52 protein-coding genes and 1 pseudogene (1 of these 53 running past the window's edge) are annotated in these 55,931 nt (G+C 73.2%); 24 read left to right on the top strand and 29 right to left on the bottom strand.

Going from position 1 to position 55,931, the window contains the following annotated elements; genetic code table 11:
- The 6 genes from pulA to AB0N76_RS07500 all read left to right on the top strand — a co-directional run.
- Positions 1-1,829 carry the 3' portion of a pullulanase-type alpha-1,6-glucosidase gene (gene pulA / locus AB0N76_RS07525; RefSeq protein ID WP_363554305.1) on the top strand. It extends 3,631 nt beyond the left edge of the window, so only the last 1,829 of its 5,460 coding nucleotides appear in the window; its start codon lies beyond the left edge, outside the window; it ends in the stop codon at positions 1,827-1,829.
- A gap of 573 nt (positions 1,830-2,402) precedes the next feature.
- Positions 2,403-4,748: a M4 family metallopeptidase gene (locus AB0N76_RS07520; RefSeq protein WP_363554177.1), complete on the top strand. Its 2,346-nt coding sequence runs from the start codon at positions 2,403-2,405 to the stop codon at positions 4,746-4,748.
- Positions 4,749-5,036: 288 nt separating this feature from the next.
- Positions 5,037-6,401, top strand: a complete 1,365-nt coding sequence (locus AB0N76_RS07515) for an ammonium transporter (RefSeq protein ID WP_363554303.1) — start codon at positions 5,037-5,039, stop codon at positions 6,399-6,401.
- On the top strand, positions 6,398-6,736 hold the full coding sequence (locus tag AB0N76_RS07510) for a P-II family nitrogen regulator (protein ID WP_363554175.1): 339 nt from the start codon (positions 6,398-6,400) through the stop codon (positions 6,734-6,736). The genes AB0N76_RS07515 and AB0N76_RS07510 overlap by 4 nt, the downstream gene beginning before the upstream one ends.
- Before the next feature lie 214 nt (positions 6,737-6,950).
- On the top strand, positions 6,951-8,681 hold the full coding sequence (locus tag AB0N76_RS07505; protein ID WP_363554173.1) for a carbohydrate-binding module family 20 domain-containing protein: 1,731 nt from the start codon (positions 6,951-6,953) through the stop codon (positions 8,679-8,681).
- Between the two features lie 116 nt (positions 8,682-8,797).
- Positions 8,798-9,019, top strand: coding sequence for a hypothetical protein (locus AB0N76_RS07500; protein ID WP_363554171.1), 222 nt, complete (start codon positions 8,798-8,800; stop codon positions 9,017-9,019).
- 16 nt (positions 9,020-9,035) lie between these two features.
- Here the strand turns inward: AB0N76_RS07500 and AB0N76_RS07495 are convergent, their stop codons facing one another.
- Entirely contained in the window at positions 9,036-9,824 is a 789-nt protein-coding gene (locus AB0N76_RS07495; protein WP_363554169.1) for an SDR family oxidoreductase, read from the bottom strand.
- Between the two features lie 462 nt (positions 9,825-10,286).
- Here AB0N76_RS07495 and AB0N76_RS07490 point away from each other — a divergent pair, with 462 nt between their 5' ends.
- The gene (locus AB0N76_RS07490; protein WP_363554167.1) at positions 10,287-11,390 is read left to right on the top strand and encodes an alpha/beta hydrolase-fold protein; all 1,104 of its coding nucleotides are present in this window, start codon (positions 10,287-10,289) and stop codon (positions 11,388-11,390) included.
- Positions 11,391-11,427: 37 nt separating this feature from the next.
- Here AB0N76_RS07490 and AB0N76_RS07485 read toward each other — a convergent pair whose 3' ends face one another.
- Positions 11,428-12,243 (bottom strand): hypothetical protein, encoded by an 816-nt coding sequence (locus AB0N76_RS07485; RefSeq protein WP_363554165.1) that lies wholly within the window; start codon positions 12,241-12,243, stop codon positions 11,428-11,430.
- A gap of 109 nt (positions 12,244-12,352) precedes the next feature.
- Positions 12,353-12,889 (bottom strand): sigma-70 family RNA polymerase sigma factor, encoded by a 537-nt coding sequence (locus tag AB0N76_RS07480; protein ID WP_363554163.1) that lies wholly within the window; start codon positions 12,887-12,889, stop codon positions 12,353-12,355.
- A 275-nt stretch (positions 12,890-13,164) separates the two neighbouring features.
- Here AB0N76_RS07480 and AB0N76_RS07475 point away from each other — a divergent pair, with 275 nt between their 5' ends.
- Positions 13,165-13,923: a hemerythrin domain-containing protein gene (locus AB0N76_RS07475; protein ID WP_363554161.1), complete on the top strand. Its 759-nt coding sequence runs from the start codon at positions 13,165-13,167 to the stop codon at positions 13,921-13,923.
- A gap of 90 nt (positions 13,924-14,013) precedes the next feature.
- On the opposite strand, the gene AB0N76_RS07470 is transcribed toward AB0N76_RS07475, so the two are convergent.
- The gene (locus AB0N76_RS07470; RefSeq protein WP_363554159.1) at positions 14,014-15,546 is read right to left on the bottom strand and encodes an FAD-dependent monooxygenase; all 1,533 of its coding nucleotides are present in this window, start codon (positions 15,544-15,546) and stop codon (positions 14,014-14,016) included.
- 126 nt (positions 15,547-15,672) lie between these two features.
- Between AB0N76_RS07470 and AB0N76_RS07465 the strand changes: the two genes are divergently transcribed.
- On the top strand, positions 15,673-16,329 hold the full coding sequence (locus AB0N76_RS07465; protein WP_363554157.1) for a TetR/AcrR family transcriptional regulator C-terminal domain-containing protein: 657 nt from the start codon (positions 15,673-15,675) through the stop codon (positions 16,327-16,329).
- A 117-nt stretch (positions 16,330-16,446) separates the two neighbouring features.
- Positions 16,447-16,908, top strand: a complete 462-nt coding sequence (locus AB0N76_RS07460) for a hypothetical protein (protein WP_363554155.1) — start codon at positions 16,447-16,449, stop codon at positions 16,906-16,908.
- A 92-nt stretch (positions 16,909-17,000) separates the two neighbouring features.
- On the opposite strand, the gene AB0N76_RS07455 is transcribed toward AB0N76_RS07460, so the two are convergent.
- On the bottom strand, positions 17,001-17,627 hold the full coding sequence (locus AB0N76_RS07455; protein WP_363554153.1) for a hypothetical protein: 627 nt from the start codon (positions 17,625-17,627) through the stop codon (positions 17,001-17,003).
- 87 nt (positions 17,628-17,714) lie between these two features.
- Here AB0N76_RS07455 and AB0N76_RS07450 point away from each other — a divergent pair, with 87 nt between their 5' ends.
- On the top strand, positions 17,715-18,677 hold the full coding sequence (locus tag AB0N76_RS07450; RefSeq protein ID WP_363554151.1) for a DUF1152 domain-containing protein: 963 nt from the start codon (positions 17,715-17,717) through the stop codon (positions 18,675-18,677).
- 24 nt (positions 18,678-18,701) lie between these two features.
- On the opposite strand, the gene AB0N76_RS07445 is transcribed toward AB0N76_RS07450, so the two are convergent.
- Both AB0N76_RS07445 and AB0N76_RS07440 read right to left on the bottom strand, forming a co-directional pair.
- Positions 18,702-19,247 (bottom strand): DUF1707 and FHA domain-containing protein, encoded by a 546-nt coding sequence (locus AB0N76_RS07445; protein WP_363554149.1) that lies wholly within the window; start codon positions 19,245-19,247, stop codon positions 18,702-18,704.
- A gap of 55 nt (positions 19,248-19,302) precedes the next feature.
- Entirely contained in the window at positions 19,303-19,869 is a 567-nt protein-coding gene (locus AB0N76_RS07440) for a DUF1697 domain-containing protein (RefSeq protein WP_363554147.1), read from the bottom strand.
- A 124-nt stretch (positions 19,870-19,993) separates the two neighbouring features.
- Between AB0N76_RS07440 and AB0N76_RS07435 the strand changes: the two genes are divergently transcribed.
- Entirely contained in the window at positions 19,994-20,464 is a 471-nt protein-coding gene (locus AB0N76_RS07435; protein ID WP_363554145.1) for a pyridoxamine 5'-phosphate oxidase family protein, read from the top strand.
- A gap of 45 nt (positions 20,465-20,509) precedes the next feature.
- On the opposite strand, the gene AB0N76_RS07430 is transcribed toward AB0N76_RS07435, so the two are convergent.
- A complete protein-coding gene (locus AB0N76_RS07430; RefSeq protein ID WP_363554143.1) occupies positions 20,510-20,866 on the bottom strand; it encodes an arsenate reductase family protein in 357 nt (118 codons plus the stop codon).
- 148 nt (positions 20,867-21,014) lie between these two features.
- Here AB0N76_RS07430 and AB0N76_RS07425 point away from each other — a divergent pair, with 148 nt between their 5' ends.
- Entirely contained in the window at positions 21,015-22,232 is a 1,218-nt protein-coding gene (locus AB0N76_RS07425; protein ID WP_363554141.1) for a cytochrome P450, read from the top strand.
- 162 nt (positions 22,233-22,394) lie between these two features.
- Here the strand turns inward: AB0N76_RS07425 and AB0N76_RS07420 are convergent, their stop codons facing one another.
- Positions 22,395-25,274: a LuxR C-terminal-related transcriptional regulator gene (locus AB0N76_RS07420; protein ID WP_363554139.1), complete on the bottom strand. Its 2,880-nt coding sequence runs from the start codon at positions 25,272-25,274 to the stop codon at positions 22,395-22,397.
- 210 nt (positions 25,275-25,484) lie between these two features.
- Here AB0N76_RS07420 and AB0N76_RS07415 point away from each other — a divergent pair, with 210 nt between their 5' ends.
- Both AB0N76_RS07415 and AB0N76_RS07410 read left to right on the top strand, forming a co-directional pair.
- Positions 25,485-25,967 carry a pyridoxamine 5'-phosphate oxidase family protein gene (locus tag AB0N76_RS07415; RefSeq protein WP_363554137.1) on the top strand — a complete coding sequence of 161 codons (483 nt, stop codon included), beginning with the start codon at positions 25,485-25,487 and terminating at the stop codon, positions 25,965-25,967.
- 66 nt (positions 25,968-26,033) lie between these two features.
- Positions 26,034-26,510 carry a DUF1801 domain-containing protein gene (locus AB0N76_RS07410; RefSeq protein WP_363554135.1) on the top strand — a complete coding sequence of 159 codons (477 nt, stop codon included), beginning with the start codon at positions 26,034-26,036 and terminating at the stop codon, positions 26,508-26,510.
- A 63-nt stretch (positions 26,511-26,573) separates the two neighbouring features.
- Here AB0N76_RS07410 and AB0N76_RS07405 read toward each other — a convergent pair whose 3' ends face one another.
- The 5 genes from AB0N76_RS07405 to AB0N76_RS07385 all read right to left on the bottom strand — a co-directional run bounded on the left by AB0N76_RS07405 (position 26,574) and on the right by AB0N76_RS07385 (position 32,887).
- Entirely contained in the window at positions 26,574-27,152 is a 579-nt protein-coding gene (locus AB0N76_RS07405; RefSeq protein WP_363554133.1) for a hypothetical protein, read from the bottom strand.
- A complete protein-coding gene (locus tag AB0N76_RS07400; protein WP_363554131.1) occupies positions 27,145-27,720 on the bottom strand; it encodes a hypothetical protein in 576 nt (191 codons plus the stop codon). The genes AB0N76_RS07405 and AB0N76_RS07400 overlap by 8 nt, the downstream gene beginning before the upstream one ends.
- A 300-nt stretch (positions 27,721-28,020) precedes the next feature.
- The gene (locus AB0N76_RS07395; protein ID WP_363554129.1) at positions 28,021-28,593 is read right to left on the bottom strand and encodes a CHAP domain-containing protein; all 573 of its coding nucleotides are present in this window, start codon (positions 28,591-28,593) and stop codon (positions 28,021-28,023) included.
- Between the two features lie 114 nt (positions 28,594-28,707).
- Complete coding sequence (locus tag AB0N76_RS07390; protein ID WP_363554127.1) at positions 28,708-29,607, bottom strand: CAP domain-containing protein; 900 nt, start codon at positions 29,605-29,607, stop codon at positions 28,708-28,710.
- 175 nt (positions 29,608-29,782) lie between these two features.
- Positions 29,783-32,887 (bottom strand): BTAD domain-containing putative transcriptional regulator, encoded by a 3,105-nt coding sequence (locus tag AB0N76_RS07385; RefSeq protein WP_363554125.1) that lies wholly within the window; start codon positions 32,885-32,887, stop codon positions 29,783-29,785.
- 155 nt (positions 32,888-33,042) lie between these two features.
- On the opposite strand from AB0N76_RS07385, the gene AB0N76_RS07380 reads away from it, so the two are divergent.
- A complete protein-coding gene (locus tag AB0N76_RS07380) occupies positions 33,043-34,461 on the top strand; it encodes a BTAD domain-containing putative transcriptional regulator (protein ID WP_363554123.1) in 1,419 nt (472 codons plus the stop codon).
- A gap of 21 nt (positions 34,462-34,482) precedes the next feature.
- Here the strand turns inward: AB0N76_RS07380 and AB0N76_RS07375 are convergent, their stop codons facing one another.
- Positions 34,483-34,959: a hypothetical protein gene (locus AB0N76_RS07375; RefSeq protein WP_363554121.1), complete on the bottom strand. Its 477-nt coding sequence runs from the start codon at positions 34,957-34,959 to the stop codon at positions 34,483-34,485.
- Between the two features lie 544 nt (positions 34,960-35,503).
- Between AB0N76_RS07375 and AB0N76_RS07370 the strand changes: the two genes are divergently transcribed.
- Both AB0N76_RS07370 and AB0N76_RS07365 read left to right on the top strand, forming a co-directional pair.
- Positions 35,504-36,163, top strand: a complete 660-nt coding sequence (locus AB0N76_RS07370) for a response regulator transcription factor (protein ID WP_363554119.1) — start codon at positions 35,504-35,506, stop codon at positions 36,161-36,163.
- 65 nt (positions 36,164-36,228) lie between these two features.
- The gene (locus AB0N76_RS07365; RefSeq protein WP_363554117.1) at positions 36,229-37,329 is read left to right on the top strand and encodes a histidine kinase; all 1,101 of its coding nucleotides are present in this window, start codon (positions 36,229-36,231) and stop codon (positions 37,327-37,329) included.
- Here AB0N76_RS07365 and AB0N76_RS07360 read toward each other — a convergent pair.
- Positions 37,290-37,670 carry a LuxR C-terminal-related transcriptional regulator gene (locus AB0N76_RS07360; RefSeq protein WP_363554115.1) on the bottom strand — a complete coding sequence of 127 codons (381 nt, stop codon included), beginning with the start codon at positions 37,668-37,670 and terminating at the stop codon, positions 37,290-37,292. The genes AB0N76_RS07365 and AB0N76_RS07360 overlap by 40 nt on opposite strands.
- Positions 37,671-37,974: 304 nt before the next feature.
- Between AB0N76_RS07360 and AB0N76_RS07355 the strand changes: the two genes are divergently transcribed.
- Positions 37,975-38,397 carry a hypothetical protein gene (locus AB0N76_RS07355; RefSeq protein WP_363554114.1) on the top strand — a complete coding sequence of 141 codons (423 nt, stop codon included), beginning with the start codon at positions 37,975-37,977 and terminating at the stop codon, positions 38,395-38,397.
- The gene (locus AB0N76_RS07350) at positions 38,394-38,573 is read left to right on the top strand and encodes a hypothetical protein (RefSeq protein WP_363554112.1); all 180 of its coding nucleotides are present in this window, start codon (positions 38,394-38,396) and stop codon (positions 38,571-38,573) included. Before AB0N76_RS07355 ends, AB0N76_RS07350 begins: the two co-directional genes overlap by 4 nt.
- A 104-nt stretch (positions 38,574-38,677) precedes the next feature.
- On the opposite strand, the gene glnA is transcribed toward AB0N76_RS07350, so the two are convergent.
- On the bottom strand, positions 38,678-40,090 hold the full coding sequence (gene glnA, locus AB0N76_RS07345) for a type I glutamate--ammonia ligase (protein WP_363554110.1): 1,413 nt from the start codon (positions 40,088-40,090) through the stop codon (positions 38,678-38,680).
- 275 nt (positions 40,091-40,365) lie between these two features.
- On the opposite strand from glnA, the gene AB0N76_RS07340 reads away from it, so the two are divergent.
- A complete protein-coding gene (locus tag AB0N76_RS07340; RefSeq protein WP_363554108.1) occupies positions 40,366-40,833 on the top strand; it encodes an RDD family protein in 468 nt (155 codons plus the stop codon).
- 154 nt (positions 40,834-40,987) lie between these two features.
- On the opposite strand, the gene AB0N76_RS07335 is transcribed toward AB0N76_RS07340, so the two are convergent.
- The 6 genes from AB0N76_RS07335 to AB0N76_RS07310 all read right to left on the bottom strand — a co-directional run bounded on the left by AB0N76_RS07335 (position 40,988) and on the right by AB0N76_RS07310 (position 47,659).
- On the bottom strand, positions 40,988-41,677 hold the full coding sequence (locus AB0N76_RS07335; RefSeq protein ID WP_363554106.1) for a DUF4191 domain-containing protein: 690 nt from the start codon (positions 41,675-41,677) through the stop codon (positions 40,988-40,990).
- A gap of 77 nt (positions 41,678-41,754) precedes the next feature.
- On the bottom strand, positions 41,755-41,937 hold the full coding sequence (locus AB0N76_RS07330) for a hypothetical protein (RefSeq protein ID WP_363554105.1): 183 nt from the start codon (positions 41,935-41,937) through the stop codon (positions 41,755-41,757).
- A gap of 182 nt (positions 41,938-42,119) precedes the next feature.
- Positions 42,120-43,094 (bottom strand): lipoyl synthase, encoded by a 975-nt coding sequence (locus AB0N76_RS07325; RefSeq protein ID WP_363554104.1) that lies wholly within the window; start codon positions 43,092-43,094, stop codon positions 42,120-42,122.
- Between the two features lie 143 nt (positions 43,095-43,237).
- Positions 43,238-44,035, bottom strand: coding sequence for a lipoyl(octanoyl) transferase LipB (gene lipB / locus AB0N76_RS07320; protein WP_363554103.1), 798 nt, complete (start codon positions 44,033-44,035; stop codon positions 43,238-43,240).
- 175 nt (positions 44,036-44,210) lie between these two features.
- Entirely contained in the window at positions 44,211-46,148 is a 1,938-nt protein-coding gene (locus AB0N76_RS07315; RefSeq protein WP_363554101.1) for a GAF domain-containing protein, read from the bottom strand.
- A gap of 128 nt (positions 46,149-46,276) precedes the next feature.
- Entirely contained in the window at positions 46,277-47,659 is a 1,383-nt protein-coding gene (locus AB0N76_RS07310; RefSeq protein WP_363554099.1) for an MFS transporter, read from the bottom strand.
- A 235-nt stretch (positions 47,660-47,894) separates the two neighbouring features.
- Between AB0N76_RS07310 and AB0N76_RS07305 the strand changes: the two genes are divergently transcribed.
- Both AB0N76_RS07305 and AB0N76_RS07300 read left to right on the top strand, forming a co-directional pair.
- On the top strand, positions 47,895-48,416 hold the full coding sequence (locus AB0N76_RS07305) for a secondary thiamine-phosphate synthase enzyme YjbQ (RefSeq protein WP_363554097.1): 522 nt from the start codon (positions 47,895-47,897) through the stop codon (positions 48,414-48,416).
- A 450-nt stretch (positions 48,417-48,866) separates the two neighbouring features.
- Complete coding sequence (locus AB0N76_RS07300) at positions 48,867-49,100, top strand: winged helix-turn-helix domain-containing protein (protein WP_363554095.1); 234 nt, start codon at positions 48,867-48,869, stop codon at positions 49,098-49,100.
- A gap of 15 nt (positions 49,101-49,115) precedes the next feature.
- Here the strand turns inward: AB0N76_RS07300 and AB0N76_RS07295 are convergent, their stop codons facing one another.
- From AB0N76_RS07295 to AB0N76_RS07270, 6 genes are all read right to left on the bottom strand, one after another.
- On the bottom strand, positions 49,116-49,649 hold the full coding sequence (locus tag AB0N76_RS07295) for an HAD domain-containing protein (protein WP_363554093.1): 534 nt from the start codon (positions 49,647-49,649) through the stop codon (positions 49,116-49,118).
- A 23-nt stretch (positions 49,650-49,672) separates the two neighbouring features.
- Entirely contained in the window at positions 49,673-50,350 is a 678-nt protein-coding gene (locus tag AB0N76_RS07290; RefSeq protein WP_363554091.1) for a methyltransferase domain-containing protein, read from the bottom strand.
- On the bottom strand, positions 50,347-51,237 hold the full coding sequence (locus AB0N76_RS07285; RefSeq protein ID WP_363554301.1) for an aminoglycoside phosphotransferase family protein: 891 nt from the start codon (positions 51,235-51,237) through the stop codon (positions 50,347-50,349). Before AB0N76_RS07285 ends, AB0N76_RS07290 begins: the two co-directional genes overlap by 4 nt.
- Positions 51,238-51,354: 117 nt before the next feature.
- Positions 51,355-52,104 (bottom strand): hypothetical protein, encoded by a 750-nt coding sequence (locus tag AB0N76_RS07280; RefSeq protein ID WP_363554089.1) that lies wholly within the window; start codon positions 52,102-52,104, stop codon positions 51,355-51,357.
- A 182-nt stretch (positions 52,105-52,286) separates the two neighbouring features.
- A complete protein-coding gene (locus tag AB0N76_RS07275) occupies positions 52,287-53,699 on the bottom strand; it encodes a helix-turn-helix transcriptional regulator (RefSeq protein ID WP_363554087.1) in 1,413 nt (470 codons plus the stop codon).
- A 345-nt stretch (positions 53,700-54,044) separates the two neighbouring features.
- Positions 54,045-54,806 carry a 3-hydroxybutyrate dehydrogenase gene (locus tag AB0N76_RS07270; protein ID WP_363554085.1) on the bottom strand — a complete coding sequence of 254 codons (762 nt, stop codon included), beginning with the start codon at positions 54,804-54,806 and terminating at the stop codon, positions 54,045-54,047.
- Between the two features lie 309 nt (positions 54,807-55,115).
- Between AB0N76_RS07270 and AB0N76_RS07265 the strand changes: the two are divergent.
- Positions 55,116-55,931 (top strand): annotated as a pseudogene (locus tag AB0N76_RS07265) (hypothetical protein); the annotation flags it as partial.

Raw genomic sequence — 55,931 nt, 5'->3', positions numbered from 1 at the left:
ACACCACCGTCCCGGCCGCCGAGCGCGGCACCTACCTGGCCTTCACCGAGTCCGAGTCGGCCGGGATGAAGCACCTGCGCGAGCTCGCGGCCGCCGGCGTCACCACCGTCCACCTGCTGCCGACCTTCGACATCGCCACCATCCGGGAGAACCGCGCCGAGCAGAAGCTGCCCGCCTGCGACCTCGCCGCACTGGCCGCCGACAGCGAGAAGCAGCAGGAGTGCGTGGCCGCCGTCGCCGCCCAGGACGCCTACAACTGGGGCTACGACCCGCTGCACTACAACGTGCCGGAGGGCTCCTACGCCACCGACCCGGAGGGGACCGTGCGCACCGTGCAGTTCCGGCGGATGGTGCAGGCGATCCACGCGGCCGGCCTGCGGGTGGTGCTCGACGTCGTCTACAACCACACCGCCGCGAGCGGCCAGGCCGAGCACTCGGTGCTGGACAAGGTCGTCCCCGGCTACTACCAGCGGCTGGACGCCGACGGGAAGGTGACCACCGACAGCTGCTGCGCCGACACCGCGCCCGAGCACGCCATGATGAACCGCCTGGTGGTCGACTCGGTCACCACCTGGGCCCGCGAGTACAAGGTGGACGGCTTCCGCTTCGACCTGATGGGCCTGGACCCGAAGTCCACCATGCTGGACGTGCAGGCCGCACTGCGCCGGATGACCCCGGACTCGGACGGCGTGGACGGCAAGAACGTCCTGCTCTACGGCGAGGGCTGGAACTTCGGCGTGGTCGCCAACGACGCCCGGTTCGTCCAGGCCACCCAGCTGAACATGGCCGGCACCGGCATCGCCACCTTCGACGACCGGTTCCGGGACGCCGCCCGCGGCGGCAACTTCCAGCTCTCCTCGGCCCCGCAGCAGGGCTTCGCCTCGGGCCTGTTCACCGACCCCAACGGCTCGCCCGCCAACGGCACCCCGCAGGAGCAGAAGGCCCGGCTGCTGAAGCAGATGGACCAGCTCAAGGTGGGCCTGACCGGCAACCTGGCCGGCTACTCCTTCACCGACAGCTCCGGACGGACCGTCACCGGCAAGGACGTCGACTACAACGGGGCCCCGACCGGGTACGCGGCCCGCCCGGGGGAGGCCGTCGGCTACGTGGACGCGCACGACAACGCCGACCTGTTCGACGCGCTGGCGTACAAGCTGCCGGCCGGCACCGCGGCCGCCGACCGGGCCCGGATGCAGGCGCTGGCGCTCTCGCTGACCGCGCTCACCCAGGGCTCGGGCTTCGTCCAGGCCGGCAGCGACCTGCTGCGCTCCAAGTCGCTGGACGCCAACTCCTACGACTCCGGGGACTGGTTCAACGCGATCCACTGGGACGCTTCGCAGGGCAACGGCTGGGGCCGCGGCCTGCCGAAGGCGGCCGACAACAAGGAGATGTGGCCGGCCGCCAAGGCCCTGCTGGCCGATCCGCGGCTGACCGTGGGGGCGGCCGACATCCGCTCGGCGAGCGCGCAGTACCAGGAGTTCCTGCGGATCAAGCGCTCCTCGCCGCTGTTCGCGCTGCCCACCCTGGAGGCCGTCCAGCAGCGGCTCTCCTACCCGCTCTCCGGCACCGCCGGGGAGACGCCCGGGGTGCTCACCCTGCACCTGGACGGCGGCGGGCTGGCGGGCGCGGAGAAGGGCGTCACGGTGGTGTTCAACGCGACGCCCACCGAGCAGCGCCAGAGCGTGCCGGGGCTGGCCGGGACGGCCCAGGCGCTGCACCCGGTCCAGGCCGGGGGGACCGACCCGGTGGTGCAGCGGGCCGGCTTCACCGCCGCGACCGGCACCTTCACCGTGCCGGGCCGCACCGTGGCGGTGTTCGTGCAGGGCTGACGGACCGACGTCGCGACGGGCCCCGTGCCACCCTCCGGTGGTACGGGGTCCATCGTTTTCCAGCCTTCAGCGGTTCCATTCAGGGAATGGAGTTGGCCGAAAACCGACCCTGGCACGGCCGGAAAGGTGACGTGTCGCCGCCGTCCGGCGCTGCCGGCCGTCCGACGGGCCCGCTCCCGCCCCTGAGTGCTGGTCAGTGCCCGCCGGGGGTGATCAAACCAATTCGGCGGAAATGAAAACGATCTTCGGAATTTCTCATCGTCGTAACACTCCGGGCGTTCTGACGGATGTACGGGTCGGTAGCTAATCGGCCAATCCATGGCATGCATCTGTCATTAACTGCTCGTTTGCTGCCACGATTCCTCCGGCTGCAGACGAGGGGGCCCCACCCCCCGGTGCGGCTGTCCCAGGTCAGGTTCAGCGCGTCCCCCCTGCCGACCGACGCTCCACCCCTGCTCCGCAACCGCACCCGTGCGCCGTACACCGGCGTCGGGGGCCCCCACTGGTCGCAACCCCGCGGCCAGGTTCTCTCCACCGTCCGCGAACCCCGCGGCGGTCGGAAAAGGAGTCCGCATGTCCCGTTACGCCCACGCCCGGAAGGCAGCGGTTGTCATGGCCGCTTCCACCGCGCTGCTGGTGACCGGCATTCCGGTCATCGCGGCGCACGCGGCCACCCCTGACGCGCCGGCGGCCGTCGCCGCGCAGCAGGCCAACCGGGCCGAGCTGATCGCCTCCGCGAACCAGCAGACCACCGGCCTCGCCCAGACCCTGGGCCTGACCGGTGACGAGAAGCTGGTCACCAAGGACGTCGTCCAGGACGCCAACGGCGCCCGCCACCTGCGCTACGAGCGCACCTACGCCGGTCTCCCGGTGCTCGGCGGCGACCTGATCGTCCACCAGGACGCCACCGGCGCCACCACGGGCGTGACCAAGGCCAGCCAGGCCGTGCTGAGCGGCGTCAACACCACGCCGAAGCTCGCCGCGCCGAAGGCCCAGGAGGCCGCGCTGGCCGCCGAGGCCGGCTCCGCGCTCGACACCAGCACCGCCCCGCGCCTGGTCGTCTTCGCGGCCGAGGGCACCCCGCGGCTCGCCTGGGAGACCGTCGTCACCGGCAAGGAGTCGGACGGCACCCCGAGCCGCCTCAAGGTCGTCACCGACGCCGCCACCGGCGAGGTGCTGGGCAAGAACGAGACCATCAAGACCGGCAGCGGCACCGGCGTCTTCGTCGGCAACGTCCCGCTGACCACCACCCAGAGCGGGTCCACGTACCAGCTCAAGGACGCCTCGCGCGGCGGCCAGTACACCACCGACATGAACAACCAGACCGGTGGCAACGGCACGCTGTTCAGCAAGTCCAGCGACACCTGGGGCAACGGCTCGGCCAGCAACCGCGAGTCCGCCGCGGTCGACGCCCAGTTCGGCGCCGCCGCCACCTGGGACTTCTACAAGAACACCTTCGGCCGCAGCGGCATCCGCAACGACGGCGCCGGCGCGTTCAGCCGGGTCCACTACGACCGCGGCTACGTCAACGCCTTCTGGGACGACGGCTGCTTCTGCATGACCTACGGCGACGGCCAGGGCGACACCCACCCGCTGACCGAGCTCGACGTGGCCGGCCACGAGATGAGCCACGGCGTCACCTCCGCCACCGCCAACCTCAACTACTCCGGCGAGTCCGGCGGCCTCAACGAGGCCACCTCGGACATCTTCGGCAACGCGGTCGAGTTCTACGCCAACCTGCCGAAGGACAACCCGGACTACCTGGTCGGCGAGCTCATCGACATCAACGGCAACGGCACGCCGCTGCGCTACATGGACAAGCCCTCCAAGGACGGCGGCTCGGCCGACTCCTGGTACTCGGGCGTCGGCAACCTGGACGTGCACTACTCGTCCGGCGTCGGCAACCACTTCTTCTACCTGCTGGCCGAGGGCAGCGGCGCCAAGGTGATCAACGGCGTCAGCTACAACAGCCCGACCGTCAACAACATCACCGTCGCCGGCATCGGCCGGGACAAGGCGCTGCAGGTCTGGTACAAGGCGCTGACCACGTACATGACCTCCACCACCAAGTACGCCGACGCCCGCGACGCGACGCTGAAGGCCGCCAAGGACCTCTACGGCGACCAGAGCCCCGAGTGGATCCAGGTGGCCACCGCCTGGGCCGCCGTCAACGTCGGCTCCGTGCCCCCGAACCCGGGCGGCGTCACCGTCACCAGCCCGGGCAACCAGAGCACCAAGGTCGGCACCGCGGTCAACCTGGCGATCAAGGCCACCGGCGGCACCGCCCCGCTGACCTACTCGGCCACCGGCCTGCCGGCCGGCCTGTCGATCAACGCCTCCACCGGCGTGGTCACCGGCACCCCGACCACCATCGGCACCTCCAACGTCACCGTGACGGCGAAGGACTCGGCCGGCAAGACCGGCAGCGCCAGCTTCACCTGGGCGGTCACCGACACCAGCAGCACCTGCACCCCGGCGCAGCTGCTCGGCAACGCGGGCTTCGAGACGGGCACGGCCGCGCCGTGGACCGCCTCCAGCGGCGTGGTCGACAACTCCTCCTCGCAGGCCGCGCACGGCGGTTCGTGGAAGTCCTGGCTGAACGGCTACGGCTCGGCCCACACCGACACGCTGTCCCAGACGGTCACCATCCCGTCGGGCTGCAAGGCCACCCTCAGCTTCTACCTGCACATCGACACCGGTGAGTCCGGCACGACGCAGTACGACAAGCTGACGGTCCAGGTCAACGGCACCACGCTGAAGACCTACTCGAACGTCGACGCCGCCGCCGGCTACCAGCTGCGGACCTTCGACCTCTCGAACTACGCGGGCCAGACCGTGACCCTGAAGTTCACCGGCACCGAGGACTCCTCGCTGCAGACGAGCTTCGTGATCGACGACACCGCGATCGCCACGAGCTGACCCGGCGCCGGTAGCACCGGCGGAGCCAGGGAAGACAGGGCAGGGCCCGGCGGCTTTCGGCCGCCGGGCCCTGTGGCGTGCGTCCGTCCCTCCTCGGTCCCTCCGTTCCGGCGCTTTCCCGTTCCTCCGTTCCGGTGAGTTTCCGGAAACCCCGCGGTCACCCCGGGGCAACCGGCGGGCAACACGAAACACGGGCGAAACGCGGCCGTCCGCGACCGGAAATCCGGCCTCGCCACACTTCCGGCACCCGCCCCTGCCCGCAGGCCTCCCGGAGGTACCGCCGTGTTCCTGGCCCACGTCCCGGCCCTCGTCCCGCTCGCCGACGCGCCGCCGTCCGGCCCTGACACCGGCGACACCGCCTGGCTGCTCGCCAGCACCGCGCTGGTGCTGCTGATGACCCCCGGGCTGGCGCTGTTCTACGGCGGCATGGTGCGCACCAAGAGCGTGCTCAACATGATCATGATGAGCTTCGTCTCGATCGCCGTGGTCACCGTGGTCTGGCTGCTCGCCGGCTACTCGCTGGCGTTCGCCCCGGACGCCGGCGGCTGGGGCCTGATCGGCGGCCTGGACCACCTGGGGATGGCCGGGATCACCCCGTCCTCGCTCACCGGCCGGGTGCCCACCGTGCTGTTCGCGACCTTCCAGCTGACCTTCGCGATCATCACCGCCGCGCTGATCAGCGGCGCGATCGCGGACCGGGCGAAGTTCGGCGCCTGGGTGGTCTTCACCGCCGTCTGGACGCTGCTGGTCTACGTCCCGGTCGCGCACTGGGTGTTCGCGCCGGGCGGCTGGATCCTCACCGAGCTCGGCGCACTGGACTTCGCCGGCGGCACCGTGGTCGAGGTCAACTGCGGGGCGAGCGGCCTCGCCCTGGCGCTGCTGCTGGGCCCGCGGATCGGCTTCCGGACGGAGGCGATGCGCCCGCACTCGCTGCCGCTGGTGCTGCTCGGCGCGGGCCTGCTCTGGTTCGGCTGGTTCGGCTTCAACGCCGGCTCCGCGCTCGGCGCCAACGGCCTCGCCGCCTCCGCCCTGCTCAACACCCAGGCGGCCGGCTGCACCGGACTGCTCGGCTGGCTGCTGGTGGAGAAGCGCCGGGACGGCCACGCCACCACCCTGGGCGCCGCCTCCGGCGCGGTGGCCGGCCTGGTCGCGATCACGCCGTCCTGCGGCAGCGTCGACCTGCCCGGTGCCCTGCTGATCGGGCTGGCGGCCGGCGTGGTCTGCTCGTACGCGGTGAGCTGGAAGTTCCGGTTCGGTTTCGACGACTCGCTGGACGTGGTGGGCGTGCACTTCGTGGCCGGGGTGATCGGCACCGCGCTGATCGGCCTGTTCGCCACCACCGCGATGACCGGCGGCCCGGCCGGGCTGCTGCACGGCGGCGGGTTCGGGCAGCTGGGCAGGCAGCTGGTGGCGATCCTGGCGGTGGCCGGCTACTCCTTCGCGGTCACCTACGGCATCGGGTGGGCGATCGAGCGGGTGACGGGCTTCCGGGCCAGCGAGGAGCACGAACTCACCGGTCTGGACCTCGCCGTGCACGCCGAGACCGCGTACGATCACGGCGTCCTCGGCCACGGTGTGCTGGGGCAAGCGGTCGTCACCACCTCCACCGCCAGCGTGCTCGCGCACCCGTCCGACAAGGCGTCCTCCGCATGAAGCTGATCACCGCCATCGTCAAGCCGTTCAAACTGGACGACGTCAAGCGCGCGCTGCAATCGGTCGGCGTGGCCGGACTGACCGTCAGCGAGGCCAGTGGGTACGGGCGGCAGCACGGGCACACCGAGGTGTACCGGGGCGCCGAGTACCGGATCGACCTGGTGCCGAAGGTGCGGATCGAGGTCGTCGTCGAGGACGAGGACGCCGACCTGGTGATCGAGACGCTGGTCCGGGCCGCCCGCACCGGCAAGATCGGTGACGGCAAGGTCTGGGCGGTCCCGGTGGAGACCATCGTCCGGGTCCGCACCGGCGAGCGCGGGCCGGACGCCGTCTGACGGGCTGACATGCGGGCGGCGGGTCCGGGGGAGGACCCGTTCGCCCTTGGGGTTCGTATACGACCGTCCTGGCCTGCGGAAACGTTCCTCCGAGGCTCTTGACGGCCCTTGGTGGCGCGCCTAGGTTCAGCGCTGCAAGTTTCCGGAAAGTTTCAGCAAGCTTTCATGAGCGGTACCCCAGGCTGCCCCCACCTCAGCCACCCCAGGAGACAACGTGGTCACCACAGCCCCCGCGCGGACGGCCGGCGCGCTCGCCGCCTCGGCGGCCCTCGCGCTCTCGCTCACCGCCGCCCTCGGCGCCGCCGCCCCCACCGCGCAGGCCGCCCCGCCCGGCAACGGCAAGGACGTCACGGCGACGCTCTTCGAGTGGCGCTTCGACTCGGTCGCCAAGGCCTGCACCGACACCCTCGGCCCGAAGGGCTACGGCTTCGTCGAGGTCTCGCCGCCCCAGGAGCACATCCAGGGCGCCCAGTGGTGGACCTCCTACCAGCCGGTCAGCTACAAGATAGCCGGGCGCCTCGGCGACCGGACGGCCTTCAAGAACATGATCGACACCTGCCACGCGGCCGGCGTCAAGGTGATCGCGGACTCGGTGATCAACCACATGTCGGCGGGCTCCGGCACCGGCACCGGCGGCACCGCGTACAGCAAGTACACCTACCCCGGCTTCTACCAGGACTGGGACTTCCACTCCTGCCGGACCGCGATCGGCAACTACGCCGACCGCGCCAACGTGCAGAACTGCGAGCTGGTCAACCTCTCCGACCTGGACACCGGCAGCGCCTACGTCCGGCAGACCATCGCCCGCTACCTCGACGACCTGGCCTCGCTCGGCGTCGACGGCTACCGGATCGACGCCGCCAAGCACATCGCCGCCGCCGACCTCGCCGCGATCAAGGCCAAGACGGCCAACCCGCAGGCCTACTGGGTGCAGGAGGTCATCTACGGCGCGGGCGAGCCGATCCTGCCGTCCGAGTACACCGGCACCGGCGACGTCGACGAGTTCCGCTCCGGCACCTGGCTGAAGAGCGCCTTCCAGGGCGGCCGGCTCGCCGACCTGTCCGGCTGGGGCTCCGGCCTGCTGCCCACCGACAAGGCCCGCACCTTCGTCGACAACTGGGACACCGAGCGCAACGGCTCGACCCTCACCTACCAGGACGGCTCCGCCTACACCCTGGCCAACGTCTTCATGCTGGCCCACCCGTACGGCGCGCCCAACGTGTACTCCGGCTACGCCTTCACCGGCCACGACGACGGCCCGCCGAACGGCGGCACCGTCAACGCCTGCTACCAGGACGGCTGGAACTGCACGCACGCCTGGCGGCAGGTGGCCAACATGGTCGGCTTCCGCAACGCGGTGGCCGGCACCGGGCTCACCGACTGGTGGTCCAACGGCAGCAACGCGATCGCCTTCGGGCGCGGCAACAAGGGCTTCGTGGCGGTCAACCGGGAGAGCGGCCCGGTCAGCCGGACCTTCCAGACCTCGCTGCCGGCCGGCTCCTACTGCGACGTCCAGCACGGCGACCCGGCGGCCGGCGGCTGCACCGGCCCGTCCTACCAGGTCGGCACGGACGGGCGGTTCACCGCGACGGTCGGCGCGGGCGACGCGGTCGCGCTGTACGTCGGCGCGCCCGGCGGCGGCACCGCGGTGACCGGCGGCGCCTCCTTCGCGGTCGACGCGACCACCGCGTGGGGGCAGAACCTCTACGTGGCCGGCGACGCCGCCGCGCTGGGCGGCTGGGACCCGGCGAAGGCGGTGCCGCTCTCCTCGGCCGCCTACCCGGTCTGGAAGGCGGACGTCACGCTGGCGCCCGGCACCGCCTTCGCCTACAAGTACCTGCGCAAGGACGCCTCCGGCGCGGTGACCTGGGAGTCTGGGGCCAACCGGACGGCGACGGTGCCCGCCTCGGGGCGGGTGGGCCTGAACGACACCTGGCGGCCGTAGGCCGGGGTTGCTCTGTGGTGGGACCTTCGTCAGCCTGGTGCGACGAGGGTCCCACCTACGAGTGGTGCTGCGAGTTCAAACCCGTTTCGGCGGGTGAACCCTGCCAGCATCACGGCATGAGCACCACCCCCGTCGTCCTCGACCTCGAACTCTGCGGCGGCCGCTGGGACGGCCACCGCAAACGCGTCAACGCCGCCGCCCCGCCGCCCTCGCTCCGGATGGTCCTGCGCGCCGAACTCCCGGCCGCCGAGGCCGGCGAGTACTGGCCCACCACCAGCGTCTACCTGCTGGTCGAGGAGAACGGCACCCGCCGCTACCGGCACTCGCACGACGATTGACCAGGCCCGGACGCGGTCACCCGCGGCCGATGTACGGCATCGCGGTCGCCATGACCGTCGCGAACTGCACATTGGCCTCCGGCGGCAGCTCCGCCATGTGCCGCACCGTGCGGGCCACGTCGGCGACGTCCATGGTCGGTTCCACCGCGATCCGCCCGTCCGCCTGCCGCACGCCCGAGCCCATCGCGGCGGTCAGCTCGGTGGCGGCGTTGCCGACGTCGATCTGGCCGCAGGCGATCCGGTACGGGCGGCCGTCCAGCGACAGCGACTTGGTCAGCCCGGTCACGGCGTGCTTGGTCGCGGTGTAGGCGATCGAGTGCGGGCGCGGCACGTGCGCGGAGATCGAGCCGTTGTTGATGATCCGGCCGCCCTGCGGGTGCTGCGCCCGCATCTGCCGGAACGCGGCGCGGGCGCACAGGAAGGCGCCGGTCAGGTTGAGGTCGACCACGGCCCGCCACTCGGCGACGTCCAGTTCGTCCACCGTGGCGGCGGTGCCGAAGGTGCCGGCGTTGTTGAATAGCAGGTCGACCCGGCCGAAGCGGTCGACGGCGGCCGCGAAGAGCGCGTCCACGGCGGCCGGGTCGGTGACGTCGGTCGGCACCACGGCGGGGGCGTCCGGTGCGTCGTCCGTCGTGCGGCCCGCTGCTTCGCCGGCCAGCCTCGCGGTCTCGTGCAGCGGGGCCTCCCGGCGCCCGGCGAGCACCAGCCGCCAGCCGCCGGCGGCCAGTTCCACCGCGACGGCCCGGCCGATGCCGCTGCCGGCCCCGGTGACGACGGCGACCCGGTCGGTGGGCGGTACGGGCATGGTGGGCTCCTCGGGGTCGGGCGGTACGGGCGGTCGCGTGACGCGGGCGGATCGGGTCCGATCGTTCCCGATCCCGGGCCCGGCGTCACCGGTGCGAGCGGTTCGGGGCTCGGCCCGCGCGCCCCCCGGCTTGCGCGGTGCGCTCGGCCGTCCGGACGGTCCCGGGGCCGCCCCGGAGCGCCCTCCCCGTCGACCGGCGGGGGGTCGCACCCCGCCGGTCGGCAGGGGAGCCCGGGGCCTTTACCCGATCGGGAACAAACATTGGATCGGTGCTGGCCGACGCGCAACCGGCCCGTGCGGGTCCACGTCATAAGATCGCAGGACGACACGCCGCCGGGCCCGGCGGCGCGCCGCCTTCCCGGGGGTTGCAGGTGGTCGCGCCCCGGGCCTGTCCGGCCCCATCCGGGGCCCCCGCCCGGCTCCCCACGGAGCGGGCGCGACACCGGTCGGAGAGTCCTCACCGTGCAGCCGCAGTCCTCCCGTTTCCGCGCCGTGCTGACCGGCGCCACCGTCTTCACCCTGGCCGCCGCGCTGGCGGCCTGCGGCAGCTCGGACGGCGGGAACAAGGGGGATTCGGCGAAGGCCGGCGGCGCCACCACGTCGAGCACCGGCGGCGCCACCGGCACCGCGTCCTCCTCCGCCCCCGGCAGCCCGGCGGCCGGCACCAGCTCCTCCTCGGCACCCGCCGCCCCGGCCACGCCCGCCCAGCCCCCGGCCGCCCCGGGCAAGGTGCTGATGCCCACCGGCCCGGCCGCCACCCTCACCAAGGCCCGCGACACCGCCGCCGGCCCGATCCTGATGACCACCGTGACCGGCCCCAAGTCCGGTGTCTCCGGCAAGGTCTGGGTCTGGCTGCCGCCGGAGTACAACGACCCGAAGTACGCCAAGACCGGCTTCCCGGTGCTCACCCTCTTCGCGGGCGGCCAGAGCAACGGCTACAACACCTGGACCGACAACCAGCTGCCGATCCAGGAGAACGACGCCGACCTGGTCAAGCAGGGCAAGGCGCACCCGTTCATCATGATCATGCCGGTGCAGAACTTCAACGCCGACGAGAAGAACGCCCTGGACTGCTCCGACATCCCCGGCCAGCCCAAGATGGGCACCTGGATGGCCGAGGACGTCCCGGACTTCGTCCGCGCCAACTTCCGCACGATCAACAGCCGCGACGGCTGGGGCCTGATGGGCGCCTCCACCGGCGCGTTCTGCAGCGCCAAGCTCGCCCTCCAGCACCCGGACAAGTTCCGGGCCGCCGTCCCGATCGACGGCTACTTCAACCCGGACTCGCTGCTCTGGAAGGGCCACGAGGCCGAGCGCCAGGCCAACAGCCCGGACGTGATGGTCGCCCAGGGCAAGGCCGACGTGAAGATGCTCGCCACCGCCGGCGGCGCCAACGCGTACGAGAAGAAGCTGGTGCAGAACTGGATCGCCAAGGTGGTGGCGCCGCTCACGGTCGAGTACTACGAGCAGCCCGGCGGCGACCACCTCACCAAGGACTTCAAGAAGATGATCCCCGACACCCTGCAGTGGCTCAGCAAGAACCTGTCGGCGCCGCAGAGCGACTGACCGGCCCGGGGAGCCGGGGCCCGGGGGCCGCCGGGACTCAGCGGATCGCCGAGTCCCGCCAGCCCTCGTCGACGGCCCGGACGAACCCGGGCGTGGCCACCAGGTCCCGCACCGCCTCCAACGGCACCACGTCGTACCGGCCGTCGACCGGGCCGGAGTCGACGCCCAGGGTGAAGAGCCGGCCCTGCGCGGTGACCAGCCAGACCAGGACCGACTGCGGTTGGCCGCGGGTGAGCGGGTTGAGCACCCAGGCGAGGGCGCCGTCCGGGAGCGGCACGGGGAGGCAACCGGTGCCGATCGGGTCGGCCGCCACGTCGCCGTTCGGCAGCTTCCGCTGCTCGCAGGGCGACTCCCGCAGGGAGGAGTCGCGGACGGGGCCCTCGAAGAACCGGGCGAACCGGACCGGGCCGCCGCTGGTCCGCCGCAGGGTGAACTCGGTCGCCCTGTCGCGTTCGTCGACCGCCGTGACGCCGGGCAGTGGGTGCTCGCGCAGGAAGCGCAGCAGGGCGGCGTGGCCGGCGGCGTCCTGTTGCCAGTCGGTGGCCGGCCGGTCCGGGGTTGCCGTCGCTGCCGCTGGGGTCGGGGCGCTCGGCGCCGGGGCGGCCGGGACGGTGGCGTCCAGGTTGTCGACCTCCAGGGGCCGGCCGCTCACCGCGACCCCCGCCGTGGCGATGACCGCCACCGCGGCCGCCACGGCCGTCGCCGTCAGCAGCCGCCGCCTCCGCCGCAGCCGGCCGCCGGCCCGCTTCACCTGCGGCCCCACCGGCGGCACGGTCGGCTCCGGCTGGTCCAGCACCGCGCGGAACAGCGCGCCCAACTCCTCGGCGCCCGGCTCCCGGTCCTCCTGGCTCATGACTCTCCTTCGTTCCCGTCGGCACTCGGGCCGGCCGGTCGCTGGTCGCTGCTCGTGCTGGTCGCTGCTCGTGCTGCTCGCTGGTCGCGCTGCTCGCTGCTCGGGGCCGTCAGCCGGCGGCGATCTCGTGCAGCGAGTCGCCGAGGATCGCGCGCAGTTGGGCCAGGCCCCGGTTGGTCGCGGACTTCACCGCGCCGGTGCTCTGCCGCAGCGCGGCCGCCGTCGACTCGATCGACTGGTCCTCCCAGAACCGCAGCACCAGCACCGCCCGGTACGCCGGGCTGACCTGCGCGAGCGCCGCCAGCAGGGCCAGCCGCCGGGCCGGCTCGGCCTGCTCCCCGGGGCGCCGGCCGTCGGCGGTCCGGCCGTCCTCCAGCAGGGGGCCGAGGTCCGGGGCGGCCAGCTCGTGCGAGCCGCGCCGCCGCCGGGTGTCCACGTAGGCGCGGACCAGCGTCGTCCGGGCGTAGCCGTAGGCGGCGGCCGGCTCGCGCAGCCGCGGCCAGCGGGCGTACAGCTTCACCAGGGTGGTCTGGACGAGGTCCTCGGCCAGGTGCCAGTCGCCGCACAGCAGGTAGCCGGTGCGGCGCAGCGCGGCGTACCGGCCCGCGACGAACTCGTCGAACGCCCGTTCCTGTTCCGGTGACATCCGGCCTCGCTGTTCCTCGTCGGTTCCCCGGCGCACGGTGCGCACCCTCGTCCGTTAACACGGGGTGGGCGCGGCGGAATGTTGCGTCGGGCTCCTCCGCCCCTCGTCCGAAGGGTCGGCGGGACCGGCGGCCCCGGGTGGCCGAACGGCCGCTGAGCTGCACGTCAATCGGACATTGATTCACCTCTGATGTCCTCTGACCACTGTGGTGGGAGCGCCAGCCCGCCAGTTGTGCCAGGTCGTTCCCCGCCCTGCCAAGCCGTGAAGAGAGTGCCATGCCCAGCCACCTGCTGCCCGTAGCGTCCCCGCCCGTGCCCGCCCAGGGTGGCCGCTCGCACGAGCGCGCCGCCGCCGACGAGGATCCGCAGGACTTCCGTTTCGCCGGACTGCGGCTGGTGCACGCCGCGCTCCGCCGGGACCTCGCCCGGCTGCCCACCGCCCTCCGGCTGATCCAGCCGGGCGAGGACGAGAAGGGCGCCGCCCTGCTGCGGCACTGGAACTTCGTCACCGCCATGCTCACCTGCCACCACGAGCAGCAGGACACCCGGATCTGGCCGATCGTCCGCCGCTTCGCGCCCGAGCTGCGGCTGCTGCTGAACTGGCTGGAGGCGGACCACCACAACCTGGACCACTCCTTCACCCGGGTCACCACCCTGGTCCGGATCGCCAGCCGGGACGCCGGTTCGGTCTGGCCGGTGGCCTACGCGATCGAGGACCTGGCGGCCCGGTTGGAGACCCACCTGCGGATCGAGGAGCGCCAGCTGCTGCCGAGGATGGAGCGGGTCCTCGCCGGGACCTCGCGGGTCGGCAGCCTGCCCGAGCTGCTGGACGTGCTGCACTCCGCCGAGGGCCCGGGCAGCCCGGACGCGCTCGCCTGGCTGATGGACGGCGTCGAGCCGGTGGTGGTCGACCGGCTGCTCGCCGACTGCGACGACGTGGTGGCCCGGCACTGGCCGCACTGGCAGGCCACCTACCAGCGCTGCACGGCGCCGCTCTGGGGTGCGCCCGAGGCCTGGGACGTGGCCGGCGACTGAGCGCCGGGCCTTTTCGCGGGCCGTTGATCTACGCGCGTGGCACATGCCGGCGGCATGGGTCGGGTCCGCGATGGGGCGCTCCGGTCGCGGTCAGCGCAGGCCGAACCGGGCAAGGTAGGTCGGCAGGTCGGCCGGGTCGTGGGTGGCCAGGCCCAGGTAGCCGTCCGGCCGGACCGCGAACAGGCCCCGCCCGTACACCCGTTCCGTCAGGCCGCCGTCGACCCGGTGGCCGGGCACGCGGGCGGGGAGCGCGGGCAGGGCGCAACCGATGGCGAGCACGGTGAACCGCGGGCCGTGGAACAGTTCGAAGAGCCGCCGGGGGCCGCCGTCCACGGCCGACCCCTCCACCCCGTCGAGCAGCGAGCCGGTCAGCGGCGCGTCCGGTGCCCGTTCGCCCGCCTGCAGCGCGTCCTCGGGCAGCCCCGGGCGCGCCTCCACGGTCAGCGGGCCGTCCTCGTAGCCGAGCCCGAGCTGCTCGGTGCGCGGCCCGCGCCGCAGCCCGCCGTCCCGGACCCCGCCCGCGCGGTGCAGCCGGGTGGAGAGCTCCAGCACGTCGGCGGCGATCGGCAGCCGCTCCTGCTCGTAACTGTCCAGCAGTGCCTCGTCGGCGCCGTGCCGCAGCACCTGGCCGAGCTTCCAGCCCAGGTTGTACGCGTCCTGGACGCTGGTGTTCAGGCCCTGCCCGCCGGCCGGGGAGTGGATGTGCGCGGCGTCGCCGGCCAGGAAGACCCGGCCGTCCCGGAACCGCTCGGCGAGCGCCGCGCGCGGCCGGAAGTCGGACGCCCAGTGCACCCGGCCGACCGCCGCCGCGGGCAGGTGGGTGCGGGCCGCGACGGTCCGGCGCACGCCCTCCGCCGAGGTGTCCGGCTGCTCCGGGCCGCTGCCGTCGTCCGCCCCGAACCGGGCGAACAGCTGGAAGGCGGTGGTGCCGGGCAGCGGGCAGAGCAGCAGCGCGCCGCCGGGCGCCTTCGGCCAGATGTGCCAGTTGTCGCGGTCGAGGCCGTCGATCTCGACGTCGGCGACCAGCGAGGGGCGCGGGTCGACCTGCTCGCCCGCCATCGGGACGCCGATCGCCCGGCGGACGGTGGAGCGGCCGCCGTCGGCGGCGACCAGGTAGCGGGCCGAGACGGTGCGCTCGACGCCGTCGGGGCCGGTCAGCCGGGCCTCGACCCGGTCGGGGTACCGGTCCAGGCCGGTCAGCGCGATGCCGAGGCCGACCCGGCCGCCGAGCTCGCGCAGCCGCTCGTGCAGCAGCTCCTGGGTGCGCCACTGCGGGATCATCCAGACTGCCGGGAACGGCACGGTCGGGTCGGGCTCGGCGTTCTCGACGAGGTCCCACTCGCCCTTCCGCTCGCCGTCCTCCCAGGTCAGCATGCGCGGGTAGCGGCGGCCGGCGGCGTGGACGGCGGCGAGCAGGCCGAGGTCCTCGAAGACCTCCTGGGTGCGGGGCTGGAGCCCCTTGCCGCGCGAGCCGGGGAACAGCGCGCCGGCCCGTTCGACCAGCAGCGCGTCCACCCCGCGCCGGGCCAGGTCGCAGGCGAGCGTGAGGCCGGTCGGCCCGGCGCCGACGATCAGGACCTCGGTCCGTTCGGGAGCCGTTCCGGGGGCATGGGCGTGCGACATGAGAGCCCTCCTTAACGTCGTTAAGTTGCTGACGTCCGGAAGCATGGGCTTAACGGTGTTAAATTGTCAACGCCGGCTCGCCGGAACGAGGAGCCGCCGACGGAGCCAACGGAGAAGGAGCGCGACGTGCCGCCGAAGCTGGACCGCGCCCAGGTGGTCGACACCGCCCTGCGCCTGCTCGACGAGACCGGGTTGGACGGGCTCACCCTCCGCCGGATCGCCACCGAGCTGGACGTCAAGGCGCCCGCGCTCTACTGGCACTTCGCCAACAAGCAGGCGCTGCTCGACGAGATGGCCACCGAGATGCTCCGCCGGACGTACGCCGGTCCGGTCGCCGTCCCGGACTCCTGGCAGCAGGCGATCACCGGCACCTGCCGCACCCTGCGCGCCGCGCTGCTCGGCTACCGGGACGGCGCCAAGGTCTTCAGCGGCACCCGGCTCACCGACTACGGGCACGCCGAGGGGCAGCACGCCATGCTCGCCGCGTTCACCCGGGCCGGCTTCGAACTCGCCGACGCCGTCCAGGCCTTCACCACCGCGTACGCGTACACCGTCGGCTTCGTGATCGAGGAGCAGGCCGTCCACCCGGTACCGGGGGAGCGGGCGCCGGGCTACGACCCGGAGCAGCGGGCCGCCGGGATCGCCCCCGAGTACGCCCTGGCCGCCGAGGCCGGCCGAGATCTCTTCGGCGACTTCGAGCGGCGCTTCGAACGCGGCCTGGCGATCATCGTGGCCGGCGTCGAGGCCACCCTGTCGCCCCCGTCAACTCGGCCCACCCCCTAGGGGTTTCGCCCAAGGCGTCTCCGGGTCCGGGCGGCCCCCGCGCTCCGGGGGCGGCCAGGGGTCCGGTACCGCCGAGGGGCGATGCCCGGGGGAGCGGGGCGAACCTACCGTCGTGGCATGACCAGTGCGCCCACCGCCCCGCACCACGATGACGCCCACGATGCCCACGCCGCCCACGACGACGCCCACCACCCGACCGTCCGCCCGGGTCGCCGGCCCGCCCGGCGCCGCGTCCCGGCCGTCCGCTCGGCCGCCCTCGCGACCGCCGCCGTCCTGCTGCTCGGCGCCGGCCTCACCGCCTGCGAGGGCGGCGCCGCGCTCTGCCTCAGCGACGACAGCTGCGACGTCGTCGTCCACACCGACGACGCCGACTCCACCCGCACCGTCGAGGTGTTCGGCGGCGACCGCAAGGTCGAGCTGACCGTCGGCCGGATCACCGACACCACGGCCGAGGTCAAGCTCGGCACGGAGACCAAGACCCTCACCGAGGACACCGAGACCGTCATCGGCCCCGCGAAGGTCACCCTGCGCCGCGCCGACGCCGAGGAGCACGCCGCCCAGCTCCACGTGGCCCGCTGACCGGTGGCCGCCGGCCGGCAGTCGCTCACCGGCCGGCGGTCACCACCTCTGCGGTCACCACCTCCGAGCGCGGCGGCCACGCCGGCGGACGGCTACTCCGGCAGACGGTTGAGCCAGCTGATCGGCGTGACCGCGATCGCCGTCTCCGGCGAACCGTCCCACTCGGTCGGCAGCCCCGCCGCCGTCAGCGCCGTGACCACCTCCCGCCCGACCTCGGCCGTCCTCCGCACGGCCGACTCCGTCGGTTCGCCGTCCACCTGGAACCCGCCGTACCGCAGCATCAGCGCGCCGCCGTCAGCGGCCCGTTCGGTGTCCTGCTGGTGGAAGAACACGAAGCCGCGCGAGCCCTCCTCGGCCTCGCCACCGATCTCGGCGTAGCCGCAGTTCGCGCAGCAGGTGAAGTCCATCGCCGCGACGATGCCCAGCTCCTCCAGGGCGTCGAAGGCGGCCTCCAGCCGGTCGACGTCGGTCGTGTCCGGCCAGGACGCCTGCTCCTCCAGACGCTCCCGCCACAGCGGAGCGACGATCCGCTCCGCCTCCTCCATCGTCAGTCCCTGGTCGTCGAGGTCCTCGACCAGGGACTCGGCTATCTCGTCCGGCTCCTGGAAGCCGCAGCGGATCAGCTCGCGGGCCCGCTCCACGGCGTCCCGCAGTACCTCGGCGTCCTGCAGCGCCTCGGCGTCAAGGGTGCTCTGCACGGTGTCCTGGTCCTGGTCCATGTCCGCATCCAAGCACCCGCCTCTGACAATCCGGGCCGCCCCGATCACCAGCCAGGGGGCCGCCCGTCCGGGTGCTACCGTCCCCCGGTGAACTCCCTCCTCCAGCCGCCGCTGATCACCCGTCTGCTCGCCGCCGAGCGCATCCTGATCGCCGGCGCGGGCGGCGGCTTCGACGTCTACGCCGGCCTCCCGCTGGCCCTCGCGCTGCGCGCGGCCGGCAAGGAGGTGCACCTCGCCAACCTCTCCTTCAGCGCGCTCGACGGCCTGCCCACAGACGTCTGGCAGGCCCCCGATCTGGCCCGGATCGGCCCCGACACCCCGGCCCCCGAGGGCTACTTCCCGGAGCGGACGCTGGCCCGCTGGCTCCGGTCGCACGGCATGCCCGACACCGTCTGGGCCTTCCCCAAGGTCGGCGTGCAGCCGCTGCGCGCCGCCTACCGGGAGCTCACCGGGCGGCTCGGCATCGACGCGCTGCTGCTCGTCGACGGCGGCACCGACATCCTGATGCGCGGCGACGAGGCGGGCCTCGGCACGCCCGAGGAGGACATGGCCAGCCTCGCCGCCGTCGCCGGGCTGACCGGGATCCCCGAGCGCCTGGTCGCCTGCCTCGGCTTCGGCATCGACGCCCACCACGGCGTCAACCACGCGCTGGTGCTGGAGAACCTCGCCGCGATCGACCGGTCCGGCGGCTACCTCGGCGCCTTCTCGATCCCGCGCGACAGCCGCGAGGGGGCTCTCTACCTGGACGCGGTCGAGCACGCCAGGGCGGCGTTCCCGGAGCACCCGAGCATCGTCCAGGGCTCGGTGGCGGCCGCGCTGTCCGGACGGTTCGGCGACGTCCGGTTCACCGAGCGGACCCGGTACAGCACGCTCTTCGTCAACCCGCTGATGACGCTCTACTTCGGCGTCACGGTCGAGGCGCTCGCCGCCGAGCACCGCTACCTCGACCGGCTCGAACGGACCGTGCTGATGCGCCAGATCAGCGGCGTCATCGCGGACTTCCAGGACTCGCTGCCCACCCAGCGCCCGCCCCGCCAGTTCCCGCACTGAACCGGCTGTCGCGCCGGACCCGGTTCAGCCCACGGCGAGCCGGAACTCCAGGTTGCCGAAGCGCACCTGGTCGCCCGGCCGGACCCGCACCCCGCCGGCGATCCGGTACCCGTTCACGTGCGTGCCGTTGGTCGAGCCGAGGTCGTACAGCACCCAGCCGTCGCCCTCCCGGCGCAGCTCGGCGTGGTGCCGGGAGACCGACACGTCGTTCAGCCGCAGCCCCGCCCCGGGGATCCGGCCGATCGTCAACTGCCCCGCCCCGGCGTGCGGAAGGCTCAGCCCCGGCAGCCGCTCGACCCGCCACGCCGTGCGCAGCCGCACCCCGAACGCGGACGCCCCGCCCACCGCGCGCAGCACGAACCGCCCGACCGGGTTCCCGGCCGGCAGGTCCGCCATCGCCGCGTTCAGCTCGGCGCGGCTGCCCGCGTGGAGCACGAGGTCGAGCCGCCCCAGGAAGGTGTCGTGCGACAGCCGCCCGCTGCCCGCACCCTCCCGCAGCGCGTCGAGCACCTGCTCCCGCTCGGCCTCGGACGGCCGGACCACCTGTGTCCGGTTCTCACGCGACATCATGGACCGATTCTCGGCCGCCCCCGCCGACCTGTCCAGATTCCGCGGGCGGGTGTGCTCAGGCCTTCCGGGCGGCCGCCAGGATCTTGACCGTGGTGTGGAGGAAGCGCGAGGTCACCGCACCCCGGTAGGACTTGCCGAAGAGCTTGCCGGTGGTGACCCACTTGCCGTCCTTCAGGTGCACCACCACGTAGGCGGTGCCGGGGTCGGCGCCGATCACCTCGTAGTCGCCCTTCGGCGAGGTGTACGGGAGCGGGAAGTCCGCGGGCAGCGGCTCGGAGAGGAAGTTCACCGTGAGCCGGACGTCCGGGGTGGCCTCGACGCCCGCGAACGGCTCGGCGTCGAGCACCGCCTGGACCTCGTCGACCGTGCGCAGCAGCACCGGCACCGGGTAGCCCAGCTGCTCGGCCAGGTGCGCCTCGATCCGCCCGGTGAGCGCGGCCCGGCCCGCCGCGTCGGTGACCTCGGCGGTGAAGAAGACGTTGCCGCTCTGGATGTAGGAGCCGACGCGCTCCAGGCCGAGCTCGGTGAAGAGCCCGCGCAGGCGCTCCATCTTCACCGTCCGGCCGCCGACGTTGACGGCCCGGAGGAAGGCGAGGTACGTGGTGGTGGTCGCAGTGGTCACCCGGCCAGTCTGGCACCGGCCACCGACAGCCGGGCTCGGCCCGGGCCGCACCTCGACGGCTTCTGCGGGCCGGGCGGGTCCGCGGGCAGGGGCGGTTGTCGGTGCCCGGTGCCAGACTGGCGCCATGGCTACCTGGCAGGATTTCGAGCACGAGGCACCGGACCTGGCCCCCGCCGTACGGGCCCGCTTCGAGGCCAACAAGCACCACGTCCTGGCGACCCTCCGCAAGGACGGTTCGCCCCGGGTGAGCGGCACCGAGGTCGACTTCCACGGCGCCGACCTCGTGCTCGGGTCGATGCACGGTGCGGTCAAGGCGCTGGACCTCCGGCGCGACGCCCGCTTCGCCCTGCACAGCAACCCGAGCGACGAGACGCTGGCCGACGGCGACGCCAAGGTCTCCGGCCGGGCCGTCGAGCTGACCGACGAAGCCGAGCTCGCCGCCTACGAGGCCGAGCTCCCCGAGCCGCCGCCCGGCCCGTACCACGCCTTCCGGCTGGAGCTGGACCAAGTGGTGCACACCACCGTCGAGGGCGACGCGGTGGTGATCAGGTCCTGGCGCCCGGGCGAGCCGGTGCGGCGGGTCGAGCGCCGCTGAGGACCGGCCCGCCGTCCCGCCGCGCCGCCGTCCCGACCCCCGCCGCTACGGCAGGACGGCCTTGACCGCCTCGGGCGTGCGGGCGACCACGGCGTGCCCGTCGTCCGCGGTGATGATCGGGCGCTGGATCAGGATCGGGTGCTCGGCCATCGCCGCGATCCAGCGCGCCCGGTCGCCCGGCTCCCGGCTCCACTGCTTCATGCCCAGGTCCTTGGCCACCTGCTCGTCCGTGCGGGTGATGTCCCACGGTTCCAGGCCCAGCCGCCCCAGCACCGCCTCCAGCTCGGCGACGCTCGGCGGGTCCTCCAGGTAACGCCGCACGGTGTACTCGACGCCCGCGCCCTCCAGCGTGTTGAGCGCGCTACGGCACTTCCCGCAACGCGGGTTGATCCAGATCTCCATCCCGCCAGCCTACCGACCGCCCCCGCCCCGCCCCCGGCACCCCGCGTCGGCCGGTCACGTCGCCGGCTCCCGCGTCGGGCGGGAACTCCCGTGCGTCCACCGACAGTTGCCCCTTCTGGAGTCGGATTTCTCGGGAGGGGAACACCGGATGGACGGCGCAGCGATCATCGAGCAGCTCATGACCACCGAGGGGCGGATCGACCCCTACCCGCTCTACGCCCGGGCGCACGAACTCGGCCCCGCCACCCCGGCCGGCCCCGCGGCGCTGCTGGCCGTCGGCCACGACGCCGCCGGCCAGGTGCTGCGCAACCCCGCCTTCGCCCTGGAGGACCCCCAGGCGATGGCGAGCTCCGACGCGGAACTGCTCCGTCACGCCTCCATCGCCCTCATCGGCCGCTCGATCCTCCAGCGCAACGCCCCCGACCACGGCCGGGTCCGCTCGCTCATCGCCTCGGCCTTCAACGCCCGCCGGGTCGCGTCGCTTCGCCCCGCGATCGAGGCCACGGTGGACCGGCTGCTCGACGACCTGGCCGAGCGGGGAGCGGACGGCTCGCCCGTCGACTTCATGGACGCCTTCGCCTTCCGGCTGCCGGTCGAGGTGATCTGCGAACTGCTCGGCGTCCCGATCGGCGACCGCCTGCTCTTCCGCCGCCTCGCCTCGGACCTCACCATCGCCCTCGAACCGGTCCAGGAGCTCGCCGAACTGGCCGCCGCCGACCGGGCCGCAGAGGAACTGACCGACTACTTCATCGGCCTGGTCGCCGACCGGCTGGCCCGCCCGACCGGCGACCTGGTCAGCGACCTCGCCCGGATCGCCGTCGACTCCCCGGACCGGATCTCCGGCGCCGAACTGCTCAGCAACCTCGTCCTCCTCCTGGTCGCCGGGTTCGAGACCACCACCAACCTGCTCGGCAACGGCCTCGCCCAGCTCTTCCACCACCCGTCGGCTGCGGAGGGCCTGCGCACCGGCGCGCTCGACCCGTCCCTGTTCACCGACGAGGTGCTGCGCTACGACTCCCCGGTCCAGCTCACCTCCCGGATCGCCGCCGCGCCCGGCCTCACCGTCGCGAACCTGCCCGCGCCGCCCGGCACCGCGGTGTTCGTCATGCTGGGCGCCGCCAACCACGACCCGGCCCGCTACCCGCACCCGGACCGCTTCGACCCGACCCGCACCGACAGCCAGCCGCTCAGCTTCGGCGGCGGCCCGCACTTCTGCCTCGGCAGCCAACTCGCCCGCCTGGAAGCCGACCTCGCCACCCCCGCCCTGCTCGACCGCTTCCCCCGCCTCGCCCCCGGCGGCGTCCCCACCCGCCGCCACCGCCTCGTCCTCCGCGGCTACGAAACCCTCCCCATCACCACCCGCTGATCCCCCGGCCCGGGCCGGGCGGCCTCGGGCCGCCGACCCACACGCCGGCTCTCCTTCGGCGCCCGGCCCCGCCGTCGGCCTCTGGTCCCGAGGCCGACCCGGCCGCCGTCGCTGGTGCGGGCCGGCCGAGCCGTATGCCTTCGCCCTTCGGTGGCACCCCGGTCAGTGGGTGCCGGCGGACAGGTGGAGGGTGCGGGTGTGTTGGTAGGGGCAGCCGGCGGTGGTGAAGGCGGTTGCGGTGGCGAGGAGTCGGGTCGGGTCGCCGTCCAGGAGGGCTTCGGCCCGGTCGACCTGGGCGGTGGCGACCGGGTTGCCGGCGACCGTGGCGCGGGCGGCGGCGAGGCGGGGACGGGCGCCCGGGTGGCCGGCGAGGACGGAGGCCTCCGCGCGCAGGGCCGCGTACCAGTGCAGCCAGACCCAGGAGACCCACTTCCACACCTCCTCCGGCGCGGGTGCGATCCGGGCCAGGGCCGCCTCCGGGTCCCCGTGGTGGAGCAGCACCGTCGCGTCGAGGATCGCGCCGTAGCCGTACCGGTGTTCCTCCTCGGGCCCCGCCCGGTCGGCGACGGCGAGCCAGGTGGCCCGGGCGTCGTGGTCGCCGCGCAGGCCGTGGACCATCGCGACCGAGGCGGCGGCCGGGCCGAGCGAGAACGAGCGCGGTCGCCCGGCCTGTTCCCACGCGTCGAGGAACCGTACGCCGCCCGCGAGCACGTCCTCGGTCCGGCCCGCGAAGGCGTCCGCGACCAGCAGCCAGGACGTGGCGTGGTGGCCGACCTCGGCCAGCAGCGGGTGGTCGGCGAGCTGTCGGCCCCACCGCGCGGCCTGCGGCAGTTCGCCGATGCCGAGGGCGGTGGCGGCGGCCATGGCGAGGGCGTCGACCCGTTCGTGCGTCGCGGCGGGGGTGCGGGGGGCCGGGGCAAGCAGCTCGGTCCGGCGGCGGGCGGCGGCCGCGGCGGCGAAGGGGTGGCCGGCCCAGCTCCGGGCGCCGGAGAGCGCGTCGAGGGCGGCGGACTCGGCGACGGGGTCGCCGGCGCGCCGGGCGAGTTCGACGGCCCGTTCGGCGGCCGCGACGGTCTGCTCGACGGTGTTGTCGGGGCTGCCCTGGACCGAGCCGAAGGCGTCCGCGAGCACGGCCGCCTCGGCCAGCGCGACGGCCGCCTCGGTGGCCCGGTCGACGGGGGCGCCGCCGTCCTCGGACAGTTCGCGTGCCGCCGTGAGCAGGGCGGTCACCTCCTCGGCGCCGGGTATCCGGGTGAACGCGCTGGAGAAGCGGTACGCGACGGTGGCGGCGGCCGCCAGGTCGCGGGCGGCGCCGGCGGTGTCCCCGGCCAGGCGGGCGGCCTCGGCGGCCGCCCGGTGCAGGCGGTACATGTCGTCGCCGAGCCCTCGGCACCCGGCGACCCGGGCGGCCTCCCGCAGCGCGGCGGCGGAGGCGGCAGCGCCCGCAGCCCGGTCGCCGTCCCCGTCGCCGACCGGGGGACCGGCGAGCGCGGCCGCCTGCTCGTAGCGCTGCTGGGACTCGCCGAGCAGGTTGCGGGTGAAGGCCGGCCCGGCCAGGGACAGGGCGAGCCGGTGGGCGTCCGCGCGCAGCTCCGGCCGTTCGGCGGCCCGGGCGAGGGCGGCCCGGAGGTCCTCCGCGACCGCGTCGAACCGGGCCCGCCAGTCCGCGCCGTCCTCGTCCGCACCGAGGGCCTGGGCCTGCGCCAGGCACCAACGCGCGTGAGCGGCGCGGACGTTCAGCAGCTCGTCGGCCTCGGCGAGGCGCTCCGTCCCGTACTGGCGGATGGTCTCCAACGCCCGGTAGCGGGTGCCGGTCGCGGACGGGGTCGCGGTGAGCAGGCTCTGCTCGGTGAGCCGGCCGAGCCCGTCGGCGATGGCGGCCGGGTCGAGGACCGGCCCGTCCCCCGTCGATCCCGAGACCCCCGCCGACCCCGCCACCGCGGCGGCCGCCTCGGCGGTGAACGGCAGGACGAACACCGACACCCGGCGCAGCAGCGCCCGGTCCGCCGGCTCCAGCAGGTCGTGGCTCCAGTCCAGGGCGGCCCGCACCGAGCGGTGCCGGTCGCCGGCTCGCGGCCCGCCGGCCAGGAACCGCAACTGGTCGGAGAGGCCGGCGGTGAGCCCGTCGAGGCCGAGTGTGGGCCAGCGGGCGGCGGCGAGTTCGATCGCCAGCGCCATGCCGTCGAGCCGTTCGCAGACGGCCGCGATCCGCTCCCGCAGCGCCGGGTCCGGGTCCGGGGCCGCGCCGGCGGCGGTCGCCCGTTCGACGAACAGGGTGACGGCGTCCGACGCGCCGCCGCCGTCCCGGGACAGCGGCGGGACCGGGACGACCCGTTCGAACGGCACCAGCAGCCGGGCCCGGCTGGTCGCCAGCACCCGGACCTGCGGACAGGCCGTCAACAGCCGTTCGAGGAACGGCGCCACGCCGTCGCGGACCTGCTCGCAGTTGTCCAGCACCAGTAGCGTCCGGTGGTCGGCCAGCGCGGCCGTCAGGGCCTCGTCGACGCCGCGTCCGGGCTGCTCGCCGACGCCCAGGGCGGCCGCGACGGCGGCGGCCACCCGCTCGGGGTCGGTGACCGGCGCCAGGTCGACGAACCACACGCCGTCGGCGAAGTCGTCGGCCACCGCCGCCGCCACCGCCAGGGCGAGCCGGGTCTTGCCGACCCCGCCCGGTCCGGCGGCGGTCACCTGCCGGTGCGCCCGTACGGCGGCGGCCAGTTCGTCGCGCTCCCGGGCCCGGCCGACGAACGCCGTCAGCGGCGCCGGGAGGACGGGCGCCGTCGGACGCGGCTGCGCGGCGGGGGCGTCCGGGGCGTCGGAGGTGTCGCGAGCGGCGGGGGCACCGGCGCCGGCGAGGCCGGCGGCGTGGCGGGAGAGCGCCCGCCGGTCCGGGGCCGCGAGCTTGCGCAGCAGTGAGGAGGTGTGCGATTCGACCGTGCGGACGGAGATGAACAGCCGCGCGGCGATCTCCGCGTTGCTGAGGTGTTCACCGAGCAGCGCGAGGACGTCGGCTTCCCGAGGCGAGATCACTGGACTGGGCACCGGGCCATTATCCGCAGCCGCCCTCGGAGCACCTCGACCACGGTCTCCGTACCGCTCTCCGTAGTGCGTTCCGTACCGCTCTCCGTAGTGCGTTCCGTGGTGCGTTCCGTGCTCGGCACGGAGGCGGCCCGCACCCCTCCCGGGGGAGGCTGTGACCACAGCGAAGGGCCGGACACCACGGCCCACCACCCGCCCACCTGAGGAGCGATCATGTCCGGTACCGCCGCCCCGGCCCACCCGACGAACGCCGGACCGCGCCCCCGCGCCCTGCGCCGTCGCGACGCCGAGGACCGGCTCGCCCACGACGTGGACGTCTGGGTGGCCAGCGCCTCGCCGGACGGTGCGCCGTACCTCGTCCCGCTCTCCTTCGACTGGGACGGCACGGCCCTGCTGCTCGCCACCCCGGCCGACAGCCCGACCGGCCGCAACCTGGCCGCGACCGGGGTCGCCCGGCTGGCGCTGGGCCCGACCCGGGACGTGGTGATGATCGAGGGCACGGTCGAGGTGCACGGGATCGACACCCTGCCGGCCGAGCAGGGCGACCGGTTCGCCGCGCGCACCGGCTTCGACCCGCGCACGCTGGGGGCGCGGTACCGCTGGTTCCGGATCACGCCCCGCCGCGTCCAGGCCTGGCGGGAGGAGAACGAGCTGTCGGGCCGTGACCTCATGCGCGACGGCCACTGGCTCGTCTGAGCACGCGAAACCACCACCGTACGACCGACTGATCATCTTCCGGAAACAGGAAAGCGAGTTCACCTCATGAAGAACACCCGGACCCCCGCCGCCGGCACCACCGCGAAGACCGCGGCGTTCGACGGCTTCACCGACGACGAGCGCGCCGCGATGCGGGACCACGCCAAGGAGCTGAAGGCCGCCGCCCGCCGCAGCCCGCGAACCGCCAAGGCCGACGCGGAGCAGGACGTGCTCGCGAAGATCGCCGAGATGACGGACGCGGACCGGATCCTCGCCGAGCGACTGCACGTGATCATCAGGGCCGCCGCGCCGGACCTCGCGCCCAAGCTCTGGTACGGGATGCCCGCGTACGCGAAGGACGGCAAGGTGCTCTGCTTCTTCCAGTGCGCGCAGAAGTTCAAGTCGCGCTATGCGACCCTCGGCTTCAGCGACGTGGCGCGGCTGGACGACGGCGCCCTGTGGCCGACCGTCTTCGCCCTGACCGAGCTGACCCCCGCCGTCGAGGCCCGCATCACCGCCCTCGTCACCACCGCCGTCGCCTGACCGGGCCGCTCGACCAGCCAGGTCAAGCGGCCCGATCAAGCGGTCCGATCAAGCGGCCCGTGGTCACGCGAAGGCGATGTCCGCGACGACGGTGCTGTCGGCGACCGGGGTGCCCCCGGTCTCGCAGTTGCTGGTCAGCAGTTGCTTGCTGATCACCTCCAGGACCGAGACGGCCCGCTCGCCCGCCAGGCGCGGGGAGTCTGCGGTGACGGTGCCGGCCAGGATGCCGTTGCCGATGGCCTGGGTGAGCGTGATGCCGGTCAGCCGGCTGAAGGTGTGGTCGCCGTCGGCGAGGTTCCAGTTGAACCGGGCGTGGGAGGCCGAGCTGTCGAGGGTGCTGGTGGTGCAGCTCAGCGCGGAGAAGACCAGCGTGACCTTCGCCGTGCCGGAGGTGATGCCGTCCGGGGCGAACACGGTGTACGTGCACGGGGAGAGGGCCGCGTCGACGGTGACGGTGGTGGGCCGGGCGGTGCCCGACAGCGGCGGCGAGAAGTGCGCCGTACCCGTCAGCGCGCAGTCGACCAGCTCAGACCCGGTGCGCGACCGGGCGTCGGCCTGCGACGCGGCGGGCAGCAGCGCCGCGCAGCACACCGCGGCCGTCACCGCCGCCCTGACCCAGATGCGGGTGGCCGGGTCACGCATGGGTCACCGTGACTGCGGCAGCGCCGTGCGTCTGGGTGACGCCGGTGGAGAAGCAGAGGAAGGGGTTGTCGGGCAGCAGCTCGATGGTGATGGTGAAGGCGTCCCCCTTGAACTTGCCGTCGGTGACCGGGCCGTTCCCGACCACCACCGGGATCCCGGACGGCCGGAGGTCGACCACGGAGGCGAAGCGGACCTGGCTGGTCGCGCCGGTGTTCCAGGTGATGGTGCCGGTCGCGTCGAAGCTGCCGCTGACGCAGCCGAGCCGCCCCGAGCCGGTACCGGTGACGCTGTTGGCCGCGGTGATCGTCGGGTCGGTCGACGTGCACGGGGCGGCCGAGCCGGCGAAGGACAGGTCGGTCGGCTTGGGGTCCAGCGTCACACCGGGGGAGTAGCTGACGGTGGCGGTGCCCACGGGACAGGTGACGTCGACGGTCGGTGCGGCGGCGTCCTGCGGCGCGGCGGCCGCGTGCGGTGCGGCGGGCAGCCACAGGCCCGCCGCGAGCAGGGCGGTGGTCAGCGAGCGGACGGCGAGGGTGGTGCGCGGGCGTGCGGAACGGGTGGATGTCACGGAAAGGGTTTCCTTCTACGGGGGTCGGCCCACCGGACGGCGGACGGAAGCGGGCGCGCGGCACGACCGGGGCGTCCTCACCGTGCTCGTGGGCAGGGCGGGGGCCGGTCGCGGGGCCGGTCGCCGGGGCGGACGCGCGTGCGTGACGGCCGCGTCGAAAGCCCGGCAGGCCTTGGCGCGCCGTGATGCTCCGTATGCAGTTCAACACGCCGGGTGCCGTCCGGCGCGCGCTGCTCCACCGTCAGGGGACGCGGGGCCGGCCCGCCGGAACGGACCGGCCCCCGTCGCCCTCGCGGGGGATCACCCCGGGCAGCCGACCGGCCGGTCACCCACCGTCCGGTCGTCGGCGGCCGCCTCCTGCCCGAAGTAGAGCGCGTCGGGCCGCTCCCGCCACCCCGGGTCGGCGAGCACGACGCCCTCGGCGAAGTCCGGGACGCCGTAGCCGTGGACCCAGTCCGAGCGCCGGTCGCGGGTCTTGAGATGGACGCCGTCGGCACCACCGGCACCGCCCTCGACGGTGGTGACGGTGGAGCCGGTGTAGGCGACGCAGATGCCGGTGTGGCTGCCGCCGCCGGGGCCGAAGAAGACCTGGCCGCCGATCACGGGGTACTCGGTGAAGCGGTCGCGCTCCTTGAACCAGGCGACGTCCTCCGCGCAGGAGGCGCTCGCCGGGAAGAGGGCGGCGTTGCCGGACTCCCGGGCGCACCAGGCGACGAAGGCGGTGCACCAGGCCTCGCCGAGGGACCGCTCCGGGCCGGGGACGGCGGGGGAGCGCCGTGGGATGCCGTGCCGGCGGCCGCCGCCGTGGTGCTCCTCGTGGTACCAGACCTGGTCGCGGGCGACGCGGATCAGGTCCGCCGCGTTCGAGGACATGGGTGTGGACTCCTTGCTTCCTTGCGTCATCGCTTCATCGCTTCATCGCTTCATGGACTCGCGGCTTCATGGCTTCATGGCTTCATCGCTTCACGGCTTTCGGACCGGACCCGCTCAGAGCTGGGCGAAGGTCTGCACGTACCGCCCCCAACTGCCGCGCCGGCGGGGCGAGTGGCCGATGCCGATGCGGTTGTACTGCGGGTTGAGGAGGTTGTCGCGGTGCGGCCGGCTGTTCAGCCAACTGCGCATGGCCTCCGGCACGCTGTTGCCCGGCGTGACGTTCTCGGCGGCGGGGACGTTGGCGACGCCGACGTCGCGGAGCCGGTCCCAGGGGGAGCTGCCGTCGGTGCCGTGGTGCTGGGTGAGGTCGTGCGCGGCCAGGTCGTCGGCATGGCGCTGGGCGGCGGCGCTGAGGCGGTCGTCCAAGCGGATCGGCTGGACGCCGGTGCGTCCGCGCTCGGCGTTGACGGCGCTCAGCATCTCGGCGCGGAAGTCGTGGCCGGACCGCTGCCGCGGCACGGGGTGCGGCTCGGCGCGCTGCCGTCCGGCGCCGCCGACGCCGTCGGCTGCGGTGAGCCGCCAGCGCTGGGCCGGGACGGCCTCGTCCGGCCGGGACAGGGTGAGCGGGCAGCCGGGGGCGGCGGCGGTGAGGTACAGCCGGCCCTCGTCGGTGCGGGCGGTCCGGATCCGGAACCAGTCCTCGTCGACGACCTCCAGGTACCAGTGCTGGTTGGGCTGGTTGTGCTCGTCGTACAGCCAGGCCTGGCGGGTGGAGTAGTCGTAGTCGACGACCATGGCCTGGCCGGGGGCGTGCCGGCCGACGGTGAGCTGGGTCTCCAGCAGCCAGCTGCCGCCGTCCTTGGCCCAGAAGGCCCAGCCCTGGGCGGAGGTGCCGGCGGCGCCCCAGGACTGGACGGCGGTGCCGGCGGCGATCCGGCCGCAGCGGACGTCGGCGACCGTTCCGTTGGCGGACTCCAGGGTCCAGGTCTGGCCGTGCTGCGGGAGCGTGGGCATGTCGCGCCTCTCGTCGACTGAGCCGCCCCGGCCGCACGCCTGCGGTCCGGGGCCTGACGAGCAGGATGGTCCCGGAGCGCGGTAGACAAGCAGTCAACGCGCGTAGTGCTCAACGCCGTCGGCACTCCCGCCGACACCCCTGTCGACACCCCTGCCGACGCCCCCGCCGGCGGGCCTACTCCAGGGCCGCCAGCAGCTCCCTGACCTGCGCCGCGTCCTCGGCGAGGCCCAGCCGCTCGTACACCTCCAGCCCCTCCGCGAGGCAGGCCCGGGCCTGGCGCGGCCGGCCGAGGCCGGTGAGCGCGGTGCCGAGGGTGCGCAGCAGGGCGGCCTCCAGGGCGGCGCTGGTGCGGCGGGCGAGCGGGAGGACCGCCTCGGCGGCGTCGACGGCGAGCAACCAGCGGCCGGCCTCGGCGTGGATCCGGGCGGCGAGGTCGCCGGACGCGGCCTCGAAGACGGTGACCTGGAGGGCGGCGAACTCCTCGCGGGCGCCGACCGCCTGGGCGAGTGCCTCCTCCGGGTCGCCGCACAGCCGCAGCACCCGGGCGAGGTAGTAGCGGCCGGTCGCGGCGGAGACCGGGCCGGAGCCGCTCATCAGCCGGGCGCCGCGCTCGGCCGCGTCCCGGGCCTCGGCGGGGCGGCCGGTCTGGGCGCAGCAGAACGCGAACTCGCCGAGCGCGCTGCCCTCGGAGCGTTCGGCGCCGAGGCGGTGGAACAGTTGCGCGGCGCGGCCGGCGTGCTCGGCGGCCTCGGCGTAGCGGCCGTGGATGCGGGCGTTGCCGCCGAGGGTGAGCAGGGCCTTGGCGAGCACCCGCTCGGTCGGGGCTTCCGAACCGGCCGCCGAGGGGACCGCCGCGGACCCACCGGCCTCGGACGGGCCCACCACCGCGGAGGGTCCCGCCACCGAGGGCACCACCGCAGAGGGCACCACCGCCGAGCAGAGTTCGACGGCCCGCCGGATCTCCTCCTCCGACTCCGCGTAGCGGTTGACGTGCCACAGGTTGGCGCCGCGCAGGTACCGGGCGAGGGCGAGCGCGCCGTGGTCGCCGCGCGCGGCGGCCTCCTCGGCGAGTCGTTCCGCGAGGTCGGCGATCAGGGTGGTCCGGGTCCGGTCGGCGAGCACCGCGCCCATCCGGTCGGCGAGTTCGGCGGCGCGGTCCAGCGGCAGCTCCGGGTCGGCGCAGCTCAGCGCGATGGCGGCGGCGTGCACCTCGGCCTGCTCGTTCATCCAGCGGACGGCCGCGGTGCCGTCGGCGAAGCTCCGGCCCTCGGCGCGGACGGGCACGCCGAGCAGGCTGAGCTCGACCGGGTCGGCCTTGCGGGCGGCGCGGTCGGCGTTGCGGGCGGTGGCGAGGCAGAAGTCGGCGAGCCGGTCGGCGGCGGCGGTGCGGTCGGCGGGGGCGTCCTCGGCGGCGAGCCGGCCGCGGGCGTAGGCGCGGACGAGGTCGTGGTAGCCGTAGCGGCCGAACCGGGGGGAGTGCAGCAGGTTGAGGTCGACCAGGGTTTCGAGCAGGTCGGCGGTCGCGCTCTCCGGGCGGTCGAGCAGCGCGGCGGCGCAGGGCAGCGGGATGTCGGGGACGTCGGGCAGGGCGAGCAGGCGGAAGGCGCGGGCGAGTTCGGCGTCGAGGCGGTGGTAGGAGAGGGCGAAGCTGGCCTCCACGGTCCGTTCGCCGTCGCTGAGTTCGGCCAGCCGGTGCTCCTGGCGCAGCCCCTCGGCGAGGGCGGCGAGGGTGAGCGCGGGGTCGGCGGCGAGCCGGGAGGCGACGATGCGGACGGCGAGCGGCAGCAGCCCGCAGGCGTGCACGATCTCCTCGGCGGCGGCGGGTTCGGCGGCGGTGCGGTCGGCGCCGACGATCCGGGTGAGCAGCTCCAGCGCCTGCTCCGGCGGCAGGGTGTCCAGGCGCAGCTGGTGGGCCCCGGCGAGCTCGGCCAGCCGATGGCGGCTGGTGACCAGGACGGCGCAGCCGGCCGAACCGGGCAGCAGCGGTTCGACGTGGTCGGGGGTGGCGGCGTTGTCGAGGACGACCAGGACGCGCCGCCCGGCCAGGGCTGAGCGGTAGAGCGCGCTGCGTTCCCGGGTGTCCGGCGGGATCTCGGCGGGGGCCACGCCGAGGGCGCGCAGGAAGCCGGCGAGCACGGTGCCGGGGTCGGGCGGGGTGTGGTCGGCGCCGCGCAGGTCGGCGAAGAGCTGTCCGTCGGGGAAGCGGTCGCGGATCCGGCGGGCGACGTGCACGGCGAGGGTGGTCTTGCCGACGCCGCCCATGCCGTCCAGGGCGGAGATCACGACGGCCCGGCCGCCGGCGCCGCCGAGGCGGTCGACCAGGGTCTCGACCTCGTCTGCTCGTCCGGTGAAGTCGGCCAGCCCGGAGGGGAGTTGGTCGGGCGCCTGCCAGCTGTCGGCGGCGGGTTCGGGGGCCTCGGCGGTGGCGGCGCCGGCGGGCAGCAGGGTGGGGTCGTCGCGCAGGATGCGCAGCTGCAGCTCGGCCGGGCCGCTCCCGTCGGGGTCACCGTCGGAGGCGCCGCCCGGTCCGCCCGCCCCGGACGGCAGCGCGGCGCGCGCGTCCTCGTACACGGCGAGCGCCTCGGTGCGGCGGCCCGCCTGGTAGAGCGCGCGCATCAGGACGGCGGTGAGCCGGGGCCGGCCGGGGTGCTCCAGGGCCAGCGCGGCGGCCTCCGCCGTCAGGTCGGTGCGGTCGCCGAGGTCGGCGTCGAGTTCGAGCTCGGCCTCCTTGGCGGCGACGCGCTGCTCGGCGAGCCGGGCCCGGGTGGCCTCGGCGTGCGGGCCGGGCAGTCCGGCCAGCGGTTCGCCGACCCACAGCCGCCGGGCGCTCCGCAGCACCTCGCGCACCTCCCGCGCCGGCGCGCCGGCCTCCCGCAGCCGTCCGGCCTCGGCCAGCAGTTCCGCCCAGGCGGTCGCGTCCACCTCGGCCGCCGGCACCCGCAGGGCGTACCCGTCGCCGACCCGGACCAGCGGCATCCGCTCCGGATCGTCCCCGGCGTACGGCCGGAACACGGTGCGCAGCCGGGAGACGGCCAGCTGGACGGCCTTGCGCGGATCGGCCGGCTCGGCGCCGCCCCACACGCCCTCCGCCAGCACGGCGGTCGCCACCGTCCGCCCGGCGGCGCCCAGCAGCACGGCGAGCACGGCCCGCTGCTGCGGCCGGCCCAGCTCCAGCTCCCGCTCCCCGTGCCAGGCGCGCAGCGGTCCCAGCAGCCCGAACCGCAGCCCGGCCCCCGCCGCGCCGGCACCGTCCATCCCGACGCCCCCCGTATCCGTCATCGCCCGTCCCCGTCCCCGTGTCCGTCCCGTGTCCTGCCGGTCGTTCGGCGCCGGGATTCCGCCATGTCCGTACGGACGGTGCGGCCCTCGTATCCCGGTCACCTATGCTTCGCACAGATTGTGCACCGGGACTCATGGCTTCGAGGGGTGGGGGCATGGGGTTCGAATTCCGGGTGCTGGGACCGCTTCGGGCCCGGCGCGACGGCAGTGAGCTGGATCTCGGCCGCCCGCAGCAGCGGGCCGTGCTCGCCGCCCTGCTGCTCGCCCAGGGCCGGCTGGTCCCCACCGAGCGGCTGATCGAGGGCCTGTGGGGCGAGGACGACACCCGCTGGCCGAAGGACCCGGTGGGCCAGATCGGCACCCACGCGCACCGGCTGCGCCGCGCCCTGGCCGAGCCGGGGCTGCTGGTGGCGGCGGCGGGCGGCTACCGGCTGGGGGTGGAGCGCGACGCCGTCGACCTGTTCCGCTACGAGGACGGGGTGGCGGAGGCGACCGCGCTGCGCCAGCTCGACCCGGTGCGGGCGCGCGCCCTCCTGGTGGCGGCGCTCGGGGTGTGGGAGGGCCGGCAGGCGCTGGACGGCGTGCCGGGCGTCTTCGCCGAACGGGCCCGGGCGCGGCTGGCGGCGGGGCGGTTCGCGGCGGTGAAGGCGCTGCACGACCTGGACCTGGCGCTCGGCCGGCACGCCGAGGCGCTGCCCGGGCTGGACACGCTGGCGGTCGGGCACCCGGACGACGAGGAGGTGCAGCGGCTGCGCCTGCTGGCGCTGCACCGCTGCGGGCGGACGGCGGAGGCGCTGGCGGCCTACGCGGCGCTGTGCGAGCGGCTGGACCGCGAACTGGGGCTCGAACCGGCCCCCGCGGTGGCGGAGTTGGCCGACCGGATCCGCCGCGGCGAACTGCCGGGGCCGCTGCGGAGGCTGCCGCGACCGTGCCAACTGCCGCCGGACCTGCCCGACTTGGTCGGACGGTCGGCGGTGGCACGGGAAGCGGAACGGCTCCTCCGAGACGCCGGCGCACCGGTGCTGGGTCTGTCCGGCCCGGCGGGCAGCGGCACCTCCGCGCTGGCGGTGCACGTGGCGCACACCGTCCAGGACGCCTTCCCGGACGGGCAGTTGTACGCGCGCGACGGCGAGCCCGGGGCGGCGCTGGCCGGATTCCTGCGCGCGCTCGGGGAGTGGCCGGCGCCGGGCGCCGGACCGGCGGAACTCTCCGCGCACTACCGGGCCGCGCTGACCGGCCGCCGAGTGCTGGTGGTCCTCGACGGGGTCGCCGACCCCGCCCCGCTGCTGCCCGCCACCCCGGGCTGCGCGGCCGTGGTGGCGGGCGCGGAACCGGGCGCACTGCCCGCCGGCGCCGTACGGCTCACGGTGGGACCCCTGGAGCCGCACGACGCCCACGAACTGCTGGCCCGGATCGCGGGCGCCGACCGGATCCGCCGCGAACCGGCCGCGGCGGCCGAGGTGGCCGGCCTCTGCGGCCACCTGCCCGTCCTCCTGCGGACGGCGGCCACCCGGCTCGCGTCCCGGCCGCAGTGGTCGGTCGCCGACCTGGTCGAGTGGCTCGCCCGCGGCTGAGCCACTCCCGCCTCCCCCGACTCAGTACAGGTCGGAGGACAGGATCTTGGAGTTGTTGGTGTTCGAGTGGGGGATCCGGCCGCTGCCCGCGTCATCCCAGTGGATGACGACGGCACCGTCATCGGTCACCGTCAGCTTGGCGTGCGGGTGCCCCCACGTCCCGCTGGCCCAGCAGGGCCTGCCGCTGGCGGAGTAGACGACGAAGTTCCCGTCGCTCTGCATCACGGCCTTGTAGCCGCAGCCGTTGGTGCCGGCACCCCAGACCGCACCCTTCCCGTTCTGGGTGATGACCAGGTTGCCGTCGGTCTGCATGGTCAGCTGGGTGGTGCGCGAGTCCACGTGCCAGCCCTGGTAGAGCGGCTCGTCGTCCCAGATGGTGTGGCTGCCCGAGTCGTACGCCGCCTGCGCACTCCCCGCCCCCACCAACGTCCCCGCCAGCGCCAGCGCCCCGGCCGCCACCCCGACACCCACGCGCCGCAGCACCTTCGTCGCCTTCATGTCCCCGTGTCCCTCATCTCATACCTCGCGCCCGCGAAACCCGCAGCACGCCCTGTGCAACGGATCATGACCCACCCGGGTAGACAACCGATCAACGCCCCCGTCCACCGGCCGATCGCCCAGCAGCCGGACCACTCCCGCCGAAGCCCGCCAGCCCCCGCCCGACGGCCGTCGACGGCCGTCGGGCGGGGGCATCGGCCAAAGGACGACGACGACACCGGCATCCCCCCTACTCATTGCCGTGTCGGCGCGTCCGGAGCAGGCGAGCCCAGCTTCTCCCGCGCCGCCCGGGTTTGTGAGCCCCCGAACCGGCTGCTCGGGACTCGCCACCCGGCTGCTTGCGGCCCGCCACCCGGCTGCGCCGGACCGGCCCCTCGGCGCCGGCGGAAGTCCACGGCTGCCCCTGCCGGCGCAGGGGCGGTTCGTGCACACCGTGACCGGTTACATTGGACGCGGCGGCTGCGCGGATCGCGCCGCGGACGGGCGGGCTCGGCACGGTCGACCGGATCCCAGGGAATCAGGACGACAAGGGTGGGGCGCGGGCGTGATCCGGGTTGTGGTGGTCGACGACGAGGCACTGGTCCGGTTCGGGTTCAGCCTGATCCTGAACGCCGCCGCCGACATCGAGGTCGTTGCCGCCGTCCCCGGCGGCCAGGCGCTGGAAGCCGTCGCCGCCCACGCCCCGGACCTGGTGCTGCTGGACATCCGGATGCCCGACGTCGACGGACTGTCGCTCCTGCGCCGCCTGCGGACGCTCGACCGCCCGCCCGTCGTGGCCATGCTGACCACCTTCGACAACGACGAGTACATCGCCCAGGCCCTGCGCTCGGGCGCCGGCGGCTACCTCCTCAAGGACACCGACCCCGACGCCCTCGCACCCCTCGTCCGCTCACTCGCCGACGGAGCCGTGGTCCTCGCCCCCAAGATCATGCCGACCGTGGTCGAGGGCTACCTGCGCCACCACCGCGACCTGGAGACCGGCACCGCCCGCACCGCCGCACTCACCCGGCGCGAACACGACGTCCTGCTGCTCCTCGCCCAGGGCCTGACCAACACCGAGATCGGCCGCAGCCTGCACCTGAGCGTGGGCGCCGTCAAGGAACACGTCAGCGCGCTGCTGGCCAAGCTCGCGGTCAACAACCGCGTCCAGGCCGCCCTGTGGGCACAGCGCGCCGGGCTGCTCGACGAGGTCGCGGCGCCGTGACGGCGGTGAGCACGCCGGTGCGTGGCGCGGTGGGAACGCCGGCACGGTCCCGGACCGGACGGTCAATGCCGCCGTGGGCCCTGGATGCCCTGCTGACGGTGCTCGCCGTGGCGGATGCCTGGTTGTCGTCCGTGGACTTCCTCCAGGGGTACCTCGCTCTGGGGGGTGCGCTCTGGGGGTCCCTCGCAGCGCTGGCCCTGCTGTTCCGCAGGCGGGTACCGGTCCTGGTGTTCGCTGTCACGTTCGTGATGATGGCCCTGTCTCCGGTCGACTCCGTGACGGCCGTACTGGTCGCCCTGTTCACGCTCGCCGAGCGCTTCGGCAACCGGTGGGCGCTCGGCGCAAGCGCCGCCCTGTACGCGGTGGCGGCGAACTGGACCGAGTACCACGGGCCGGCCGAGGACCTGGACCAGATCTACAACACCGTCATTTCCTCCGGCACGGCCTTCACCGCGATCTTCCTCGGGCAGTTGGTAAAAACCCGGCGGGAGCTCGCCCGGAACATGGCCGAGCTCCGCGAGGCCCAGGAACACGAGCGCGAACTGCACGCCCAGGCCGTCCTGGCACGCGAACGCGCCCAGCTGGCACGGGAGATGCACGACGTGGTCTCCCACCAGGTGAGCCTGATCGCGGTGGGCGCCGGCGCCCTGCAGGTGGGGGCGGACAGCAGCGAGACCAGGGAGGCGGCGCGCACCATCCGCAAGCTGAGCGTCACCACCCTGGAAGAGCTGCGGCACATGGTCACCCTGCTGCGCGCGGCCGGCGGCACGGACTCCGGGACCACCCCCCAGCCCACCCGGGAGCAGCTCCCCGACCTGGTGGCGGGCAGCGGCCTGGACGCCCGCCTGGTCGGCGGGGTTCCCGCCGACGCCGGCGCGGCCGTTCAGCGGGCGGTCTACCGGATCGTCCAGGAGTCCCTGACCAACGTGCGCAAACACGCCCCGGGCGCCACCGCGACGGTCGAGATCCACGGATCCGACCAGGCCTTGACGGTGACCGTGACCAACACGGCCCCCACCCGGCCCGCGCTGCGACTGCCCGGCTCCGGTCTGGGCCTGATCGGCCTGCGGGAACGGACCGAGAACCTCCACGGCACCCTCACCTGCGGCACCACACCCGACGGCGGCTACCGCGTCCGCGCCACACTGCCCGCCTCCGGGCGCTGAGAGCGGTCCGCAGCGCGGGTGCCGCCGCAGGTTTCCGCCGGAGTCCTCGGGGGGCAGAGCCGGTCGTGCTGCAGATTGGCGAGCAGGCCGGCTTCGAGGCGGGAACGCAGGTCCAGCTTGCCGAGGATGCTCGTCACATGCTTTTTGACGGTCCGTTCGGTGATTCCGAGATGCCGTGCGATGGGAAGGTTTCCCAGCCCGGTGCCGAGGAGGAGGAGCACGTCGGACTCACGGTCGGTGAGGGCGGCAAGGTCTCGGGGGGTGTGGAGGTCGGCTCGCCGGACGGTACTGCAGGGGCAGGCGGCGGGCAGGCTGACTGCCCGGGGCGGTGCGGTGTCCATGCCTGGTGATCCTAGGTTTGCCCGGGGCGGTGAGAGCCCGGCCAGGTGGCCGGAAGCGGCCTCGGAGCGGCCGGATCCGTCCGACGTTCGGCGGGGCGGGGCGGGGCGGGTCGCCGGTCGAACGGTGGTGGTTTCCTGCCGGCTGGAGCCGGAAAAACCGGCGCGAATCGATCCACACTTCCGACGGTGTACATCAGGGGCGGTGTACGAACGTCGCATTTCGCGGTCGAAATTTCACGGATACGTTCGCGGATGAACGGAGAATCTCCGTTCGCCCGATCCGTTTCGGCTTGAAGGAATCGAATTGAAGAATCTCGTAGCAGCGTTCGCCGCAGCGACGGTCGCGGGGAGCCTCCTGCTGGCGGGCGCCGGTCCGGCGCTCGCCGCCTCCCCGCGTCCTGCGGAGGCGGCGCCCGAGGTGACGGAGATGTCGGGTGTCACCGCCTGGCAGGAGAAGTCCGAAACCGCGGTCCTGGTGGACCCGCGCCAGGAACGCAACGCGGTCAATTGCCGCTTCGACAGGAATCAGCAGGACAGGGAAAGGTTCTGCAAGGCGCTCGAGACCAAGCCGATGACGGAAGCGGCGAAGAACTGCCTGGTACGCATGGGAGTCGGCGGCGCCGCGGCGCTGGTGGCCGGGAAGATCAACAAGAAGGTCGCCAGGGAGATCACCGTGAACACCGTGGCGGCCGGAGCATCGGGCTGCCTGACGGCGCTGCTCACATGAGCCGTGACGGGCTCGTCGCAGGACTCGCCAGGGTGGTGGTGCTGGCCCTCTGGGGTGGGGTGCTGGTGCTGGCCGACCGCGTGCTCTCCTCGGAGGGCTGGCGGTTCGTCGTGGCCGTCCTCACCGCGATACCGATGGCCGTGGCGCTGAACAGGGTCGGTGACCGCGGCAAGTGAGAGGCGGTGGGCTCGCCGTCTTGTCGTTTCCGCCGGTCAGCAAGGCGCTGACCGGCGGAAACGGGTGAGGCATCGAACCGCGCTCCCGCAGCTCGGAGGTGCTCCTACAGGTCGTAGTAGAGCTCGAACTCGTGGGGGTGGGGGCGGAGGGCGATGGGGGCGATCTCCTGGGTGCGCTTGAAGTCGATCCAGGTCTCGATCAGGTCCGGGGTGAAGACGTTGCCCGCGAGGAGGTACTCGTGGTCGGCTTCGAGGGCCTCCAGGACGGCCGGGAGGGAGGAGGGCACCTGGGGGACGTTGGCGTGCTCCTCGGGGGCCAGCTCGTAGAGGTCCTTGTCGACCGGCTCCAGCGGCTCGATCTTGTTCTTGATGCCGTCCAGGCCGGCCATCAGCATCGCGGCGAAGGCCAGGTACGGGTTGGAGGACGGGTCGGGGGCGCGGAACTCGATGCGCTTGGCCTTGGCGTTGGAGCCGGTGATCGGGATGCGGATCGCGGCCGAGCGGTTGCGCTGCGAGTAGACCAGGTTGACCGGGGCCTCGAAGCCGGGCACCAGGCGGTGGTAGGAGTTCACCGACGGGTTGGTGAAGGCGAGCAGCGAGGGGGCGTGCTTGAGCAGGCCGCCGATGTAGTAGCGGGCGGTGTCGGAGAGTCCGGCGTAGCCCTGCTCGTCGTAGAAGAGCGGCGAGCCCTCGGTCCACAGCGACTGGTGGACGTGCATGCCCGAGCCGTTGTCGCCGAAGATCGGCTTCGGCATGAAGGTGGCCGTCTTGCCCGCCCGCCAGGCGACGTTCTTGATGATGTACTTGAACAGCATCAGGTCGTCGGCGGCGTGCAGCAGGGTGTTGAACTTGTAGTTGATCTCCGCCTGCCCGGCCGTGCCGACCTCGTGGTGCTGGCGCTCGACCTCCAGGCCGGCCTTGGCCAGCTCCAGGGACATCTCGGCGCGCAGGTCGGCGAAGTGGTCGACCGGCGGGACGGGGAAGTAGCCGCCCTTGTACTTGACCTTGTAGCCGCGGACGTCGCCCTCGGTCGAGCCGCTGTTCCAGGCGCCGGCCTCGGAGTCGATGTGGTAGTACGACGCGTTGGCGCTGGTGTCGAAGCGGACCGAGTCGAAGACGTAGAACTCGGCCTCGGGGCCGAAGAAGGCGGTGTCCGCGATGCCGGAGGAGGCGAGGTAGGCCTCGGCCTTCTTGGCGACGTTGCGCGGGTCGCGGCTGTAGGCCTCGCCGGTCACCGGGTCCTGGATGAAGAAGTTGATGTTGAGGTGCTTCTCCTGGCGGAACGGGTCGAGCCGCGCGGTGGCGAGGTCCGGGACCAGGGCCATGTCGGACTCGTGGATGGCCTGGAAGCCGCGGATCGATGAGCCGTCGAACATCAGGGTCTCGGACGGGTCGAAGGTCGCCGCAGGTACGGAGAAGTGCTGCATGACGCCCGGCAGGTCGCAGAACCGGACATCGACGAACTTCACGTCGTTGTCCTGGATGAACTGCTTCACTTCGGCGGCGTTGTTGAACATCCATCCTCCTCGGTGCGAATGGGGCTCACCCTAGGAATGGCCCGTTTCCGACCGGTGACCCAGTCGTTTCCTGAATGTTAACCGCCGTCGTCGACGGGGCGGCAAAGCCGTACGCTCCCGGACAAAACGCCTGGCCCGGCCAGGTGGGGCCCGTCCAGTGGTCTGGACCACTTGGGAAGGGTGAGGGAAAGCCGGCGGCGCCCGATTCACTCTCCCGTGGCGGGTCCGGGGGAGGCGGTGGCCGCCGCGGCCGTTCGCCCGGTTAGTGTGGATCGGTGGACACCAGAGAAGCGTTGGGATCGTGGATCGACGGCCCGAAGGCGGCCGCCGAGAAGATGGGCGCCGACTTCGGCTACCGCGGTGAGCGCCTCGGACTGCCCAAGGAGGGCCCCGGGTCGATGGCCGGGCCCGGCCGTCGGCTGGGCGCGCTGGTCGTCGATGGCTGGCTGGTCTCCCTGGTCGCCTACGGGCTGATCGCCAAGGGCTCCGCGGCCTCGGCGAACCTGTGGACCACCCCGCTGTTCTTCGCCGTCACCGTGCTGCTGCTCGCCACCACCGGGACGACCGTCGGCAAGCGGCTGTTCGGCCTGCGGGTGATGCGCCTCGACGGCCGCCGGGCGACCATCCCGCAGGTGCTGCTGCGCACGGGGCTGCTCTGCCTGCTGGTGCCGGCGCTGGTCTGGGACCGGGACACCCGCGGCCTGCACGACAAGGCGGTCGGCACCGTCGAGGTCCGGATCTGACCCCTCCCGAGCTCTGACCCCTCCCGAGCTCTGCCCCCTCCCGAGCCCTGACCCCTCCCGAGCCGAGGGCCCGCCGGAAAACGGACCGGGAACATCGAACGGCCCCGCCGCGGAGCTTCCGCGGCGGGGCCGTTGCGTGTCGACGGGGGAGGGGTCAGCGAACCTGGCCGCCCTTGGGCATCCGGGCACCCTTGGGCATCGGGCCCTTGGGGATGGGGGCCTTGGAGAGCAGGTCGCCCAGCGCGCGCAGGCGGTCGTTGGTCTCGGTGACCTGGGCCGGGGTGATGGCGCGCGGCAGACGCATCAGGTGGATCTGCAGCTTCTTGAGCGGGATCTCGCCCTCGCCGTTGCCCACCACGATGTCGTGCACCGGCACGTCGCCGACGACCCGGGCCATCTTCTTCTTCTCCGACGCCAGCAGCTGGCGGACCCGGTTCGGGTTGCCCTCGCCGATCAGCGCGATGCCGGCCCGGCCCACGGCGCGGTAGACCGCGTCCTGGCTACGGGTGACGGCCACCGGCGTCGGGCTGGCGCTCCAGCCGCGCTTGATGTTGTTCAGCACCGCCGCGACGGCGCCCGGCTGCCCCTCCATCTGCCCGAACGCGGCCCGCTCGGCCCGGCGCCCGAAGACGATCGCCATGGCCAGGAAGGCCACGATGAAGCCCAGGATGCCCAGGTAGACAGGGTGCTCGATCGCGAAGCCGATGGCGAGGAACACGCCGAAGGTCAGCAGGCCGACGCCGGCGATGATCAGGCCGATCTTGGTGTCGACCTTCTTGGTCATGGTGTACGCCAGGCGGATCTGCTTCAGTCGCCCGGGGTTCTCGGATGTTTCCCTCGCCATAACGCTCATGGTACGTGGCGTGGGTACGGGATATCCAAGCCCGGGTACCCGTTCGCCCCGAACCGTGACCCGACCGGCTACGGACGACCGCCGCGCGGGGTGGTGCGTGCGGGTGCGTCCAGCGCCCGGTCCGCCGCGTACCGGCGATTCTCGCAGACGGCCGCCCAGGCGTTCTGCCGGGCCTGCTGCTGCCCGCCCGCCAGCAGGACGCTCTCGGCGAACCGCAGCGCAACCCCCATCGACCGGATCCGCATCCGCATGCCGGACAGCTCCCCTCGTGGCTGAGAAGACGTGGCTGAGAAGAATCGAACGATCCTGACGATTCCATCGTCCCCACCCCGTGTTACCAGTCCGTGACCAGGCAGTCAAAGTCCGGTGAAGCGAAAGGGGCGGGGCCGAAGCCCCGCCCCTCCGATGGCGCAAAACCAGTGCCGGTGCCGGGTCAGACCGCCGCCTGCGCCTGCCCCTGCTCCTGCTTCTCGCGGTGCTCCAGCGCCTGCCGGTACAGCCGTCCGGCGCGGTACGACGAACGGACCAGCGGACCGGACATGACCCCGGCGAAGCCGAGCTCCTCGGCCTCCTGCTGCAGCTCGACGAACTCGTGCGGCTTGACCCAGCGCTCCACCGGGTGGTGGCGCAGCGAGGGCCGCAGGTACTGGGTGATGGTGATCAGCTCGCAGCCGGCCCCGACCAGGTCGGCCAGCGCCTGGCTGACCTCCTCGCGGGTCTCGCCCATGCCCAGGATCAGGTTGGACTTGGTGACCAGCCCGGCCGCGCGTGCCTGGGTGATGACGTCCAGCGAGCGCTCGTAGCGGAACGCGGGGCGGATCCGCTTGAAGATCCGCGGCACGGTCTCGACGTTGTGCGCCAGCACCTCGGGGCGGGACGAGAAGACCTCGGCCAGCTGCTCCGGGACGGCGTTGAAGTCCGGGATCAGCAGCTCGACGCCGGTGCGGCCGCCCTCGCGGCCGGCCGTCATCGCGTGCACCTGGCGCACGGTCTCGGCGTACAGCCAGGCGCCGCCGTCCGGCAGGTCGTCGCGGGCGACGCCGGTGATGGTGGCGTAGTTGAGGTCCATGGTGACGATGGACTCGGCGACCCGGCGCGGCTCGTCACGGTCGAAGTCGGCGGGCTTGCCGGTGTCGATCTGACAGAAGTCGCAGCGGCGGGTGCACTGGTCACCGCCGATGAGGAAGGTCGCCTCGCGGTCCTCCCAGCACTCGAAGATGTTGGGGCAGCCGGCCTCCTGGCAGACCGTGTGCAGCCCCTCCTTCTTCACCAGCGACTGGAGGGCGTTGTACTCCGGGCCCATCTTCGCGCGGGTCTTGATCCACTCGGGCTTCCGCTCGATGGGGGTCTCGCTGTTGCGGACCTCCAGGCGGAGCAGCTTCCTGCCGTCGGGTGCGACAGCGGACACGTGCGACTCCTAGAACTAGACGGGGTACCCCCAGGGTACGCCTGTGCTTGTACGGCCTTCGCCGGGGCTGCGGCCCCGCAAGCGCAGGGCAACAGAGCTACTGGCGGGTAGATTCCCGGGCCGGTGGCACGGGGTGTTCCGGCTCAGCGGCCGGGTGCCGGCTCCGGCAGTTCGGCGAGCACCTCGGCCAGGTGCTTCTCGACCAGCGGCAGCGCCTCGGCGACGCCGAAGTCCCGGCGCAGCTCGCCCGCCAGCGAGGCGACGCCGGCGTCCCGGATGCCGCACGGCACGATCCTGTCGAACCAGGTCATGTCCGGATCGCAGTTCAGCGCGAAACCGTGCATGGTCACCCCGCGCGCGACCCGGACGCCGATCGCGGCCAGCTTGCGGTCGTCGCCGCGCTGCCCGGCGTTGGACGGCGCGTACTCGGGGCCGGCCAGGCGCGGGTCGATGCCAAGCGGCAGGCCCATCCGCAGGGTGAGCTTGCCGATGTCCACCACCTGCGCGGGGTCCACCACCGCGTCCGGGAGGGACTCGCCCAGCACCCAGACGCCGCTGCGGCCCTCGACCCGGGTGGTGGTCACGCCGGCCGCGCCGCAGGTGCGGATCAGCGCCTCCTCCAGCCGCCGCACGTACGCGATCACGTCGATCGGGTCCGGCAGCTTCACGATCGGGTAGCCGACCAGCTGGCCGGGGCCGTGCCAGGTGATCTCGCCGCCCCGGTTGACCTCGACCACCGGGGTGCCGTCCAGCGGCAGGTCGGCCGGGTTGGTGCGCTTGCCCATGGTGTACACCGGCTGGTGTTCCAGCAGCAGCACCGTGTCCGGGATCTCGTCCGCGACCCGGAGGGCGTGCAGCCGCTGCTGCTCCGCCCAGGCCTCCTGGTACGGGACGGCTCCCTCGCCTATGCCCATTCGGACGAACCGTACGTTCTCGCTCACCGATACCGCTCCTTGCCAGGCGTTCGAGACCAACCTCGCCACTGTACGCCGGGCCGCCGGCGAACCGTTCAGGAGGCCGGTCAGCCGCCCGCCGGCCCCAGCGCCCGCCAGCTCGGCACCCGCCGGCCCCGGCCACCCGCCGGCCCCGCACCCACCGGCCCCGCACCCGCCGGCGTCAGCCGCCCGCCAGCAGCTGCAGCCGCAGCGCCAGCTGGAGCTCCAGCGAACGCTCCGGCCGGCTCCAGTCCCCGCCGAGCAGCACCTCGACCCGGTCCAGCCGCTGCACCACCGTGTTCACGTGGACGTGCAGCTCGTCCTTGGCCCGGGTCAGGCTGCCGCCGCAGTCGAAGTACGCGCGCAGGGTGCGGACCAGCTCGGTGCCGCGCCGGGCGTCGTACTCCAGCAGCGGGCCGAGCGTCGCGCGGACGAAGCCGTCCACGTCGTGGCCGTCACCGAGCAGCACGCCGAGGAAGCCGAGCGCCCGGGCGGAGGCGCCCTCCCCGGCCCGGCCGAGCACCCGCAGCGCCCGGACGCAGCGCAGGCCCTCGGCGTGCGCGGAGGCCAGCGCGACCGGCCCGGCGGCGGGACGGCCGGCGCCCACGGTGACCGGGGACCCGGCGAGCCGGGCGAGCCGTTCGGCGGCCTGCTCGGCGGCCCGCTGGGCGGCGTCGCCCGGGGCCGGGGCCCCGCCCCCCTCCGCGCCCTCGTCCGGGACCAGCAGCACCACCGCTTCCCCGTGCTCGGCGCTGATTCCCCGCGAGCCGAACAGATACCGCCCGGCCGCCCCCGCCAGCCGGGCGCGCGCCCCGGCGTCCCGGGCGTCCGCCGGCTCCGCGACCAGCACCAGGTGCGGGCGGCCGAGGTCCACGCCGAGCCGCCGCCCGCGCGCGGTCAGCCCGGCCGGGTCCCGGTCCGGGGCGGCGAGCAGGTCGGCCAGCAGCTCGCCGCGGACCCGGTTCTCGGTCTCCGCGACCGAGCGGCGCAGCAGCAGGAGCAGCGCGGTCACCACACCGGCCCGCTCGAACAGCCGCCGGTCGGCGTCGTCCAGGTCCGGCCGGCCGCGCAGCACCAGCGTGCCGAGCTGCTCCTGCCCGGCCAGCACCGCGCACACCCAGGCCTCGCCGTGCCGCACCGACCGCCCCTCCTCGCGGGACGCGGCCGCCGCCTCGGCCAGTCCGGCGCTGCCCGGCGCGGCCCGTCCGGCCAGCGGCTCGCCCTCGGCGTCCAGAACGGCTATCTCGCCCCCGAGCAGGGCCGCCACCGCCGCGGCCACGTCCGGGACCTCGGCGCCGCGCAGCACCAGGTCGGTGAGCCGGTCGTGGCCCTGCTCGGCGCGCTGGACGGCGGCGGAGTGGGCGCGGATCAGCTCGTTCGCGGTGTTCAGCTCGGCGAGCGCGGCCCGGGTGTCGGCCACCGACTTGGCGGTGTCCAGGGCGATCGCGGCGTGCGCGGCGAGCGTGCAGAGCAGCGCGACCTCGTCGGGGGAGAAGGCGCGCGGGGAGCGGTCGGCGGCGAACAGCACGCCGATCACCCGACCGCCGAGCAGCAGTGGCACGCCGATGATCGCCACCAGGCCCTCGTCGAGCACGCCCGCGTCGATGGTGCCGGTGTGGTGGAAGCGCGCGTCGGTGCGGTAGTCGGGGGTGGCGTACGGGCGGGCGGTCTGCGCGACCAGGCCGCCCAGGCCGTCGCCGAGGCTGAGCCGCAGGGTCTGGAAGAGGACGGAGACGGAGCCGTCGGTCACCCGCATGTAGGTGTCGCCGGCCGCCTCGTCCGGCAGCGTCAGATAGGCGGTGTGGGTGCCGAGCAGCATCCGGGCCCGGCGGACGATCGCCTGCAGCACGGCGTCCAGGTCGCGGGAGGCGGCGAGGTCGCCGGCGGTGTCGAAGAGCGCCGTCAACTCGGCCTCCCGGCGCCGGTGCTGGCGCATCGTCCGGTGGACGCGCAGCGCCTGCCAGGTGGCGTCGTCGATCTCGCTCAGCACCGCGGCCGGCGCGCCCCGGCGGCGGGCGTCGGCCAGCACGTCGGCGAAGTCCTCGGTGGCGGCGCCGGAGGCGAGCAGGTCCAGCAGCCGCCGCAGCGCCGGCGCCGAACCGGTGGGGAGGTCGTTCATGGTGCGGCCGCCAATCGGCAGTGGGTCGTGGCCCCGGGGAGGGAAGCGCGATGTTAGCTGCTCAGCCCGGGGGGGCCGTAGTCGGCCGGCGCCCGCGCGGTGGCGGGCGCCGGCCATCGGACGGTGCGTCAGGCGGTGGCCGCCTTCCCCGCGATGGCGCCGCTCACCTCTTTCCCGTCCGCCGACTCCCCCCTCTCCTCCATCTCGGCGAGGTCGTTCCCCCGGGTCTCCCGCCCGCAGAGCACCGCCAGCACCGTGATCACGGCGGCGATCGCCACGTACACCGAGATCGGCGTCGAGCTGCCGTAGTCCTTCAGCAGCGCGGTGGCGATCAGCGGGGCCGGGGCGCCGGCCGCGACCGAGGCGAACTGGGCGCCGATCGAGGCGCCCGAGTAGCGCAGCCGGGTGGCGAACAGCTCGGAGAAGAACGCCGCCTGGGGCGCGTACATCGCGCTGTGGAAGACCAGCCCGATGGTCACCGCCAGCAGCAGCGAGCCGAACGACTTGGTGTCCACCAGCCCGAAGAAGACGAACGCCCACACCCCGACGCCGACCGCGCCCACCAGGTAGACCGGCTTGCGCCCGACCCGGTCCGACAGCGCCCCGAACACCGGGATCAGCGCGAACTGGATCGCCGAGGCGATCAGCACCGCGTTCAGCGCGGTCTGCTTGGGCAGGTGGACGTGCGTGACGGCGTACGCCAGCACAAAGGTGGTCATCACGTAGTACGAGATGTTCTCCGCCATCCGGGCGCCCATCGCCACCAGCACCTCCCGCCAGTGGTGCTTCAACACCCCCACCAGCGGCGGCTGCTCGGCCTTCCCGCGCTGCTCGGCCTTGGCCAGCGCCGCCTTGAACAGCGGCGACTCGTCCACCGCCAGCCGGATCCACAGCCCGACGCCGACCAGCACCGCCGACAGCAGGAACGGCACCCGCCAGCCCCAGGACAGGAAGGTCGCGTCCGACTGCACGGTGGTCAGCAGCGACAGCACACCGGCCGCCAGCAGGTTCCCGGCCGGCGCCCCGCCCTGCGGCCAGGACGCCCAGAACCCGCGCCGCCGCGCGTCCCCGTGCTCGGACACCAGCAGCACCGCGCCGCCCCACTCGCCGCCGAGCGCGAAGCCCTGCACCAGCCGCAGCACCGTGAGCAGCACCGGCGCGGCGACCCCGATCGAGTCGTACGTCGGCAGGCAGCCGATCAGCGTGGTCGACCCGCCCATCAGCAGCAGGCTCACCACCAGCAGTTTCTTCCGGCCGACCCGGTCCCCGAAGTGCCCGAACACCAACGCCCCGATCGGCCGCGCGGCGAACCCGATCGCGTAGGTGAGGAACGACAGCAGCGTCCCGGTCAGCGGATCGCTGCTCGGGAAGAACAGCTTCCCGAACACCAGCGCCGCCGCCGTACCGTACAAAAAGTAGTCGTACCACTCGATCGTGGTACCGATCAGACTCGCCGCCACAACTCGTGGCAGCGATCCTCTCCCGCTCGTCGACGCGTCGGAGCCGCTCATGGGTCACCACTTCCGTGGGTGGGGGACGGTGTCGCCACAAGGTAGGAACTCCCGGACCCCGGCACTATGTGACCGACCTACACATCCAGGCCCTCCGACATGGCCGCCGAACCCACACCCCATGGTCGGTTCACTTGTCCGGATCGGTGCTCTCGACGCCCACCGGGGCCGCACCCATCCTGGACGGAGGAGACGGCGGACCCCGCCTCTCCTTCGTCCGCCTTTGGAGGACCCCATGACCACCGTGTCCCAGGCCGGCATCTCCGTCACCTCCCGCCAGGTCCTGCCCGCGGGCGGCCGGCTCAGGCTCAGTGCCCGGCTGCGGGTGACCACCGACGGGCCCGCGAGCACGGCGGACCTCACCGCGGAACTGCGCCGCCTGGTCGCCGAGGCCGGCGTCATCGAGGGAACGGCGCACGTCTACTGCGGGCACACCACCTGCGGGCTGCTCGTCAACGAGCTCGACCCCGGCCTGGACGCCGACGCCGCCCAGGCCCTCGAACGCCTCCTCCCGCACAGCGACCACCACCCGTACCATCACGACAAGCACCGCACCCCGGCCGAACGCGCCCTGCACGGCGAGCGCGACAACGGCCACGCCCACCTCCGCACCGTCCTCGCCACCCACCCCGACCTGCACATCCCCATCACCGGCGCCGCCCTCTACCTCGGCCGCTGGCAGACCGTCCGCCTCGCCGAACACGACGGCCCCCGCACCCGCGAACTCCTCATCCGCATCACCGACGACCTCGCCTGACCCACCCCCCCCGGTGCCCCTCGCCGATCCGGCGAGGGGCACCGGATCGGCCGCCTACCGGAAGCGGGTCCCGAGCCGCCGACGAACCGCGCCCAGACAGTCAGGACAGGCGAGCACGAACCAGCCGGGACCACTGACCGCCTCGATGTGGGCAGCGACGGTGACATCCGGATGCTGCCGGCGACAGCGAGAGCAGAAGTCCCAGTCTTCGGATCTCGTGGGCTGGTCGACAGGGGGCTGAGACGGAATCGGAAGTGTTGACGGGGAGGGGCGGATAGGCTCGCGCATGTCGTCAGCTCCTATTCAGCTGGTGGCGTCGGCCTCGGATCGTTCCCGCGATCCGAGGCCTCTTGCGCTATCGACTGTATCCACCCTATCCCTGCCTGTCCATACCTAGCCCCTCCTGTCCGCACCTATGGCTGGAGGTCATCTCCTGTGTACGGTCATGCCGTGATCGAGTTCGACCCGACCCAGCCGAAGTGGCAGCAGATCGCCGACCTGCTGCGCGCACGCATCGCGAGCGGCGAGTATCCGCATCAGCACCTGATCTCCGAGGTGCAACTGGAGCGCGAGCTGGGCGTCAACAGGAAAACCGTTCGCAAAGCGATGGACGCTCTTCGTTCCGAAGGCCTGATCACGACGACGCCCGGGATGGGTTCCTTCGTCACGGGACCCGGCTCATGACCCTCGCCCGCCGGCTCACCGGCGGGCGAGGGTGCTGGCCCACTCCAGTGCCGCTGTGATGTGCGGGTCCTGGAGGCCGACGTACGGGTCGGGCTGGATCAGCAGCGTCGGGCATCCGCTGTCGCTGCGCTTGGCGGCCCACAGGTGGTCGAGTCCGGTGAAGTCGTCGTCGATCCAGATGGCCGGGGCGTCGCCGAGCCAGTCGGCGACGTGATCCCGCTTCCACAGGTAGCCAGCGGGGTGGCTGGTGGTGATGGGGAGGCGGGGCAGTTCGATGTGTTCGAAATCGGACAGGCCGAGCAACGGAGCGATCACGCGGGGCGCGTCGGCGCGCCAACTGGTGCACCACGCCGGACGGACAAGGCCGCTGTGGAGGGCGTCCGCGAGCAGCGCTCCGTGGTCATGGTTGAGCCAGACCTGGATTGGGTCGGGGTAACCGGTCAACTGGACCTGGTGGGCCGTGTGGGTCGGAGGGATGGACTGATCATCGGCTGGGAACGGGATCAGCACCCCGTCCACGTCCAGCAGCAGGTACGGGGGTTGATGCATCGAGGCCTCCTTGGGCTGCGATGTCATGGCTTTCGGGCGGTGACCAAGAGCGTGGTGGGCCACTGAGCGTCGACCGGGGCGAAATGGTCATGAAGGCCGGTGACGAGGAGTCCGGCCCGGTTGAGGTAGCAGGCCCAGGAGGCCGGGGCGACGTCGAAGCGGTCGACTGATCCGCTGGTGCCATCAGGCAGGGCTGCGGCCTCGCGGTGGCGAGGCCGCAGCGGGATGACGCCGGTTCGTCGCGGGTGGGGGACGGAGAAGGCGAGAACACCGTGCCGACCGAGACGGCGCGAGCATGCGCCGAGGAGGCGGGAAGGCTCGCTGGTGCCGATTGCGCCGAACACGGAGAAGATCGCGTCCAGGTGTCCGATGCCACGTCTCAGGTAGCCGACGGCGGGGGCTTGGGTGAAGAGGGCCCCGGTATGCCCGTAGTGGGCGTTGGCACGCTCGATCTGTCCGGTGGAGCGGTCCACCCCGATTGCGAGCGCGCCGACGGCGGCGAGGTGGGCGGTGTTATGCCCGGCGCCGCAGCCAAGTTCCAGGATCCGGAGACCTGTGAGGTTGTCGCCGAGCAAATCGGCTGCGGGCCCGATGCCGGGGCGTTGGGTCCACTCCAGCCGCGCCGGAGGCTGCAACGGCTGTGGCGGCCCATGGGCCAGTCGTTGGGCGGCGTGGGCGTCCCAGAAGGGAGCGGCGGTCATGGTTCCAGCAACTCGACGGCGGTCGTCAGGTGGCGGCGGACGGCCTCGATGTAGACCTCGTCCTTGGACGGGTCGTTGATCCACCGCAGGGCCTGCTCGATGAACCACTCGACGGCCCACAGGCGGTGCCAGCCGAGTGCCCAGGCTTCGGCCGCGAGGCCACCACGCTCGGCGAGCGTGTCCCGGTGCCCGCCAGCGGCGACGTATCCGGCCATGAAGTCGCGCAGACGGTCCGGGTCGGCATCGCTGATCGTGCCGTGCCAGGAGGCGAGATCGAGCAGACCCGGCCCGATGAAGGCGCGAGCGAAGTCCAGTAGCCGCCATCCGTCGGTGGTGATGTGCAAGCTGGTCGGGTGGAATTCCGAGTGCACCCAGCCCCACGGGCCGGTGGTTGCCCCCTCGGCCCGTTTGGTGGCAGCTCCCGCGAGCGCATCCAGCATCTCGCCGATGTCACTGGTGTCGCCTTCCCAACGTCCCTTGTTGCGAAGGCGCTTGAGGTGGCCGAGCGCCAGGCCGGGAAGGGCGGCGAGGGCCTCGCCATCCAGAACCGGGAGGAAGTGCGCGGGATGGGCGGTATGCAGGGCGACGGCGGCGACGACACCGTCGGCGTCCGTCGCCGTGCGCTGCTCATCGCCGAGATCCTCGATGATCATCCCGAGGTGGTCCTCCCGGGCGATCGCACCGAGAACGGCGGGGACGGGGACGCCGGCCTTTTGCGCGGCGCGCAGGATCCGGTCCTCGGTGGTGAACGGCTCGGCGGCGTACTTGTAGATCGCCGTGCGGCCGCCCGGGAAGGCGAGGCGTTCGACGCCGGAGAGGGCCCACACCCGCATGGGGTTGCGAGTCGGCTGGGGGCGTCCGGTGTCGGCGCAGATCTCGGCCAGCAATTCCGCGATGAGCTCAAGCTCCACGGCGGGCTCCATTCGGTGGGGGAGGCGAGAGGGTGGTCCGGGGCGGCAGGGCATCGCGCCCTGCCGCCCCGGATTGATGGTTCGAAGCGAGGATCAGGCCTCGGTGACGCGGTAGGAGTCGACCATCTCGACCCACTCCTTCTTGAACTCGGCCAGCTCACGTCCGAAGTTCGCCATCGAGGTGCCGTAGGCGGCGACGACGCCACCGGACTGGTCGGGAACCGACTGGCACCCGTGGACCAGTCGGCCGCCGAGCGCGGCGTGGGCGAGGATCCCCTCGACACGGCGGTGCTCGTTGAACCATCCGCCGTGGTAAACCTCGTCGAGCATCCGGCCCTCCGTCTCGGAGAGGTCGAAGACGACCCCGGTGGCGGAGGGGAAGAACCAGCAGGGGCCGACGTTGGAGATGTGCCCGTCCAGCTCGACCTTGTTGAGGGCCATGAAGGTCGCGGCCTCGCGGAGCATACGCAGGTGATCGGTGGTGACCCGCGGGAGGCCGAGGGTGGCCAGGTGTGCGTCACGGAACAGGTACGCGTACACCTGGTGGGCGATGGCCAGGACTTCGCCGGCGTCGGCGGTGGAACGGCCGTGGGTCTTGATGAAGTCGAGGGCGATCTGCTCGACGGCGGAGGCCTCGGTCTCCGTGACGTGCAGCAGCTCGGACTGGACGGTGTCCCAGTCGGTGACGAGCCAGGACCTGGTCTCGAACCGGAAGAAGTACTCCGCCGGGTCGAGAGTGATGCGCTTGTCGTCCACGGTGATCCCGGGCAGACGGTTCCAGCGCGGGTCGAACGCCTCCGGGAGCTCGACCGTGATCACTTCGGTGTCGATGGTGGTGGTCACCTTGGTCTCCGTTCTCCGGGCACCAAGAGGGCCCGGCGCGGCTGAGTTGTCCGCCACGGGTGGGGGTTCCACCCGCCCGTGGCGGCGTTGACCACAAAGGTGTCGCCCCAAGGGAAAACCCATCCGCAGCCGGGTTGCGGGCCAGCAACCCGGCTGTGGATGGGTCTCTACCTCTCGACCCGTCAGGCGGCCTGTGCGGTCGCCTTGAGGAGGGAACGGGTGTCGATCACGTGCTCACCGAGACTCCGAGTGGCGGACGTGCCGTTGCTGCGGAGCCGGCGGTGCAACTCGCCGACGCGGCGCAGTGTTTCGCGGTGCTGGATCTCGGAGACGAGTTCCAGCGCGGCATGGCCGTCCGCGCACGCCGCTTCGACGTTGCCGGCGCCGGCGTGCGCCTCGGCGCGGGAGATGTAGGCGGTGCAACGGTGCCGGGCCATCTCGGGGGAGAGTCGTTCGAGCGCCCGGTTCAGGGAGGGCAATGCATCTGCGTGGCGCCCGAGCCGGACCAGGTCGCTGCCCTCGTAGGCGTCGGCCTTGGACAGGTCGAACCAGGCGATTCCGTGCCATCGTTCGTCATCCATGGCCCCGGAGAGCAAGGTGCGCGCCTGCTCCATCGAGCGGCGGAATCCGGGCTCGTCGCCGGTCGAGGAGTACATCTCGGAGGCGACGGCATTCGTCCACGCACGCATCCGGGTGGACGCTCCGCGCTCGGCGGCGTCCACCGCCGCGAGCGCGTAGTCCAGGCCGCCATCCGGGTCGCCACCGTAGGACATCCGGAAGGCCCGGCCGCCGAGGATCAGGGCGGACAGCTCCGGGCTGTCGATCTCCCTTGCGAGTTGGTAGCCCAAGTCCATGTAGGCATCGGCTTGCTCTTGGTCTCCGAGGTCGAGTGAGAGCAGGATGGCGGCGAGGGCTGCCATCTCCGCCATGTGGGCGAGCAGTGAGTTCCGAATGCCGGTGGGCTGGTCCTTCGGTCGGAGCGAGGTGGCCAAATCCAGCTGGGCCCGTGCGACAGGTACCAATGTCGAGGCCGGGAAGGACTTGTACGAGCGGCGGTAACTCGCCCCGATCGATCGGAGCTCAAGCACGGTCGCCTCGTCCACCCGGCCCCCCGACGGGCGGCTGACCTGGGCACGGGCATCGGGAGACAGGCCGGCGATGGCAGAGGTAAGGCCGGCCAGGGAACCGAGGGCAAAGGTACGTCGAAGCACAGACTCTGAGCTTTCCGTATCGGACGACGGTGTACGTGGCGAAGTCGGGGAAGGCGCTTGTGATCTCACTGACTGTGCTACCACAGTTGCCTCGCGGTATCGAACATCGAACGCCAGAATATGATCAATCGTCAGCCCGAGTGTGGCGCCGAGCTTCTCTGCCAGGTGCAGGCTGTCCAGTGTGATCAACCCGCGTTCGAGTTGGCTGATCCACGACTCGGATCGGCCGATGGCGTCTCCCAAGTCACGCTGGAGCCAACCCTTTCGGCGGCGCCCCTTCGCGATGCGCTCTCCAATGAGCCTGTCGATTCCCGCCACTGGGCACCCCGAGGTCTGTGATCGCGCCACTACCAATAGCAACCGTATCGCTGCTCGGCGTCTCATCGGCAGCGATCCCAGAGCTCGATGGCGGTGGCTCTGCTGCGGAGTGGGAAGTCGGATCCGCCGACTTCCCACTCCGCAGAGCCCCGGCGCAGGTGGGGGAGTGTCTTCTGGGTGGGGCCTCTCGGCATGCCGAGAGGCCCCACCGTCGGGCGTCCTTGGGCTTGCCTGCTCCGCCGGCTCTCGCGGAGCGGGCAAGCAAACCTCCGGTCAATGTCATCTCTGATTTGTTGGAAGGTGGCTTCTTGCCTTGGTGGGAGCGCGCTGGAGTTGGCGTGCCCGCTCTGCCGGTTACGGCAGAGCGGGCACGGTTCTCTGTCTTCTCCGTCTTCCAAGTTCCTCCCGGGCTCAGTGGGCGGTCCAGGCGCCGTCGAGGGGGAGGGAGGCACCGGTGAGGTAGGAGGAGTGGGGGAGGCAGAGGTAGAGGGCGAGGTGGGCGACCTCGGTGGGGTCGATGAGGCGCTTGACGGCGGTGCGGTCGAGCATGATCCGTTCGATCACCTCGGACTCGGGGATGCGGTGGGCCCGGGCCTGGGCGGTGATCTGCTGCTCGACCAGGGGGGTGCGGACGTAGCCGGGGTTGATGCAGTTGCTGGTGACGCCGTGCGGGGCGCCTTCGAGGGCGACCGTCTTGCTGAGGCCCTCCAGGGCGTGCTTGGCGGTCACGTAGGCGGACTTGAAGGGGCTCGCCCGCAGGCCGTGGACGGAGGAGATGTTGACGATCCGGCCCCACCCGCGCGCGTACATGTGGGGGAGGGTGCGGCGCAGGATGCGGAACGGGGCCTCGACCATCACCCGCTGGATCTGGAGGAAGCGTTCCAGCGGGAACTCGTGCACCGGGGCGACGTACTGGAGGCCGGCGTTGTTGACCACGATGTCGGCGTCGGCCGGCAGCGCCTCCACCGCCTCCGGGTCGGCGAGGTCGGCGACGTGCGCGACGCCGCCGATCCGCTCGGCGAGCCGGTGGGCGGGGTCGGCGGCGAGGTCGACGACGTAGACCCGGGCGCCGGCCGCGGCGAAGGCCTCGGCACAGGCCTGGCCGATACCCGAGGCGGCCCCCGTGACCAGGGCGGTGCGGCCGTCGAGCGGGCGGGCTGAAGTGGTGTCCATGGGCGAGAACGGTAGGAATCCGGGGGCCGCACTCCTATGTGACGGCCCACTACAGCACCTCGGTGAACTGTGGTGGTCTCCGCCATGACGGATGGTCGGCCCCGAGAGCGGTGGAAGCCAAACCCACTCTGTGGCGTCTTCCCCACAATGGGCGCGGATGCTTCACCCGTTCGGAGGATTGCTCGGTCAGAACCACCCATAGCGCCCGAATGCTCGCTACATTCACGCCGATTCCCGACAGGGGGCGTCGCCACAGGCAGCCGAACCGCTGGTGGAGCCGGTGCGGCGTCCGAGAGGTGTTGACTGACTATGCCCCAAAGGCCTGCAACCGACAGCCCGGCGTACGGACCGCTCGACCCGCTCGACCAGCACCGGGGTCCGGCCGGCCGGGCCCTTCCGGACGCCCCCGAGGTCCCCGACGCCCCGACCGCCGACGAACTGCGGCTGCCCGCGCAGGCCACGCCCGAGCGCCTCACGCCCGACCGGCACGCGCCCGAGCGCCTCACGCCCGAGCGCCACGCCCCCGAGCGCCACGCGCCCGAGCGGTCCGCCGGCGGCGGCCAGTCGGCCCCGCAGAATCTCCAGCTGGCCGCGCTGATCGAGGAGGCCGGCTTCTCGCACGCCGGCCTGGCCCGCCGGGTCGACCAGCTCGGCCTGGAGCACGGCCTGGACCTGCGCTACGACAAGACCTCGGTCACCCGCTGGCTCCGCGGCCAGCAGCCGCGCGGCGCCACCCCGGCGCTGATCGCCGAGGTGTTCACCCGACGGCTCGGCCGCCGCCTCACCGCCCAGGACCTCGGCCTGGACGCCTGCGCCCCGGTCTACGCGGGCCTGGAGTTCGCCGAGACGCCGCAGGAGGCGGTGGACATCGTGGCGAGCATGTGGCGCAAGGACAACGGCCCGCAGTCGGAGCTGCGCCGGATCGCCTTCACCCCGGCCGGGCTGGTGGTGCCCAGCCGGGACTGGCTGATCGGCCGGACCGATGAGCGGGTCGCCCGGGACGGCTCCACGCTGGTCCGCCCGGAGCCGGGGGCGGGCGGGGCGCCCGCCGGGCAGCCGGGCACCGCCGCCGCGCCGCCGGCCCGCGGTCCGCTCACCGCCGCGCCCGGCGTACCCGTGCCCGGC

The sequence above is a fragment of the Kitasatospora sp. NPDC093806 genome, assembly GCF_040683335.1.
Lineage (GTDB): Bacteria > Actinomycetota > Actinomycetes > Streptomycetales > Streptomycetaceae > Kitasatospora.
This window is presented reverse-complemented; position numbering and strand designations above follow the sequence as displayed.

Bases quoted from the DNA above. Each gene is read 5' to 3' on its own strand.
- AB0N76_RS07480 (WP_363554163.1), bottom strand. From the start codon at position 12,889: ATGTCACCGGAACAGGAACGGGCGTTCGACGAGTTCGTCGCGGGCCGG.
- AB0N76_RS07310 (WP_363554099.1), bottom strand. From the start codon at position 47,659: ATGAGCGGCTCCGACGCGTCGACGAGCGGGAGAGGATCGCTGCCACGA.
- AB0N76_RS07410 (WP_363554135.1), top strand. From the start codon at position 26,034: ATGAAGAACACCCGGACCCCCGCCGCCGGCACCACCGCGAAGACCGCG.
- AB0N76_RS07305 (WP_363554097.1), top strand. From the start codon at position 47,895: ATGACCACCGTGTCCCAGGCCGGCATCTCCGTCACCTCCCGCCAGGTC.
- AB0N76_RS07445 (WP_363554149.1), bottom strand. From the start codon at position 19,247: ATGATGTCGCGTGAGAACCGGACACAGGTGGTCCGGCCGTCCGAGGCC.
- AB0N76_RS07415 (WP_363554137.1), top strand. From the start codon at position 25,485: ATGTCCGGTACCGCCGCCCCGGCCCACCCGACGAACGCCGGACCGCGC.
- AB0N76_RS07380 (WP_363554123.1), top strand. From the start codon at position 33,043: ATGGGGTTCGAATTCCGGGTGCTGGGACCGCTTCGGGCCCGGCGCGAC.
- AB0N76_RS07390 (WP_363554127.1), bottom strand. From the start codon at position 29,607: ATGCCCACGCTCCCGCAGCACGGCCAGACCTGGACCCTGGAGTCCGCC.
- AB0N76_RS07295 (WP_363554093.1), bottom strand. From the start codon at position 49,649: ATGCATCAACCCCCGTACCTGCTGCTGGACGTGGACGGGGTGCTGATC.
- AB0N76_RS07460 (WP_363554155.1), top strand. From the start codon at position 16,447: ATGACCAGTGCGCCCACCGCCCCGCACCACGATGACGCCCACGATGCC.
- AB0N76_RS07375 (WP_363554121.1), bottom strand. From the start codon at position 34,959: ATGAAGGCGACGAAGGTGCTGCGGCGCGTGGGTGTCGGGGTGGCGGCC.
- AB0N76_RS07330 (WP_363554105.1), bottom strand. From the start codon at position 41,937: ATGCGGATGCGGATCCGGTCGATGGGGGTTGCGCTGCGGTTCGCCGAG.
- AB0N76_RS07275 (WP_363554087.1), bottom strand. From the start codon at position 53,699: ATGAGACGCCGAGCAGCGATACGGTTGCTATTGGTAGTGGCGCGATCA.
- AB0N76_RS07360 (WP_363554115.1), bottom strand. From the start codon at position 37,670: ATGGACACCGCACCGCCCCGGGCAGTCAGCCTGCCCGCCGCCTGCCCC.
- AB0N76_RS07405 (WP_363554133.1), bottom strand. From the start codon at position 27,152: ATGCGTGACCCGGCCACCCGCATCTGGGTCAGGGCGGCGGTGACGGCC.
- AB0N76_RS07290 (WP_363554091.1), bottom strand. From the start codon at position 50,350: ATGACCGCCGCTCCCTTCTGGGACGCCCACGCCGCCCAACGACTGGCC.
- AB0N76_RS07335 (WP_363554106.1), bottom strand. From the start codon at position 41,677: ATGGCGAGGGAAACATCCGAGAACCCCGGGCGACTGAAGCAGATCCGC.
- AB0N76_RS07365 (WP_363554117.1), top strand. From the start codon at position 36,229: ATGCCGCCGTGGGCCCTGGATGCCCTGCTGACGGTGCTCGCCGTGGCG.
- AB0N76_RS07470 (WP_363554159.1), bottom strand. From the start codon at position 15,546: ATGTCGCACGCCCATGCCCCCGGAACGGCTCCCGAACGGACCGAGGTC.
- AB0N76_RS07425 (WP_363554141.1), top strand. From the start codon at position 21,015: ATGGACGGCGCAGCGATCATCGAGCAGCTCATGACCACCGAGGGGCGG.
- AB0N76_RS07520 (WP_363554177.1), top strand. From the start codon at position 2,403: ATGTCCCGTTACGCCCACGCCCGGAAGGCAGCGGTTGTCATGGCCGCT.
- AB0N76_RS07495 (WP_363554169.1), bottom strand. From the start codon at position 9,824: ATGCCCGTACCGCCCACCGACCGGGTCGCCGTCGTCACCGGGGCCGGC.
- AB0N76_RS07430 (WP_363554143.1), bottom strand. From the start codon at position 20,866: ATGGAGATCTGGATCAACCCGCGTTGCGGGAAGTGCCGTAGCGCGCTC.
- AB0N76_RS07475 (WP_363554161.1), top strand. From the start codon at position 13,165: ATGCCCAGCCACCTGCTGCCCGTAGCGTCCCCGCCCGTGCCCGCCCAG.
- AB0N76_RS07485 (WP_363554165.1), bottom strand. From the start codon at position 12,243: ATGAGCCAGGAGGACCGGGAGCCGGGCGCCGAGGAGTTGGGCGCGCTG.
- AB0N76_RS07350 (WP_363554112.1), top strand. From the start codon at position 38,394: ATGAGCCGTGACGGGCTCGTCGCAGGACTCGCCAGGGTGGTGGTGCTG.
- AB0N76_RS07270 (WP_363554085.1), bottom strand. From the start codon at position 54,806: ATGGACACCACTTCAGCCCGCCCGCTCGACGGCCGCACCGCCCTGGTC.
- AB0N76_RS07315 (WP_363554101.1), bottom strand. From the start codon at position 46,148: ATGAACGACCTCCCCACCGGTTCGGCGCCGGCGCTGCGGCGGCTGCTG.
- AB0N76_RS07500 (WP_363554171.1), top strand. From the start codon at position 8,798: ATGAGCACCACCCCCGTCGTCCTCGACCTCGAACTCTGCGGCGGCCGC.
- AB0N76_RS07455 (WP_363554153.1), bottom strand. From the start codon at position 17,627: ATGGACCAGGACCAGGACACCGTGCAGAGCACCCTTGACGCCGAGGCG.
- AB0N76_RS07385 (WP_363554125.1), bottom strand. From the start codon at position 32,887: ATGACGGATACGGGGGGCGTCGGGATGGACGGTGCCGGCGCGGCGGGG.
- glnA (WP_363554110.1), bottom strand. From the start codon at position 40,090: ATGTTCAACAACGCCGCCGAAGTGAAGCAGTTCATCCAGGACAACGAC.
- AB0N76_RS07395 (WP_363554129.1), bottom strand. From the start codon at position 28,593: ATGTCCTCGAACGCGGCGGACCTGATCCGCGTCGCCCGCGACCAGGTC.
- AB0N76_RS07435 (WP_363554145.1), top strand. From the start codon at position 19,994: ATGGCTACCTGGCAGGATTTCGAGCACGAGGCACCGGACCTGGCCCCC.
- AB0N76_RS07510 (WP_363554175.1), top strand. From the start codon at position 6,398: ATGAAGCTGATCACCGCCATCGTCAAGCCGTTCAAACTGGACGACGTC.